Raw genomic sequence first — 56,830 nt, 5'->3', positions numbered from 1 at the left:
CCTTTGGCTTCCAGCAGCGTTTTCAGCAGGTCGCGTTTGTCGCCCTGAATCTCAATAACGCCCTCTTTCAGCGAGCCGCCACAGCCGCACTTCTTTTTCAGCTCAGCCGCCAGTTGCGTTAATCCGGCATCATCCATATCGATACCGCTGATCAGGCAGACGCCTTTGCCTTTACGGCCACTGGTCTGGCGCTGAATGCGGACAATCCCATCACCTTTTGGCCGTTCAGCCTTTTGCTCCGGCTGCGTGATGCGGCCGCTGTCGGTTGAATAAACCAGTGGATTATCATTTGCCATTACTTCTCCTCCAGGCTGTGCAGAATGGCCTGCAGTGCCGCTGCCGGATCGGCAGATTGGGTAATCGGACGGCCGATCACCATATAATCCACGCCCGCCTGTTTAGCCTGCAGGGGCGTCATAATACGACGCTGATCGCCGGCATCGCTGCCTGCCGGACGAATACCCGGCGTGACCAGGGCAAAATCCTGACCGATCACCTGTTTGAAGCGGACCGCCTCCTGCGCTGAACAGACCACACCATCAAGGCCACATTCGCTCGTCAGTTTCGCCAGTCGCTCAGCCTGTTCGGCTGGCGAGAGCGTGATGCCCAGCCCTCTCAAATCCTCTTCATCCATGCTGGTCAATACCGTGACGGCAATCAGCAGCGGTGCCTCTTTACCATAGGGTAGCAGCGCTTCACGTGCGGCGTTCATCATGCGTGCCCCACCGCTGGCGTGGACATTGACCATCCATACGCCCAAATCGGCAGCGGCGGCCACAGCATGCGCGGTGGTGTTGGGAATGTCGTGGAATTTAAGATCGAGAAACACCTCAAATCCGCGCTGCTGCAACGTGGTGACCAGCGAGGGGCCAAACAGCGTGAACATCTCTTTGCCCACTTTCAGCCGGCAGCTGCGCGGATCGATCTGATCGACAAAGCGCAGCGCGCTGTTGATGTCGTGATAATCAAGCGCCACCAGAATCGGCGAAGCGGTCACGGTGTGGGGTGAAGGCATGTCATTTCCTCTGCAGTTGGCACCCGCGGGCGCGATAGACAAACGGCAAGCATTCTACCTGCGGCCTCGGGTCATCACAATCGCCATTCTCCGCCTGCCTGACGTTGCGTGCACCGTTGCCGCATTGGGGTTCAGTGAATATCCTTTAGTATGTTGTAACTATTAAACAGGTTGGCAGCGCACTGTAAGGCGCGGTAATTACTGGCCGTCAAGGCCCCGAATCGGCTTAACCGATGACCAGGTGCGGCACGATGGGCAATGCCAGTAGAGTGCATGGGCAGTAAAGCCACACTTCTGGCAGCGATAGCGCGGTTTAGTACGAATCTGTTCGCCGACCATGTCGCGCAGCACCATCAGGCTCTCTTTGGCGCGGCCATCTTCCGCTTCGTGCAGGTGGAAATCCATCAGGCGATGGAATACCCGCATGGTCGGGTGGCGCTGGAGTTGGCGGTTAATGTAGTTCTGCGCCGCTTCCGGCCCCTGCTGCTGTTCAAGAATATCTGACAGATAGAGTTCGGCTGCGGCACCGGTATTCTCTTCGACGCAGCGTTGCAGGAACTCTGCCCAGGCTTCAGGTTGATTGAGCCGCTGGAAGCAGGTTTCGAGCATCGACAGCGTCTCACTCACCAGCTCTTTGTCCTGATCCAGTACCCGCTGCAGGTGACCGACGGCTTTGGCATAGTCGCCTTTCTCCATCAGAATACGGCCCATCATAATCGAGACGCGCGCGCTCTGACGGTCGGCCGCCTCCCCTTTCTTCAGCAGGCTCATGGCGCGATCCAGGTCGTCGCTGCTCATCGCCTGAAGCGCCAGTTCGCAATAAAAATGAGCGATTTCGCCTTTCTGCTTATCTTTGCCCAGCTTGACCAGCCGCTCTGCCACTTCAATCGCCTGCTGCCAGTCGCTGGTCGCCTGATGGATCAGCAACAGCTGCTGCAGCGCGCCGATGCGGAAATCGGTTTCATCCGTGAGCTGCTTAAACATATCCTCTGCGCGGTCATAAAGCCCGGCCGCCATGTAGTCGCGTCCCAGCTGCTGGATCGCCAGCAGACGCTGTTCATAACTGAGGGAGGCACTTTCCATTAACGCCTGATGGATGCGGATGGCGCGATCGACTTCACCACGCGAGCGAAACAGGTTGCCCAGCGTCAGGTGCGCCTCGACGGTGCCGCTGTCCTCTTTCAGCATATCGAGAAACAGGTCGACCGCTTTATCCTGCTGATTGGAGAGCAGGAAGTTTACGCCAGCGACATATTCGCGTGACAGACGGTTAGCTTCCTGTTGCTTGTCCTGTTGCGCACTGCGGCGGCCCATATACCAGCCATACGCAGCCGCAACCGGCAGTAACAGAAACAGCAGCTCAAGCATCGATGTTTATTCCCGGCCAGCCGGTGAAGATGGCGTTGTCGCTACCACGGTGCTCTGCTCAAGCTGCGTCTGCATACGCTTAATTTTTCGATTGGCATTGGCCAGCGAAACGCGGGTGCGTAACCAGAACAGACCGCAGATCACCCAGCCGAGCACGAAACCTGCACCAAACAGGGTTGCCAGTAAGGTCGAAATGCTGAACTCACCCTGCGCCAGCAGGTAGTTGAAGGTAATAACCTGGTCGTTATGCGCGCCTAGCGTGACGGAGATGATGAAAATGACCAATACCACTAAAAAAATCAGCAAATATTTCACAGTGCATCCTGTTGTGAGGTTGTCAGGTAGAATTATGCCAAAACTCCAGCAAAAATGCTGCTCCCAGCAGCATCGGACGGCCCGCTTTTACGCCAGCCCGATCAATAATATGGGGACTTTATGGCGAATTACAATCAGGGTTCCCGCTGCGCCACCTCTTTTTGCTCCGCCGGCGGCAGGCTGAGTGGACCACAGACGCGCTGGGCCAGCCAGGTCGCGACGGTAACCAGCAGCCACGACAGCACGGTAGCCATCGCCAGATCGCGCGGCCAGTGCATGCCAAGCAGCAGACGACTGGCCATAACGCCCATCGCCCAGAGAAAAACAATCACTACCGTTTTGTAATGGCGACGCGGCCACAGCAACCCGATCGCCAGCAAGGCCCAGCTGGCGGCAAACATGGTATGACCCGAAGGAAAGGCGAAACCGGTTTCGAAGGCCCAGTGGCGCTTCAGCCAGCCGGGTATCCGGGTCTCATCCGCAATTAACGCGGTGACCATTTCGCCGCGCTGCTTGCGCTTCAGTTGATAAAACGCTTTGTCGTCAAGACCGTGGTGCTGTTCCAGCCAGATCACATACGGACGCGGCTCCTGCACCTGTTCTTTAATGAAAGATTTGGTGTACTGTCCGGCCAGGATGGTGGCGTTCATGATCAACAACAACAGGATGGCCGGTTTGAGGCGAAAACGCAGGCACCATAACACCCATGCGCTCAACAGCACGCTGGTCACAATTCCCCACGGATTGGTCACCGTTTCGGTCATCCAGAACAGGCCTTTCAACATCGCGTTGCTTTCACCCGGTTGCCATTGCCAGCCTGATAACCAGACACCGATCGGCATAATTAACAGCAGTAACATCCCGAAGGTGGTACGACGCGAAATTTTATACATCCTTTTCCCTTATATCGACGACAAACAGCGAAACCAGCATAACTTTAGCTTAAAAAAGAATAACATAACCGCTTTTGATTAGATAATTGTGCTTTATCACACCAATTGTTCTGACAGATTACCAGCGCGCCGCTGGGTTGTGGCACAATATTGCACGTTTGTCAGGCCACACTGGCCTGTGCGCTATCATGATGATAGTGCATCCTCTGAAGGTTCTGGAGAGTCACATGCAGCTTAAACGGGTGGCAGAAGCCAAACTGCCCACGCCATGGGGAGATTTCCTGATGGTCGGTTTCGAAGAATTGGCAACCGGACATGACCACGTTGCTCTGGTCTTTGGCGATATTAATGACAACGAGCCGGTGCTGGCGCGCGTTCATTCCGAATGCCTGACCGGTGATGCGCTATTCAGCCTGCGCTGCGACTGTGGCTTCCAGCTGGAAGCGGCGTTGAATGCCATCGCTGAAGAGGGTCGCGGCGCGTTGCTCTATCACCGCCAGGAAGGACGCAACATCGGCCTGCTGAATAAGATCCGCGCCTATGCGTTGCAGGATAAGGGCTACGACACGGTTGAAGCCAACCATCAACTCGGTTTTGCCGCCGATGAACGCGACTTCACGCTGTGCGCTGATATGTTTAAATTGCTCGGCGTAAATGAAGTGCGTCTGCTGACGAATAATCCACGTAAAGTGGAGATCCTCAGCGAGGCGGGGATTAACATTGTTGAGCGGGTGCCGCTGGTAGTGGGTCGCAATCCCAAGAACGCGCACTATCTGGACACTAAAGCGGAAAAGATGGGGCATATAATGCCGAAGTCTTAAATTAAAAAGCCGGGTTTCCCCGGCTTTTTTGTTAGTCCAGCATGTTACGGATCACTTAGTCCAGCATGTTACGGATCACGTAGTGCAGGATGCCGTCGTTACGGTAATAGGTCAGCTCGTTGCCGGTATCGATGCGGCAGCGGGTATCCAGCTCCTCTTTACTGCCATCAGCGCGGGTCAGCGTCACTTTCACCGTACAGCCTGGCGTCAGCGCGCTCAGGTTCTCTACGTCAATGCGCTCTTCCCCGGTCAGCCCCAGCGTTTTACGGCTTACGCCCTGCGGGAACTCCAGTGGCAGTATCCCCATGCCAATCAGATTCGAACGGTGAATACGTTCAAATGATTCGGCAATCACCACCCGCACGCCCTGCAGGCGTGGTCCCTTCGCCGCCCAGTCGCGACTCGATCCCGATCCATACTCTTTACCGGCGATGACCGCCAGCGGCACGCCTTCCGCCTGATACTTCATCGCCGCGTCGTAAATAGCCAGTTGCTCGCCACTCGGATAGTGACGGGTATACCCGCCTTCTACGCCGGGCACCATCTCATTGCGAATACGGATATTGGCAAAGGTACCGCGCATCATCACTTCATGGTTACCGCGACGGGAACCGTAAGAGTTGAAGTCGTTGCGCTCTACCCCGTGCGCCAGCAGATAACGCCCCGCCGGACTTTCAGCCTTGATACTGCCAGCCGGGGAGATGTGGTCGGTGGTGACCGAGTCGCCCAGCATCGCCAGCACCCGCGCGCCACGAATATCCTGCACCGGCTTAGGTTCTTTCTCCATATCATCAAAGAACGGCGACAGCCGGATGTAGGTTGAGCCTTCATCCCAGTCGTAGGTCGCGGCTTCACTCACCTTGATCTGCTGCCATTCTGGCGTGCCGTCAAACACTTCGGCGTACTCTTTGTGGAACATGTCGCTGGTGACCTGCTGCACCGCAGTGGAGATCTCTTCTGGCGATGGCCAGATATCTTTCAGATAGACCGGCTGGCCGCTACGATCGTGCCCAAGTGGATCGGTCTGCAGGTTGATCTTCATATTACCCGCCAGCGCATAAGCGACCACCAGCGGCGGCGATGCCAGCCAGTTGGTTTTGATCAGCGGATGGATACGGCCTTCAAAATTTCGGTTACCTGAGAGCACGGCGCCGACCGTCAGATCGCCCTGCTTAATCGCCGATTCAATCTCATCTTTCAGCGGCCCGGAGTTGCCGATACAGGTGGTGCAGCCGTAGCCGACCAGATTAAAGCCCAATTGGTCGAGATAAGAGGTCAGCTGCGCCACGGCCAGATAATCAGACACCACCTTTGATCCCGGTGCCAGCGAAGCTTTCACCCAGGGCTGTCGTTTCAGGCCCCGCTCAACCGCTTTTTTCGCCAGTAACCCAGCGGCCATCAGTACGCTGGGGTTGGAGGTATTAGTACAAGAGGTAATGGCGCTGATCACCACTGCGCCATCGGTCAGCGTGTGGGTCAGTCCGGTATTGCTGTCGGTATAGTCGACCGCTTTATGGGGTTTCTGAGCGTGGTTGACCTCCAGTTCATTACTGGCGTCAAAGGCGGCGGGGACGTCACCGAGTGATACCCGGTCCTGCGGACGTTTAGGCCCGGCCAGGCTCGACTCCACATCGTTCATATCCAGCGCCAGAGTACTGGTAAAACGTGGCTCATCGCCCGGATTGCGCCACAGGCCTTGCGCTTTGGCGTAGGCCTCAACCAGCGCCACCTGTTCAGCTTCACGCCCGGTGAGCGTCATATAACTCAGAGTCACTTCATCAACCGGGAAGAAGCCACAGGTTGCGCCATATTCAGGCGCCATATTCGCAATGGTTGCCCGGTCAGCCAGCGGGAGATCGGCCAGTCCGTCGCCATAGAACTCCACGAATTTCCCTACCACGCCGTGCTTACGCAGCATCTGGGTAACCGTCAGCACCAGATCGGTGGCGGTGATGCCCGGGCGTAATTTGCCGGTGAGTTTAAAGCCCACGACATCCGGAATCAGCATTGATACCGGCTGGCCGAGCATCGCCGCTTCCGCTTCAATGCCGCCCACGCCCCACCCCAGCACGCCGAGCGCATTAATCATGGTGGTATGTGAATCGGTGCCGACCAGCGTGTCGGGCCAGGCATACTCTTCCCCGTTCAGGGTTTCGTGCCAGATCGCTTTGCCAAGATACTCCAGGTTGACCTGGTGGCAGATACCGGTGCCAGGCGGAACCACGCGGAATTTATCGAAGGCTTTCTGGCCCCAGCGCAAAAAGACGTAACGTTCGTGGTTACGTTCCATCTCCAGCCGGACGTTCTCTTCAAACGCGTCATCATCACCGAAATGGTCAACGGTGACCGAGTGGTCAATCACCAGATCAACCGGCGACAAGGGATTTACCTTCGCGACATCGCCGCCCAGCCGGTTGACGGCTTCACGCATTGCCGCCAGATCGACCACCGCCGGCACACCGGTAAAGTCCTGCATTAATACTCGTGCAGGACGGTAGGCGATTTCCCGATCGGCATGCGCATCTTTTTGCCAGTCAACCAGCGCCTGGATATCTTCCGCGGTCACGGAATCGCCATCCTGCCAGCGCAGCAGATTTTCCAGCAAAACTTTCAGGGATTTGGGTAAGCGATCAATGTTACCGAGGTGTTGAGCAGCGTGGGGAAGACTGAAGATGTGATAATTTTTATTGTCGACCTGCAGTATTTCCTGACTCTGCTCGCGTAGGGTAGACGACATAGCTCCTCCTTTATAATCGTGGTCTTTAAACCTTAGAGAGTTAAAGGTTTATGTTAAAGATAGACCACAAATTCGTTAACGTTTTGATTACAACACAAATTGCTACAATCGGCCGAAACGAAAATGCCCCGTCCGGAGACGAGGCATCAGAAAGAGGTGATTTAATTCAAATCAGAGCGTGATCCACACCGCCGCAGACCAGAACGCAAAGCAAAAGGCATATGCGCTAAGCCAGGACATTTTTATGATATTCATTTTAGTTCACTCCTTCGCCTGAATTTGGCGTACAAAGGCCTGCGATCATCCACTAAGGATGAAACCCGTTTGTGTTACTGAGTGTGGAGTTGGGCTTTTAACGTGCCCGCCGGAGAAACCGGAAAGAAGAGCAAAGAGCAGTAAGAATAATAAACGGTACAGCAAACAGCGTTATTTAGTTTTAGGGTCCAGGAACGACTCGATAAAGTGTCGCTGGTTATCACTCAAATCCCAGGAATCGGGGATAGACACTTTTTCGTCCTTTGCAAGCGGCTCTTTTCCTTTACAGGAAGCGGGCTTGTGCTGACGCGCAGTCAAAGAACGTTTATGGCTGAGTGTGTTTGCCCACATGGCTTTAGCCCCAGATACGCCAGATCATTAATGCAACAACTACCCAGAACAGCGCTGAGGCAGCGAATACGGTCAGCCAGGCTTTGCGGCGGGTGTTGCCAGTGCGCTCAACCTTGGTGCTTTTTGCCGGGAAGCCCGGTTGTACAGTCAGTCGTGTATTCATAGTTTTTGATAATCACTCTCAACAAAATGATTGATAACAACGATTAAGATTTAGGACGAATCCTAAACGCGTTAAGGCCAAAAATCCAGTTATTTTTATTGAGTAAAACGATTAACGCTATTAATCAATAAGGCCTAATCACGTAAGAAATCATTAACCGCGGAACAAACTTTTAATTAAACGATCACATTGTAAATTTGAGTTAATTTACGTTTAGGACCATTCAAAACTAAAGAGCGGATTAAAGAACCTGATATCAGCGGGCTTTTCATCAGGTCTTAACTGGAGTATGGGAATATTCCTGGCGTCCCGCAAAGCGGCAAGGTAAAAAATGTGTAGTAATTCGCATTTAAGAAAGACCAAACCGAAAACATGTGATCGATGTTTCATTTACAAAAAAATAATAAAAACTTTTGAGTCTCATCTGGCGCTAACATCTGGCAATAAAAAAGGCCGCCAGCGGCAGCCTTTAAATCATTAATGAGTATCAGACTCATTTAAACGGCAGTTTGATGTCCTTAAACATTGCCTCAATATCTTCGTTCGAACGCAATGCCACGGCGGTATCAACCACATCACGCGTCAGGTGCGGCGCAAAACGTTGGATAAAATCATACATATAGCTGCGCAGGAAGGTGCTGCGACGGAAGCCGATCTTGGTGGTACTGTTGGTGAAAATGTCCGCCGCTTCGATACGAATCAGGTCAGGATCTGAGACCGGATCGACCGCCATGCTGGCAATAACCCCGACGCCAAGACCTAATCTTACGTAAGTTTTGATAACGTCAGCGTCGGTGGCGGTGAAAACAATGCGTGGCGTTAAGCCGGCACGGTTAAATGCGGTATCAAGCTCTGACCGCCCGGTAAAGCCAAAGGTGTAGGTCACCAGCGGGTATTCAGCCAGCTCTTCTATCGTCACCTGCCCTTTTCCGGCCAGCGGATGGTCAGCCGTCACCACAATCGCCCGGTTCCAGTGGTAGCACGGCAACATGATCAAATCGTCGTACAGATGCAGTGCTTCGGTTGCAATCGCGAAGTCCGCATTGCCTTTGGATACCGCTTCGGCAATCTGCGTCGGCGATCCCTGATGCATATGCAGCGATACCCGCGGATAGCGCTCAATGAAGCCTTTAATTACGCCTGGCAGTGCATAGCGCGCCTGAGTATGGGTGGTTGCCACATACAGTGACCCTTTGTCCGGCCAGGTGTGTTCACCGGCGACGGATTTAATCGCATCTACTTTGGAAAGCACTTCACGCGCAATGCGGATAATCTCTTCACCGGCTGGCGTCACCTGAGTCAGGTGTTTACCGCTGCGGGCAAAAATCTGTACCCCCAGCTCATCTTCCAGCATCCGGACCTGTTTACTGATGCCAGGCTGCGAGGTGTAAAGTCCTTCCGCCGTCGAAGAGACATTAAGGTTGTGATTAACCACTTCGACGATATAGCGCAACTGCTGTAATTTCATATCTATTCCATCCCGGTAAGTTACAGAGTCGCATCCCCGGTTGACGTATTGTCGCCTTAACAGGGTGAAGAAAAGCCATGCATCAGGAAAGGTCGGAAATGCTATAACCACTATATCATTTTAAGTGTGAATGTAGAACGGATTGATATAAGGCTCAGAAAAAGGCCAGCGAGCGCTGGCCTGATAGGATTACTTCTTCGCTTCCTGCCATTTGCCATCAATGTAGAAGGCGGACCAGCCGGTCGCTTTGCCCTCTTTTTCAGAGGAGACGTACTGCTGTTTGGTTTTGCGGCTGAAACGGACCAGCGTCTTATTGCCTTCCGGATCGGTAGCCGGTGCCTCGGCCAGGTACTTCAGCTTCTCTGGCAGACGGTCACTGAAGCGCTGTAACTCTTCCACCAGCGGCGCACGGGTTTCGCGCGATTTCGGGAAGGTATTAGCCGCCAGGAAGACCCCGGCAGCGCCGTCGCGCAGCACGAAATAGGCATCCGACTTCTCGCACGCCAGTTCAGGCAGCGGGACCGGATCTTCTTTCGGCGGTGCCACTTCACCGTTACGCAGAATCTTACGGGTGTTTTTACACTCTTCGTTGGTACAGGCCATGTACTTGCCGAAGCGACCCATTTTCAGGTGCATCTCGGAACCACATTTCTCGCACTCAACCACCGGGCCGTCATAGCCTTTGATGCGGAACTCACCCTGTTCGATTTCGTAGCCGTCGCATTCCGGGTTGTTACCACAGACGTGCAGCTTACGTTCGTTATCGATCAGATAGCTGTCCATCGCGGTGCCACACTTCTGGCAACGACGACGGGCGCGCAGAGCGTTGGTTTCAGCATCATCCCCTTCCAGAATATTCAGAACTTCATTTTCCGGAATCAGGTTGATGGTCTGTTTGCAACGCTCTTTTGGCGGTAACGCATAGCCAGAACAACCGAGGAAAACCCCGGTACTGGCGGTACGAATCCCCATTTTGCGGCCACAGGTCGGGCAGTCAATCGAGGTCAGCACCATCTGGTTAGGCTGCATGCCGCCCTCTTCAGGATCTTTCTCTGCCCGCTCAAGCTGCTGAGTAAAGTCACTGAAGAAGTTATCCAGCACCGCTTTCCACTGCGCCTGGTTGTTAGCCACCTGATCGAGGCTGTTTTCCATATGCGCGGTAAAATCGTAGTTCATCAGCTCACGGAAGTTCTCTTCCAGCCGATCGGTAACAATTTCACCCATTTTTTCCGCATAGAAACGGCGGTTCTCAACCCGCACATAACCGCGATCCTGAATGGTCGAGGTAATAGCAGCGTAGGTCGATGGACGGCCAATACCGCGTTTTTCCAGCTCACGCACCAGTGAAGCTTCGCTGAAGCGCGCCGGTGGCTTGGTGAAGTGCTGGCCGGGCAGCAGCTGTTGCAGATCCAGCACATCACCTACGCTGACCGCAGGTAAGGTACGATCTTCATCATTCTTACGCAGCGCCGGCATCACTTTAGTCCAGCCGTCGAAGCGCAGCGTACGGCCTTTCGCCTTGAGCTTAAATTCACCTGCAGTGGCGGTAATGGTGCTGGAGTCGTACTGCGCTGGCATCATCTGACAGGCGACAAACTGGCGCCAGATCAGCTGATAAAGTTTCTGCGCATCCGCTTCCATATCTTTTAACTGTTCCGCCACCACTTCCACATCAGAAGGACGAATCGCTTCGTGCGCTTCCTGCGAATTTTCTTTGCTGGCGTAAGTGTTGGCCGATTCAGGCAGGTATTTTTTACCGAATTGACTTTCGATATAGCCACGTGCCATGGCGACCGCATCCTGACTCAGGTTGGTCGAGTCGGTACGCATATAGGTAATGTGGCCGGCTTCGTACAAGCGCTGCGCCATCATCATGGTTTTCTTCACGCCAAAGCCGAGACGGGTACTGGCGGCCTGCTGCAAGGTCGAGGTGATATAAGGCGCGCCCGGTTTGCTGCTGGTCGGCTTATCTTCGCGATCGACAATCTCGTAGCGCGCTTTTTCCAGCAGTGCAACGGCGGCATAGGTCTCGTCACGATTGACCGGCCGGAACGCCTTATCCCCTTTGTGGGTGACGTCCATCGACAGTTCGTCGCCTTTCGGCGTGGTCAGCGCGGCGTTAACTTCCCAGTATTCTTCCGGCACGAACGCTTTAATCTCGCGCTCACGCTCCACCACCAGCCGCACGGCAACCGACTGCACGCGTCCGGCGGAAAGGCCACGGGCGATTTTCTTCCACAGCAGCGGTGACACCATGTAGCCCACCACGCGGTCCATAAAGCGGCGCGCCTGCTGAGCATTAACCCGATCGATATTCAGTTCGCCCGGCTTTTCAAACGCCTGACGAATCGCATTTTTGGTGATTTCGTTAAACACCACCCGGCTGAAACGCTTATCGTCGCCACCGATCACTTCCCGCAGGTGCCAGGCAATGGCTTCCCCTTCGCGGTCAAGGTCGGTTGCGAGATAGATGTGGTCAGCGCTGGCGGCTAACGCCTTAAGTTCGGCAACCACTTTTTCTTTGCCAGGCAGAATTTGATAGTCCGCTTCCCAGCCGTGATAAGGGTCAACGCCCATCCGGCTGACAAGTGCTGCTTTCTCATCTTTTTTGACTTTTTTGACTTTTTTATCTGTCGAGGCGTCAGCACTTTTCTTGGCGGTTGAACCACTGGTCGGCAGATCCCGGATATGACCGACGCTGGATTTAACCACGTAGTCACTGCCGAGGTATTTATTGATTGTTTTGGCCTTTGCCGGGGACTCAACAATAACGAGTGCTTTACCCATATTTACCTTTACCTAATGAAAACATCCTGCTTAACGGGAGAGGATTGGATGCCCAAAAACCCATCGGGTTCAATATTGCTGCGCCTGTTTAACATTTCAAGGCGGAGGGGTCAATCTCAGATCAGACGACGTGGCGATATGCAACTGCATGATAAAAAGCGCTTTTTCCATCTGAAATAATCACACATCCCGGTGCAAAATCCCTGAAATCGGAATCGCCCACACTCTACCTGATAAAATCTGTTACGCAACTTAATTAGCACTCAGGTTAAATTTCCGCCAATTTTTCCGCCGTTACGCCGATTTGTCACACAATACGACACGCAAGTAATATAGAAAGGATTATGGTGCTGTCAAAAAAGGAGCAAACAATGAAGACATTAACCCAACCTATTTCACGCCAGGAATTGCTGGAAAAAGCCAATGCGTTAATCAAACAGCATGACGATTATTTTGCCGGTATGCAGGCGGATGAGGTGATTCAGCAAGGTGACGTGCTGGTGTTTCGCGGCCCGTTTTTCCTTGATGCAGATGAGTTGCCCACCGCCAGAACCACCACGGTGTTCAACGTGTTCAAACATCTTGCCGTGGTGTTGTCACCGCTTTACCACCTGGAATAAAAAAACCCGGCACAGGGCCGGGTCGGGTCATGTCGTGTCAGCGATTAAAGCAGCGGCTTTTCGCCGCGCTGCCAGAGCTTAAGCAGCAGGCGCTCGGCAACCGATCCGGCACTGTGTGTCATACGGTCAATCATCTTACGACGACGGGCGTAATGCACGCCCAGCACGTTGAACCGATCCATCTGACGGATAATCAGATCGTCGCTGGTGCCGACTTCATCAATCAGTCCGAGATCCAGCGCCTGGCGACCATACCAGTGTTCGCCAGTCGCCACTTTATCGATGTCGAGAGAAGGACGCATCTGATGAACGAACTGCTTAAACAGCAGATGGGTTTCATTCAGATCTTCCTGAAACTTTTCCCGTCCCTCATCGGTGTTTTCGCCAAACAGGGTCAGGGTACGCTTGTACTGGCCGGCAGTATGTAATTCCACGTCGATATCGTTGCGCTTCAGCAGGCGATTAAAGTTGGGGATCTGCGCCACCACCCCAATCGAGCCGATAATCGAAAACGGTGCCGCCACGATACGATCGGCCACGCACGCCATCATATAGCCGCCGCTGGCCGCCACTTTATCCACCGCAGCGGTGATCTGCAGACCGTGATCGCGCAGGCGCTGCAACTGCGATGCGGCCAGGCCGTAGCCATGTACCACGCCGCCAGGACTTTCAAGCCGTAACAGCACTTCATCGCCCGGCTGGGTTACGGCCAGCACCGCCGACACTTCTTCACGCAGCGAGGTGACTTCACTGGCATCCATGCTGCCTTTAAAGTCCAGCACGTAAAGCGTCGGTTTATTCACTTCGCTTTCGCCCTGCTTCGCGGCCCGCTTTTCCGCCTTCGCTTTGAGCTTCTCCGATTTTTTATGATTTTTCAGCCACACTTTTTGCGCCTGCGGTTTCATCTTCGCCAGCTGCAGGTCCTCTTTCATCTGTTGATAGTCATCACCCAGATGCGTCAGTCGCAGCTGACCGCTCTGACCTCGTTTGCGCAACGCGGCATTCATCACAATCAGCACAATTGCAGCAATCGCCACCACCAGCGTCACCACTTTTGCTAAAAACAGTCCATAACTCGAAAGAAGATCCATTGTGTCGCCTTAGTAAACAGAGAATTAGAGACAATGGGCTAGTTTAGCCGTTTTGCCCCCATGCGTCGCCTGAAATGCCAGCAGCTGGCACAGAATGCGCCGGTTGACGATTGCGCCGATTCGCAATTTCAGGCATAAAGCGGAATCATGCTGTTTTCGCTGGAGGATCCCACCGTGCATTATCAACCGAAAAGCGATCTGCTTAATCATCGCATCATCCTGGTCACCGGCGCGTCAGAGGGGATTGGGCGTGAAGCGGCGCTGACCTACGCCCGCTATGGCGCCGAAGTGATCCTGCTGGGACGGAATGCTGACAAGCTGCAACAGGTCGGACAGACCATTAATCAACTTAACAAACGCCCTGCCCACCCGCTGGTGTTTGACCTGGCCGAGGCCACGCCTGAACGCTGTCAACAGCTGGCACACCAACTGGCGCAGCAGTTTTCTCACCTGGATGGTGTGCTGCACAACGCCGGCATTCTCGGTGAGATTGTGCCGCTGGCGGAACTGGATCCGCAGATCTGGCAGCAGGTGATGAAAATCAATCTCGATGCCACTTTTTATCTGACGCAGGCGCTGTTACCGCTGCTGCTGAAGTCGGAATCGGGTTCGCTGGTGTTTACCACCTCGAGCGTCGGCCGCACGGGCCGTGCCGGCTGGGGAGCCTATGCGGTCTCCAAGTTTGCCACTGAAGGCATGATGCAGGTGCTGGCTGACGAGTACAAAAATCATGCGCTGCGGGTTAACTGCATTAACCCTGGCGGCACCCGCACTAAAATGCGTGCCAGCGCGTTTCCGCAGGAAGATGCGAATAAACTGAAAACCCCCGCTGATTTGATGCCGCTCTACCTCTATTTAATGGGCGACGACAGCCGACGTAAAACCGGTATCAGTTTCGATGCTCAGCCAGGCAGGAAACCGGGAGCGGCAGAATAATGGCCGACGATCGCCATCAACAACGCCAGCAACGGTTAAAAGAGCAGGTCGATGCGCGCATCGCCGCGGCCAACGAAGTACGCGGCATCCTGATGGTGTTTACCGGCAACGGCAAAGGCAAAACAACTGCCGCCTTTGGTACCGCCCTGCGCGCCTGTGGTCACGGTAAACGTGCGGGCGCTATTCAGTTTATTAAAGGCGACTGGCCGAACGGCGAGCGTAACCTGCTCGAACAACACGGCGTTGAGTTTCAGGTGATGGCCACCGGCTTCACCTGGGAGACGCAGAACCGGGAAACGGATACCGCGGCCTGTCTGGCGGTCTGGCAGCACGCCAGACGGATGCTGGCTGATGAGACGCTGGATTTGGTGGTGCTGGATGAGATCACTTACATGATCAGCATGGATTATCTGCCGCTGGAGGAGCTGGTTGACGCTCTGCGTCAGCGTCCGGCCCGGCAAAGCGTGATCGTCACCGGTCGTGGTTGTCACCGCAGCTTGCTGGAGATGGCTGATACTGTTACCGAGATGCGGCCGGTGAAGCATGCGTTTGATGCCGGCATTCAGGCACAGCAGGGAATTGACTGGTAGGCAAAAAAAAACGCAGCCCGGGGCTGCGTTTTTAGCGAGGGTAGCGTGATTAGCCGGAGTTGCGTTTGCTGCCCGGATTACGACGTGGGGTGCTGCTCACTTTACTGTGGCGCTTCACCGCACGACGGATCTGGTTCGCTTTGGTACGGCGGCGATCTTTCTCCACCACCAGCTTGGTCACCGTCTCGTCATCCATGCCGACCAGGTTGCGCAGGTAGTTAACCGCCGGCAGATCCAGTTCGGTCCAGCCACCGCGAGGCAGCCCTTTCGGCAGGGTAATATCACCGTAGCGCACGCGCATCAGACGACTCACCTGTACACCGACAGCTTCCCATAAACGACGCACTTCACGGTTACGGCCTTCGGTCAGGGTCACGTTGTACCACTGGTTGATCCCTTCACCGCCGCCGAAACGCAGGGTTTTAAAGGCGGCCGGGCCATCCTCCAGCTGCACGCCCTTGCTCAGTTGACGAATTTTGTCATCGTCAACCTGACCAAATACGCGCACTGCATATTCACGTTCTACTTCACGGCTCGGATGCATTAAACGGTTCGCCAGTTCACCGTCGGTGGTGAACAGCATCAGGCCGCAGGTATTTACATCCAGACGACCCACCGCAATCCAGCGCGATCCACGCAGGCGTGGCAGCCGGTCAAATACCGTTGGGCGTCCTTCCGGGTCGCTACGCGTACACAGCTCGCCTTCCGGTTTGTAATAGGCCAGCACCCGGCAGACTTCCGCCGCAGACTCAGCGATGGAGACCAGATGGCCATCAATACGGATTTTCAGGGATTTGCTGCTTTCGACGCGGTCGCCGAGGGTGGCAATTTTGCCATCGACGCTGACACGGCCGGCGGCAATCATAGATTCGATTTCACGACGCGAGCCATGACCGGCACGCGCTAAGACTTTCTGTAACTTCTCGCTCATTGAGCTTCCTCTTTGTCGCCTTCCCAGGCGTCACGGTAGGGTGGGAAATCTTTTTAAATCAATAGGTTAACTTAAAAAGTTTGGCCCATTATACAGACATTTACCCCTGATGTAACGCGCTTTGTGGTTAACAGAGTCAATTTAAGGATAGCCGGTCTGGCTGACTTTTTCCGCCGTTAAGTCGGGCAAACTGGCGAGTGCATCGTGGGCGATATAATTAATAAAGATGCTGAATAAAACGCGATTTCCAAAAACTTTATAGTCAGCGGAATTTAAATTTTCTGAACTGTGCCCTCCGCCGAAGCAATCTGTCAGCCGGAAAAATATTCACGGTATCTTACACTTCCACTGCTTTCATCCTGCCGTATTTCATCTACCTTTACGTTCCAGCCCAGAATAAAGTTCTGATGAGTTGATTTTATCCACCATAAGCCATGTGTTAAATAAAAATTTGTAGCGTAACCCCATCGCAGATTTGTTTATCACCTTATTTTTCAGGATATTTTCTTAATATTAGTTTTAATTAATTGTGCATAACAATGATGGGTGTAAACTCTGACGCTGAAGCACCAATAAACGCAGTGCCCGCAGTTAAAATCGGCGCGCGTAGAAAAATAAAACTTTAAAGATTCATTAACAAAAATAGTGTTTTTACATTAATCCAATAAACCGGCGCATCCGGAGTTGTTGCGTTAATACGGTTCAGTGATGAACCTTGATTGCATGTAAGAAGTCTTCACCAGGGATTTTCACGACATGCCTGAAAAAGAATACCAACATGAGAAACCGCTTTCTGTGCCCAGCGCTTGCCGCGCTGGCGTTGACCGGGTGTTCCGTGGGCCATACCGAGTACAGTCGTACCGCAATGCAGCACGTTGATATGAGCGTGACCGGCATTCCGACGATCCTCGGTCTCGGTACCCTCGGCACCAGTATCCCTCTGACGCCTGAATACAGTCTGACCGCCGCCCACGTCGCGAAAACCGCCGTGCAACGTGTGAAGTCTTATCATCCTTATTGCGATCTGGCGATTATCTACCATAAGAATGATGCCAAAACATTAGCCCAATTCCGCAGTAGCGATATTGGCGATCCGGTTAAAATGTACGGCTACAGTTTTATTTCCGCGCTGCCGGTTGAATCCTCTGGGGTTAATTTAGCCCGCACCACTATTCGTAATGGCTGGAATAAAAGTCCCTGCATGGCAATGGCATCTAATGCTGGCGTAGTGCAGGGAATGTCGGGCGGCGGAGTGTATAACAGCGATGAAACGCTGGGTGGCGTTATTGTTGGCTATTCTGACGCAATTAAAAATGGCCGTAATGGAAAAGTGATTCTGAAAGATGTTTCACTTTATATTCCCTACGGCCAGTTTAAGAACTGGTTGCAGGCAAATCTGGCGCAGACACCGACACGCGGTGCCTGATCCGCTCTGGTTACAGGAACGGGCGGGTATCGCCCACGCCTTCGCGCACAATTTCCGGCGAATCGGTGGTCAAATCGACCACCGTGGTCGGCTGTTGCCCCAGCGTCCCGCCGTCAATAATCAGATCAACCAGCTTACCAATGCTGTGCTGGATCTCTTCCGGATCGGACTCGGTGAAGTCGTTACCCGGCAGGATCAGCGAGGTCGACATCATCGGCTGATTCAGCGCCTCCAGCAGTGCCAGCGCCACCGGATTAGACGGCACGCGCAGCCCGATGGTTTTCCGCTTGTCATTCATCAGACGACGCGGAACCTCTTTGGTCGCCTTGAGAATAAAAGTGTAGTTACCCGGGGTGTTATTTTTCAGCAAACGAAAGGCTGAATTTCCTACCTGAGAATAGACGGATAGCTCAGAGAGATCCCGACACATCAGGGTGAAGTTATGGTGCCCATCCAGCTGACGAATGCGGCAGATACGCTCCATCGCGCCCTTCTCTTCCAGCCGGCAGCCCAGCGCATAGCCGGAATCGGTCGGATAGACGATCACGCTGCCTTTATTAAGGTAATCCACCGCCTGGTTAATCAGACGGGGTTGCGGGTTATCCGGGTGGATGTGAAACAATTGACTCATAGAAACCTCGTGTCACCTTTCCGTGCCTGAATCGTCGGGAGCCAGTTCCGGGAAGCGTTCCCATACCGGCTCAACCGCCGCGGGCAGCCACAGTTTGCGGCCCAGTTCAATCCACGGGCAGGGTTGATGAAAATCAGAACCTTGTGATGCGGCCAGCGCATTGTCTCTGGCGTATTGCGCCAGCTGCGTGCGCTCATTCGGCGCCTGCTGGCACTGTGCAACCTCCATGGCATCACCGCCGACTTCGCGGAAATGGGCCACCAGCCGCTTTAGCCACTTCGCTGATAAGCCGTAGCGTCCGGGATGCGCCAGCACCGCGCAACCGCCAGAATGATGAATCGCATCAATAGCTTGTTCAATTGTACACCATTGTGGCGGGACGTAGCCGGTTTTGCCACGCGCCAGATAATTTTTGAATACCTGCGCCATATTATCCGCCTTGCCCTGCTCCATCAGGAAGCGGGCAAAGTGGCCCCGGGTGATCACTCCGCCATCGGCCAGCCGCATCGCACCCGCCAGCGCACCCGGGATACGGGCTTTCTCCAGCCGCTCGGCGATCTGTTCCGCCCGCGCCTGCCGACAGGCATGCTGTCCGGCGAGAAAACTGACCAGGGTCGGATGGCGGATATCGATATTTAATCCCACGATATGAATTTCATGATTTTCCCACAGGGTGGAAACCTCAACGCCCGCCAGCACTTTGATCGGCAAAGCCTGATCGATAGCCGTTTGCCGGGCTTCATCCACGCCAGCGACGCTATCGTGATCGGTAATCGCCAGTACGCCTACGCGCATCTCAACCGCACGCTGTACCAGCGCGGCCGGCGTCAGAAAGCCATCCGAGGCCCGCGTGTGGCTGTGTAAATCATAAACCGGGAAACGGGCGATATCGCTCAAGAGAACTCCTGCTGGAAACTAAACCGGCCAGCATGATAACGATTTTAGCCGCCGGTGAAAAAGTGTATTGACATTTCCGCCCTGAACCCGTTAACTAGTACACAAGTTCACACGTAACGGGTATTCAATCATGGCTGTTGTAATCACGCATTTTAACGGTTGGTGGCTCGATGTTCCCGAACACGGGCGACGTGGTCGTGCACATCTTGCGTAAACGCTGTGCAGATACCTGAGCCCGCCACCGAGCGGGCTTTTTTTTGAGCGAAATTCAGAGAAATCATCATGCCAAATGCGAAACCTACAGTGAAGTTGATTACCGGCAACGCACCTTATCGCGAAGATCCGGCCGCAGTGTTTCATCAGTTATGCGGCGCACGCCCGGCAACCCTGCTGCTTGAATCTGCCGATATCGACAGCAAAAAGAACCTCAAAAGCCTGCTGATTGTCGACAGCGCACTGCGTATCAGCGCGCTGGATAATCGGGTGACCATTCAGGCGCTGTCAGAAAATGGCCGCGCGCTGCTGCCGCTGCTGGACGCGGCTTTGCCCGGCTCCGTCGATAATCAGGTGCGTCCCGATGGCCGCGAGCTGACTTTCCCGCAGAGCAGCGGCCCGCAGGATGAAGATTCACGTCTGCAGGCGCTGTCGGTGTTTGACGCGCTGCGTCTGATTCCCCAGTTGGTCAATTCGCCAGCCGATGAGCGTGAAGCCGTGCTGTTAGGCGGCCTGTTTGCTTACGATCTGGTGGCGGGCTTCGAAACCCTGCCGCCGCTGGAGAATCAGCAGCGCTGCCCGGACTACTGTTTTCATCTGGCGGAAACGCTGCTGGTGATCGATCACCAGACCCGCAGCGCGCGGCTGCAGGCCAGCCTGTTCTGCCCGTCGACCAATGAATTCCAGCGTCTGCAACGCCGGATTGAGCAACTGCATGGCCAGATGCTGCAGCCGGCTCCGGCGCTGCCGGTTCAGACGGTTGAGCAGATGACGCTGACCACCAGCCAGAGCGATGAAGAATATTGCGAGGTGGTGCGCACCATGCAGCAGGCGATTCGCATCGGCGAAATCTTCCAGGTGGTGCCTTCACGGCGTTTTTCACTGCCATGCCCTTCGCCGCTGGCCGCCTACGACACGCTGAAAAACAGCAATCCCAGCCCGTATATGTTTTTTATGCAGGACCAGGATTTCGCGCTGTTTGGTGCCTCACCAGAAAGTTCGCTGAAGTATGACGCCAGCTCACGTCAGATTGAGATCTACCCGATTGCTGGCACCCGTCCACGCGGTCGTAAAGCGGACGGTTCGCTGGACCGCGATCTGGACAGCCGGATCGAACTGGAGATGCGCACTGATCATAAAGAGCTGGCGGAGCATCTGATGCTGGTCGATCTGGCGCGTAACGATCTGGCACGTATCTGCGTGCCGGGCAGCCGCTACGTCGCCGATCTGACCAAGGTTGATCGCTACTCGTTTGTGATGCATCTGGTGTCTCGCGTGGTCGGCACCCTGCGCGCCGATCTTGATGTGCTGCACGCCTATCGCGCCTGCATGAACATGGGCACCCTGAGCGGAGCACCGAAAGTACGCGCCATGCAGCTGATCGCCGGGGCCGAAGGTACCCGCCGCGGCAGCTACGGCGGTGCGGTCGGCTATTTCACCGCCAATGGCGATCTGGATACCTGCATCGTCATCCGCTCTGCTTATGTTGAAGACGGGGTAGCAACCGTTCAGGCGGGTGCAGGTGTGGTACTGGACTCGAATCCGCAGGCGGAAGCCGATGAGAGCCGCAATAAAGCCCGCGCCGTGCTGCGCGCCATTGCAACCGCCCATCACTGCAAGGAGATCTTCTGATGGCCGATATTCTGCTGCTCGATAACATCGACTCATTTACCTATAACCTGGTCGACCAACTGCGGACTTTTGGTCACAACGTGGTGATCTACCGCAACAACCTGCCGGCGGCGCTGTTAATTGAACACCTGCAGCAGATGGAGAATCCGGTGCTGATGCTGTCGCCAGGTCCGGGCGCGCCGAAAGAGGCTGGCTGCATGCCTGAACTGCTGCGGACGCTGCGCGGCCGTTTACCGATTATCGGGATCTGCCTCGGCCATCAGGCAATTGTTGAAGAATATGGCGGTCATGTCGGTCAGGCTGGCGAGATCCTGCACGGGAAAGCCTCCGCGGTGGTTCACGATGGCGAGGCGATGTTTGCCGGCCTGAGCAACCCGCTGCCGGTGGCACGCTATCACTCACTGGTCGGCAGTAATACGCCGGATGAACTCACCGTCAATGCCAGCTACAACGGCATGGTGATGGCGGTTCGCCACGAAACTGACCGGGTATGCGGATTCCAGTTCCATCCTGAATCCATCCTGACTACTCAGGGCGCGCGACTGCTTGAGCAGACGCTGGCCTGGGCGCTGGCGAAGTAACAGGGAGAATGACTATGCAACAGACACTGGAAAAACTTTACCAGGCGCAGACGCTGAATCAGGCTGAGAGTCATCAGCTGTTCAGCGCGATTATTACCGGTCAGCTGGAGCCGACCCAACTGGCGGCAGCCCTGATTGCGATGAAAGTCCGGGGCGAAACGCCAGAAGAGATCGCCGGTGCGGCAACCGCGCTGCTGGAAGATGCCAAACCCTTCCCGCGCCCCGACTACGCTTTTGCCGATATCGTCGGAACCGGCGGTGACGGCAGCAACAGCATTAATATTTCAACCGCCAGTGCGTTTGTCGCGGCGACCTGCGGCCTGAAAGTGGCGAAGCACGGCAACCGCAGCGTCTCCAGCAAGTCCGGTTCATCCGATCTGCTGGCGGCGTTTGGCATCAATCTGGATATGCCGGCTCAGCAAGCACGCCAGGCGCTGGACGATCTCAACGTCTGCTTCCTGTTTGCACCGCAGTATCACACCGGATTTCGCCACGCGATGCCGGTGCGCCAGCAGCTCAAAACGCGGACGCTGTTTAACGTCCTGGGCCCGCTGATTAACCCGGCACGTCCACCGCTGGCGGTGATTGGCGTTTACAGCCCGGAGCTGGTGATGCCGATTGCGCAGACCCTGAAAGTGCTGGGCTATCAGCGTGCAGCGGTGGTGCATGGCGGCGGGATGGATGAAGTGGCGCTGCACGACGTGACCCATGTGGCAGAGCTGCGTGACGGGGAAATCACCCGCTATCAGCTGTCGCCGGAAGACTTCGGTTTTGGCTTCCATCCTAAGGAAGCGCTGGCTGGCGGCACGCCGGAAGAAAATCGTGACATTCTCACGGCTTTACTCCAGGGTAATGGCCAGCAGGCCCATGAGGAAGCGGTCGCCGTCAATGTGGCGATGCTGCTTAAAGTATTCGGTCATGAAGATCTGCGTGAAAATGCACAGCGTGCGCTCAACGCTATCCACAGTGGACAGGCTTACGAGCGCGTGGTCGCTCTGGCAGCAAGAGGATAACCATGCAAGGTACCGTGTTAGAAAAAATTGTGCAGGACAAAGCGATTTGGGTTGAAGCGCGTCAGCAGCAGCAGCCTCTTTCTACCTTTCAGAACAGCATTGAGCCTGCCAGCCGTCATTTTTATGATGCGCTCCAGGGTGCGCGAACCGCGTTTATCCTCGAGTGTAAAAAAGCGTCGCCCTCTAAAGGGATTATCCGCGCCGATTTTGATCCGGCCGCGATTGCCGGTGTTTACCGGCACTACGCTTCGGCAGTGTCGGTGCTGACCGATGAAAAATACTTTCAGGGCGACTTCGCTTTTCTGCCGATCGTCAGCGCCGCTATCACCCAGCCGGTGCTGTGCAAAGACTTTATCATCGACCCGTATCAGATCTATCTGGCGCGTTACTATCAGGCAGACGCCATTCTGCTGATGCTGTCAGTGCTGGATGATGAGCAGTATCGTCAGCTGGCCGCCGTCGCCCACAGCCTGAAAATGGGCATCCTGACCGAAGTCAGTAATGAGCAGGAGCTGGAGCGCGCCATTGCGCTGCAGGCCAAAGTGGTCGGGATTAATAACCGCGATCTGCGCGATCTGTCGATCGATCTTAACCGCACCCGCCAGCTGGCCCCGCGCCTGTCGCACGGCGTCACAGTAATCAGCGAATCGGGCATCAACAGCTACGCAGATATTCGTGAGCTCAGCCACTTTGCCAATGGCTTCCTGATCGGTTCCGCCCTGATGGAAGAACCCGACCTGACCGCGGCGGTGCGCCGGGTGACGCTGGGTGCCAATAAAGTCTGTGGGCTGACCCGCGCGGAAGACGCGCGTGCCGCCTATGAAGCCGGTGCCCTCTACGGCGGCCTGATTTTTGCTGAAGGTTCGCCGCGTCACATCGAAACTGAGGCCGCCCGTACGGTGATCAACGCCGCGCCATTGCGCTACGTTGGCGTGTTCCGCAATAACGCCATTAGTGACGTTGTCACCAAAGCCACCGCGCTTTCGCTGGCCGCCGTCCAGCTGCACGGCAATGAAGACCCGGATTTCGTCAGCGAACTGCGCGCGGCCCTGCCCGCCAGCATTGAGATCTGGAAAGCGCTGCGCGTTGAAGGTGCCTTACCGGCGCGCAACTGGCCGCACATTGATCGTTACGTGTTTGATAATGGCGACGGCGGAACCGGTCAGCGCTTTGACTGGTCACTGTTACAGGGCCAGACGCTGAATGACGTGTTGCTGGCCGGTGGCCTGAGCGCGGATAACTGTGTTGAAGCGGCGCAGCTGGGCTGTGCCGGTCTCGATTTCAACTCAGGGGTGGAAAGCGCGCCCGGTATCAAAGATGCCCGTAAAATCGCGGCGGTGTTCCAGACACTGCGCGCCTACTGATTTGCCTGGCCTGCTCTACGGCGGGCCCGAAAAAGGAAGCTAAAAATGACGTTACTCAACCCCTACTTTGGCGAATTTGGCGGAATGTATGTTCCGCAGATCCTGATGCCAGCGCTGCGCCAGCTGGAAGAGGCGTTTGTCGACGCACAGAAAGATCCTGAGTTTCAGGCGGAATTCATGGACCTGCTGAAGAACTATGCCGGCCGTCCTACCGCCCTGACGCTGTGTAAGAACCTGACGAAAGGCAGCAAAACCCGGCTCTACCTGAAGCGCGAAGATCTGCTGCACGGCGGCGCGCACAAAACGAACCAGGTGCTGGGCCAGGCGCTGCTTGCCAAACGTATGGGCAAGAATGAAATCATCGCAGAAACCGGTGCCGGCCAGCACGGTGTCGCCTCCGCGCTGGCCTGCGCGCTGCTGGGAATGAAGTGCCGCATCTATATGGGGGCTAAAGACGTTGAGCGTCAGTCTCCTAACGTATTCCGTATGCGTCTGATGGGTGCTGAAGTGATCCCGGTACACAGTGGTTCAGCCACGCTGAAGGATGCCTGTAATGAGGCGCTGCGCGACTGGTCAGGCAGCTATGAAACCGCTCACTATATGCTGGGTACCGCCGCTGGCCCGCATCCATTCCCGACCATCGTACGTGAGTTCCAGCGGATGATCGGTGAAGAGACCAAAAAGCAGATTCTGGAAAAAGAGGGTCGCCTGCCGGACGCCATTATCGCCTGCGTCGGCGGAGGATCTAACGCCATCGGCATGTTCGCGGACTTTATTGATGAAAGCAGCGTTAAGCTGATTGGCGTTGAGCCAGCGGGACACGGCATTGAAACCGGTGAGCATGGCGCGCCGCTGAAACATGGCCGCGTTGGTATCTACTTCGGTATGAAAGCCCCGATGATGCAGACCGAAGAGGGTCAGATTGAAGAGTCTTACTCGATCTCTGCTGGCCTCGATTTTCCGTCAGTCGGACCGCAGCATGCGCATCTGAACAGCATTGGCCGCGCCGAGTATGTTTCGATTACTGATAACGAAGCGCTGGCAGCCTTCAAACAACTGTGCCGCGCTGAAGGTATTATTCCGGCACTGGAATCATCACATGCACTGGCGTACGCCCTGAAGATGATTCAGGCCGAGCCGGACAAAGAGCAACTGGTGGTGGTTAACCTTTCTGGCCGGGGCGATAAAGATATTTTCACCGTTCACGACATTCTGACTGCGCAGGGAGAAATCTGATGGAACGTTACGATCAACTGTTTAAACGTCTCTCTGCCCGTAACGAAGGCGCTTTTGTCCCTTTTGTGACGCTGGGTGATCCATCGCCGGAACTTTCATTACAGGTGATTGACGCTCTGGTGGAAGGCGGCGCCGATGCGCTGGAGTTAGGCATCCCCTTCTCCGATCCGCTGGCCGACGGCCCGACCATTCAGAACGCGACGCTGCGCGCCTTTGCGGCGGGCACCAACATCAGCCAGTGCTTTGAGATGCTGGCGACCATCCGGCGTAAATACCCGGATTTGCCGATCGGTTTACTGATGTATGCCAATCTGGTGTTCACCAACGGCGTGGATGCGTTTTACGCGCGTTGCGCCGAAGCCGGCGTCGATTCAGTGCTGGTGGCAGATGTGCCAGTGGAAGAGTCAGCACCGTTCCGTCAGGCGGCGCTGCGTCACGGTATCGCGCCGATTTTCATCTGCCCGCCAAATGCCAGTGATACCCTGCTGCGGGAGATTGCCTCACACGGACGCGGTTATACCTACCTGCTCTCCCGTGCCGGCGTTACCGGCGCTGAAAACCGTGCCAGCCTGCCGCTGCAGCATCTGATTGAAAAGCTACGTGAATACAACGCAGCCCCGCCGCTGCAGGGATTCGGTATTTCTGAACCGTCGCAGGTGAAGGAAGCAATCGCCGCCGGTGCCGCCGGCGCTATCTCTGGCTCCGCCATTGTGCGAATCATTGAAAAAAATCACGCCGAACCGGACGTGATGCTGCGCGAACTGAAAAACTTCGTCAGCAGCCTCAAAGCCGCCAGCCGTTAATTCTGTCAGCATGCCTTATCAGGTGATAAGGCATGATTTCTTTCCATTTTTTACATCCCGCCATTTGCCCTTTTTGCAAAATCTGCACCACAATGTCAGAGCGCCGTTACGGTAACGTCGCATCCAATTTGTGACAGGGAGAGAAAGCAATGAAATTATTTAAACTGCTGGCGGGTGCGTTGATGGCGGGTGTGGTTGCGCTGACACTGAGCGCCTGTGCGCCAACCGCGACTAAAGAAGGAACCGGTGGCTATATCGACGACACCGTGGTGACCACCAAAGTGAAAGGTGAACTGTTGAAAGATGACTCGCTGAAATCGACTGAAATCAACGTAGAAACCTTTAAAGGTAAAGTTCAGCTGAGCGGTTTTGTCTCATCACCACAGATGGCTAATCGCGCGGTGCAGGTTACGCGCAGCGTGCCAGGCGTGAAATCCGTTGTTAACAATATGCAGATCAAGTAATCGCTGCTGTGCTTAGCAAAAAGGCCGCTTAAACAGCGGCCTTTTTCTCATCAGAAGCGGTAACCCGCGCCGAAGAAGAAAACCCAGGGATCGATGCGCATATTGATGTTCTGCTGCTCGCCTGCTGCCTTGAACTTCACTTCAGTATCAATATCCATGTACCACACTGACGCATTCAGCATCCAGTCGCGGTTAATCTGGTAATCCAGACCGACCTGTCCCGCTACGCCCCAGGAATCTTTTACGCTCAGATCGCTGAGACCTGCATCACGGCCGGTCTGGTTGAAGTCAGCGTCGTAAAAGGTGGTGTAGTTGATACCGACCCCGATATACGGGCGCGCTTTGCTTTTGCTGTCAAAGAAATAGTATTGCGCCATCAGCGTTGGCGGCAGCTGACGTACCGTTGCCAGCGTGCCGGTTGGACCCAGCCCCACTTTGTGCCGGAACGGCGTGGCGGCCAGCAGTTCAACCCCGATATTATCCGTCGCCATATAGGTAAAGGTCAGGCCAAGCTGGGTATCGTTACTGGCGCTGAACTCGCCCATGCCGAGCACGTTGTCGGAACCTTCCGTCGGCCGTACCGTGGCGCTGCCTGCGCGCATAAAAAAATCGCCCGCCTCATGAGCCATCGCCAGTTGGGGTAAAGCCAGAGCCAGTAACATTGCGCATTTTGCCAGTTTCATCGTCACTCCTTTGCTAAAGGGAAAAACACTCAGGTCATCAATTTTTTGTTAGCAAAGATTTAACGTGATTTACATAAAATTGCACTCCGGCCGGCTGAAATAATTTAATTAAAAAACAATGGGTTGATGTAGATCAATTTTGGCCGGTGCTGGCGCTAAGAAATACCCCTTGCCGAAATATTTTGCCCGGCTTATTTTGCTGATCCAGATTGTTGATTTTGGTTCGATGCCTCAGGAGTGGCGGGTGATCAAATGAGCGAAACTTCAAATCCTTGTGTCAGCTGTGGCGCCTGCTGCGCCCATTTCCGTGTCTCTTTCTACTGGGCTGAAGCCGATGATGCTGGCGGTCCGGTGCCGACTGAATTAACCGAGCCGCTAAGCCTGTTGATGCGCAATATGCGCGGCACTAACGATCGCGCACCCCGCTGTGTTGCCCTGCAGGGCGAGATTGGCGGCTGTGTCTCGTGTGGAATTTATGAACAACGCCCGACGCCCTGTCGGGAGTTTGCGATGTCGGGTGAAGAAGGCATCGCCAATGAAGCCTGCGATCGCGCCCGCGCCCGTTACGGTCTTCCCGCCCTTTTTCACCCATCTTTACCTGTAATGACAGAAAGTTATGCCGCGGCGGGTGCCCGCGAGCTGCCAGAACATGTACAATCGCCGGGTTAATTAACCCGGTTCCTCCAAGGAGTGTACATGTCTATCACGGCAAGCTCGTTATACCGTGACACTGGAAATTTTGCCCGCCATCAGCTGGTTACTTTACTGTTGATGTCGCTGTTGACCGCTTTCATCACCGTAATGCTGGTACATGTGCTGACCCCGGGCGCCGATCAGATGGCGATCCTGCAGCAGGGCGACGACAGTGCCAGTTCATTATTTGAGATGGTGCAGAATATGTCACCTGAACAGCAGCAGGTGTTGCTGCGCGCCTCTGCGGCGGGCACCTTCGCGGCGCTGGTGGGCAATACGCTGTTGCTCGGCGGGATGTTGTGTCTGATACCGATGGTCTCTTCTGGCCAGCGGGTCAGTGCGCTGCGTGCCATTGGTACGGCAGCACCGTTACTGCCGAAGCTGTTACTGCTGACCTTCCTGATTACGCTGGTAGCGCAGCTCGGCTTTATGATTCTGGTGGTGCCCGGTATTCTGCTGACTATTCTGCTGTCACTGGCGCCGGTGATGCTGGCTAGCGAGAAGATCGGCGTGTTCGCTGCGATGCGCGCCAGCATGCGGATGGCCTGGAAGAACGTGAAACTGATCGCGCCAGCTATTATTCTCTGGCTGCTGGCGAAAGTAGTGGTAATGCTGTTTTTCTCCTCGCTAACCGTCCTGCCGATGAATGTCTCCTCGGTGATTTTTACCGCTGCAGGTAATCTGGTTTCGGCCATGTTAATTATCTATCTGTACCGGCTTTATATGCTGTTACGTTGATGGCTGATGCGCCTTCGGGCGCATCCGTACCCACTTCAGCTCTGACTGGAATGACTATGAAGCAGTTACTCGACTTTCTCCCTTTGGTGGTGTTTTTCATCTTCTACAAGCTGTACGACATCTTTGTTGCCTCTGGCGCGTTGATTGTCGCAACCGGTCTGGCCTTAGTCGTCAGCTGGGTGCTCTACCGTAAACTGGAAAAGATGACGATTTTCACCTTTGTGCTGGTGGCGGTATTTGGCACGCTGACGCTGGTATTCCACAACGATGAGTTCATTAAGTGGAAAGTGACGGTGATTTACAGCCTGTTTGCCGTGGCGCTGCTCTACAGCCAGTGGTTTATGAAACAAACGCTGATCCAGAGCATGCTGGGCAAAGAGTTACAGCTGCCGGACCCGGTCTGGCGTCGGCTGAACACCGCATGGGCGATCTTTTTCCTGATCTGCGGCCTGGTAAATATCTATGTTGCCTTTTGGTTATCCCAGGCATTCTGGGTTAACTTTAAGGTGTTTGGTCTGACCGGTCTCACCTTACTGTTTACCCTGATCAGCGGGCTCTATATCTGGCGACAGATGCCGCAACAACAACAAAAATAATCACTCTGCCCGCTATGCCGGGCATTTTTTTAGCGATCACCTGCAGAAGAATGAAAGCAATGGGCGAAAAACATAAGTTGCCGCAAGGCGAAATGGTGTTACGTACGTTAGCCATGCCAGCAGACACCAACGCCAACGGCGATATTTTTGGCGGCTGGCTGATGTCTCAGATGGATATGGGCGGTGCGATCCTGGCCAAAGAAATTGCCGAAGGCCGGGTGGTTACGGTGCGGGTTGATGGCATGTCATTTATGAAACCGGTGGCGGTGGGCGATGTGGTCAGTTGTCATGCACGCTGCATCCGTACCGGCAACAGTTCGATGACCATCAATGTCGAAGTGTGGATTAAGAAGGTGTCGTCAGAGCCGATTGGGCAGACGTACTGTGCCACCGAAGCGGTATTTATCTACGTCGCGGTCGACAATGACGGTAATTCACGTCCGCTGCCTGCCGGACGGGCCAATCAGCAACCCAGCGATTAACCGGTCGCCTGGCGGTCAGGCAAGCTTGTTACCTGACCGCCAGCTTTCTATTCGATACTGGCTCCGCCACTGATCTTAAACACAATGTTCATGGTCAGGCCCTGCCCCGGACGCCCACTCTGGTAACGCCACTGCTTCATCGCCTGTTTAACTGAGCGTTCAAACATATTACGCGGCTCAGCGGAAAGTATCTGGATGTTATCCACCCGCCCTTCGCTGTCGACATCAAATTTGACTCTCACCCGGCCTTCTACACGTAGCGCCAGTGCACGCGGTGGATAGCCTGGCTTGCTGACGCTCAGTGCTTTCGGCCCATTAGAGACCGTCTGACTCGGTGCTGGCGTCGACTTCGGCGCGGCGGTCGGCTTGTTCTGAGTAGCGGGCGCCTCCTGCTTAAACGGATTAGCCTGCGGCTTGCTCTCCTGACGCGGTTTGACTTCGCGTTTAGGCTGCTCACGCTTATGTTCCGGCTTCGGTTTAGGTTTGGGCTTCGGTTCCGGCTTAGGAATCGGCACCGGCTCGGCCTTTGGGGGTTCCGGGGCCGGCTGAGGTTCTGGTACTGGTTCAGGTTCCGGCTGCGGTTCAGGCTGTGGGGCAGGCGGCTCAACCACTGCCGGCGCCGGCTCAGGCTGAATTTCAGGGGCGACCATGGTTACGCTGATAGGCTGCGACGCTTTAGGGACTTCGAGCACCTGATGGAATGAGGCATAAAGAATGCCGGCAATTACGGCACCATGTAAAGCAACAGACAATAACATGGAGACAGGCGTGCGTTTTGGTAATGGCATAGTCAGCGTGGTCATAACAGTCGCAGTCATTGAATGAAGAGCCGATTTTAAATGCAAATAGCAATCAGTTTCAATAACTCCCGCCATCCGGCCGAAAGAAAAGCGCTTTTTAGCCCTTTATGCTGAGCATTGCAGTGGTCAGAGGTTTCATTTGCACTCTGATCGGCAATCCCTTAACGTGTTGCGAAATTCTGAAGAGTTAATGGGAGCTCCCAAGTGCTTTACGTCATTTATGCAGAAGACAACGCAGATTCACTGGAAAAACGTAACGCGGTGCGCCCTGCTCATCTGGCTCGCCTGAAACTACTGCATGAAGAAGGACGCCTGATCATTGCGGGTCCGATGCCTGCTGTCGACAGCAACGATCCGGGCGTGGCGGGCTTCACCGGTTCTACCGTGATTGCCGAGTTCCCGTCATTAGAAGCAGCGCAGTCGTGGGCAGAAGATGATCCCTATATTGCCGCTGGCGTCTATAAACAGGTCGCCGTGAAACCGTTTAAACGCGTTTTCTGATCGCGCGGACCAGGTAAAGAAATGGCTTCGGTGCGGCGCACAGAAGCCATTTTTGTTTTTCGGATGAAGCAATAATGCAAATGATGATTCTGGCGCTGCTGGTGCCGATCGTGGCGCTGATTGGGACCGCGCTCTATTTATGGCGGGTCCACGGCTGGCGTAAGAAAAAACAGCTGATTGTGATGTGCGTTGTGCTGGCAGCGGCGCTGCAGTTGGTGAACGTAACCCTGCTGCTGACCGCGCAGGCGCGACTGGCCGGTTAAACCCTTTGCCGGCCGAATTCAAAATAAAAAACTGCACCCTGCCCGGTTGGGTGTCCAGCTTTTGGGGCGCAGTTCAGTCCGGCAGTTTTTTTCGATTCGTGTCGCCCGCTTAGCTTAATCGAAGACGTTATTGATGATCGCCGTCACCACCGCAGTACTGAGCGCAATCAGCACCAGGTTATCCCCGACAATTTTCCATTGATAACCAGGATAATCCGGCAGGTTGTCCAGCATTGAAGGCGGCACCGATCGTTTGGCGATCCCGGGCGGCAAAGGTTTACCCCGCGCAAGATTTTTCGCAATACCCGGTGGCAGCGATGAATAACCGGTCAGCCCATACTGTCTGGCCAGATCGCGTGCGAACGCATAGCTGATCTCTGACTCGGCCCGGTGAGGATCGCCGCCCTTGTTCTTTTTGCTCTTAGACGAATGATCTTTGCCGTTTTTGCCTTCGCCTTTGCCACCATGATGGGCGGAATGTCCATGACCATTGCCGTTACCATTGCCGTTACCCGGATTGGCCAGTAACGCGGGCGAGGTGAACAGCAGACAGCAGGCTAAGGCGATAACGCCACGGTTTGATTTCTTCTTCATCGACTGACTCCCAAAGGTATTTCTTATCAATTTATCGCCGGATCTGAAAAACAGCAATCCGAGGTGCTGTTAAAAACTGCATGCACCGCTCCCCGATCCGCAGTGATTCTTACCGGTTTAGCGCAGCGTAAATTTTCACGCCTGCTGACAGGCGTCTGAACAATCCGCTGGCGTAGTGTGTCCCACCCAGCAACACTTAGCATCGCTAAACAATAACCGCAGCGACAAGTGTCAGGAAGAGTTAATTTTCAGCGGATTAATTAAGAAAGCTGGCATCACCACCGCATACTGGTCGGTAAAAATGTAAATTTTTTTGACCAATCAGCCAGCCTGTTCTTGACTGAAAGGACCGTTAAACACAACAGGAGAGGCCGTCATGACCGAATTGCTGCATATCATGTCTGTCAGCGCGATTGTTGCGGGCATCTATTTACTGGATTGATCATGAGCGGATTGACGTGGGGAAAAACAAAAGCCCTGCCGGTCTGGCAGGGCTTCGATCTTCCGTGAGAGATGAATGATTGGACAACGAAAAACGATCACGAAAGATGGCTAATTTCTACAAAAACGCTGACGCCTTGTCAATATGGTCCACCCGCTTGCGCGGTATCTGAAGCCTGGCTTGCTCGCCAGACATCAGAAGGTGGCGGGCTGCATTTTCCCTGGCAATTTGCGGCGATGCGGTAGCGCGCGGGCAACGCCAGCTATAGCGCACATGCACTCACCAGCGAATTAATTACGATCCAGCAGTAAGCCAATCAGCGCATGGTAATGCTGTTCTTCTTCCGCACTGGTGACATCCTGCAAGCGGCTAATCAATCGGGTACAGATCGCCTTACGATTGAGACTGCGTCCGGAACGCATAATCTCGGTTACCACTGAACCCAGAATCGCCTGCTGCGACGGCAGAGCGGCACTGTTGAGATAGGCAGAAATATCAGCAATGGAGGCCGGAATTCGTACGTTGGTTTGCATGGTTAACCCTCATAGAGTTCGTTTAATTTTTACAACCGATGCAGTAAAGCTATACAACCCAAGGATGGTTGTACAGGTATTTACGCTGTTATTTGCATTGAAACAGCAATCAAAGAAATAAATGGCCATCAAACAGTCACTTGCGTGATTGTAAAGTTGTACAGAATTAACCGTAATCGCCGCGGGAGGCTTCGCCAGCCCGCCATTAGCGCCTGACGGGACTCGCGTGAGACGTCGCCGACAGTGATAAAAGCGCGTGCTGAAAGATTTTTTTTTAGCCTGAACAGGAATTATTGCGCATCGCTGTCTACATTTATGACTTCTTTATTACACTCTGACACGCAGAATGGACGCTACAGCACAGTCGCAGGCTCAATATGCATAAAACTTATAATATTCAGGGCGCCTCAACTTTCTTCGATCAGCTGTTATACCGGGTGCAGGGAATTGCCGATCCGAAAACAGAAGTGCTGAGCGGCTACCCGGCAAACTGCTCTGCCTGGTTAACCATTTATTACCATCGCAAAACAGATAAGTGGTCTTTTGAATGGTATGACCGCGCCGGTTACCGACGTCCGATGGGCGTGGGCAGCCCAACCGATTGCCTGATGTGTGAAGTGAAGGATCGCGGCGCGTCGCAACAGGAGCATCTGCAGGCGCGCCACTTTCTGGCGGAGATGGGCTTTTTCGAAGCCTGAGCCGGCATCGGACTGGCGGGAAGGTGCCGGGGATTCTCCCCAGCCGGCTGCCCGGTTGCCCGGTTGCCCGCCTGAACCGTCAGCACCGGCGACGGCGATTACAACTGTTGCGTAATAAACAGAATGGAGCGACGCTGCTGCTGCGCCAGCTGATGGCGAATACTGTGGATACGCTTATAACGGCGTGACTGCCCTTCCAGCCAGCGTGAACGGCGGCGGTGCACCTGACGTAACATTCTCCAGCGCGCCACTTCATTTCTGCTTCGTCTCATCACTTCCTCTCTGACATCGAATTCACGCGCACGTATTATAAAGATCTTATCGCCAATGCCAAATCGGATCTGAACAGATGGCTCAGGTCAGGGGGTTTCGCTGACCCGCAACAGCACGTAAACTTGCCAGACGAAAGCGCGAACGGGATGTCCACTTAATGACCACTTTTTACACCCTGATCAGTTGGATGCTGCTGTTTGGCTACTGGCTGCTGATCGCCGGTGTCACCCTGCGAATACTGATGAAGCGCCGCGCCGTCACCTCGGCGATGGCCTGGCTACTGATTATCTATATTCTGCCGCTGGTGGGTATTATCGCCTACCTCTCCTTTGGCGAACTGCACCTGGGTAAACGGCGTGCCGAACGCGCTCGCACCATGTGGCCCTCGACGGCCCGCTGGCTGAACGATCTGAAGCAGTGCCGTGAAATCTTTGCCACCGAACACAGCGACGTTGCGCGCTCGCTGTTCGAGCTTTGTCATCACCGTCAGGGCATTGCTGGCGTCAAAGGCAACCAGCTGCAACTGCTCACCAGCTCGGATGATGTGATGCAGGCGCTGATCCGTGACATCCAGCTGGCGCGTCACAATATCGAGATGGTGTTCTATATCTGGCACCCTGGCGGTCTGGCAGATGAAGTGGCGGAGTCGCTGATGGCGGCGTCACGTCGCGGCGTACATTGCCGTTTGCTGCTCGACTCGGCTGGCAGCGTCACCTTTTTCCGCAGTCCGTGGGTGGGCATGATGCGCAATGCCGGCATCGATGTGGTGGAAGCGTTACAGGTCAGCCTGCTGCGCGTATTCCTGCGCCGGATGGATCTGCGTCAGCACCGCAAAATTGTGTTAATCGATAACTATATTGCCTACACCGGCAGCATGAATCTGGTGGATCCGCGCTTCTTCAAGCAGAACGCGGGCGTCGGGCAGTGGATCGATCTGATGGCGCGGATGGAAGGCCCGGTGGCCACCGCAATGGGGATTGTCTTCAGCTGCGACTGGGAGATTGAAACCGGTAAACGGATCCTGCCGCCACCGCCCGACCGCAATATCATGCCGTTTGAGCAGGAGAGCGGGCACACGGTGCAGGTTATCGCCTCAGGTCCTGGCTTCCCGGAGGATATGATCCATCAGGCGCTGCTGACGGCGGTCTATTCCGCTCGCGAACAGCTGATCATGACCACGCCCTACTTCGTGCCAAGCGACGATCTGCTGCATGCCATCTGCACCGCGGCGCAGCGCGGCGTGAATGTCAGCATTATTGTCCCTCGGCATAACGATTCCCTGCTGGTGGGCTGGGCCAGCCGGGCGTTCTTCAGTGAACTACTGGAGGCGGGCGTTAAAATTTATCAGTTTGAAGATGGTCTGCTGCATACCAAAAGCGTTCTGGTTGATGGACAGCTCAGCCTGGTCGGCACGGTAAATCTTGATATGCGCAGCCTGTGGCTCAATTTTGAGATTACACTGGTGGTAGACGATGCCGGATTTGGCAGCGATCTGGCCTGCGTGCAGGATGACTATATTGCCCGCTCACGCCTGCTGGATGGTAAGCGCTGGTCAAAACGTGCCTGGTGGCAACGCATCGTCGAACGACTGTTTTACTTCTTTAGCCCTTTACTGTAAAACGAGCCAAATTGTGTAAACGCCCGCAGGGCAGACAGGACAGACCATGGATTTAAATAATCGCCTTACTGAAGACGAAACGCTGGAACAGGCTTACGATATTTTTCTTGAGCTGGCAGGCGATAATCTCGATCCGGCAGACATCATCCTTTTTAATCTGCAGTTCGAAGAACGTGGCGGCGCTGAGCTGTTCGATCCTTCTGATGACTGGCAGGAACATGTTGATTTCGATCTGAATCCTGACTTTTTCGCGGAAGTGGTGATTGGGCTGGGTGAAGCGGATGGTGAACCGATTACCGACGTCTTTGCACGCGTACTGCTGTGCCGTGAAAAAGACCACAAGCTGTGTCATATCCTGTGGCGTGAATAGCCGTCGCAGCGATAAAAAACGCCGGGCCACTGCCCGGCGTTTTGCATTATAACGGGTCGACCTTGAGGCAGGAGACCGCGTGGCGGAAACTGCCTTCCAGCAGCGGCCGGGTTTTAGCGCACTCCGGTCCGGCAATCGGGCAGCGGGTGCGAAACACGCAGCCTGACGGCGGATTGATCGGAGACGGCAACTCCCCTTCCAGTAGCTGAATCTGCTTGTTCTTTTCCAGATCCGGATCGGGAATCGGCACCGCTGACATCAGCGCTTTGGTGTAAGGATGCTGCGGGTTGCTGTAGACCTCGCTGTAGGTGCCGAGTTCGACCGCATGACCGAGATACATCACCAGCACCCGATCGGAGATGTGTTTCACTACCGCCAGATCGTGCGCGATAAAGATCAGCGACAGCCCCATTTCGCGCTGCAACTGCTGCAGCAGATTCACCACCTGCGCCTGGATCGATACGTCGAGAGCTGACACCGGCTCATCACAGATAATCAGCTTAGGCTCGAGGATCAGCGCACGCGCGATACCGATACGCTGGCACTGGCCGCCGGAAAACTCATGCGGATAGCGGTTGATCAGGTTCGGTAGCAGACCGACCTTCATCATCATATTTTTGACGCGATCTTTGACTTCCTGACGCGCCATTTTCGGATGATAGGTGCGCAACGGCTCTGCAATGATATCGCCGATGGTCATACGCGGATTGAGCGAAGCCAGCGGGTCCTGGAAGATCATCTGGATGTCACTGCGCGCCTTGCGCCACTCCTCTTCGCTCTGCCCCAGCAGATCGCGTCCCAGCCATGCAACCCGACCGTCGGTGGCTTTAACCAGGCCGATAATCGCCCGGGCCAGCGTCGATTTACCGCAGCCCGATTCGCCAACCACGCCCAGCGTCTCCCCTTCGTACAGGCGCAGGCTGACGCCATCCACCGCTTTCAGGGTCTTTGACGGCTGCCAGAACCACTGCTTGCCATCTTTGATATCGAAATGCACCTTGAGGTCGGCGATTTCCAGTAACACTCTTTTTTCGGCTACGGCGCTCATACTAATTCCTCCACCGGCTTAAAGCAGGCACGTAAACGCCCATCCCCGAACGGTTCCAGCGGCGGCGCTTTGGCACAGATATCCATCGCATGTGGACAACGCGGCTGGAACGGGCAGCCCGGCGGCAGACGCAGCAGGTTAGGCGGATTGCCGGGAATGGTAGTCAGACTCTCGCCTTCAGCATCCAGACGCGGCACCGCATTCAGCAGGCCGATTGAATACGGGTGCGCCGGCTGATAGAAAACGTCACGAGCGCGGCCATATTCCATGGTACGTCCGGCGTACATCACCAGCACTTTGTCGCAGATCCCGGCGACGACGCCGAGATCGTGAGTGATCATGATAATGGCGGTGTTGAACTCACGTTTGAGATCGTTGAGCAGCGTCATAATCTGCGCCTGCACCGTCACGTCGAGCGCCGTGGTCGGCTCATCAGCAATCAGCAGTTTTGGCCGGCACAGCAGCGCCATGGCGATCATCACACGCTGACGCATCCCGCCGGAGAACTCATGCGGATACATTCTCATCCGCTTGCGTGCTTCTGGCATTTTCACCGCGTCCAGCATTCTGACCGACTCTTCGAAGGCCTGGGCGCTGTTCATGCCCTTGTGCAGCTTCAGCACTTCCATTAACTGCTCACCGACCCGCATGTAGGGGTTGAGCGAGGTCATCGGGTCCTGGAAGATCATGGCAATCTGCTCGGCGCGCAGCCGGTTAAGCTGGTGCTCGGGCAGGTTGAGGATCTCCTTGCCGTTGAACAGCGCCGAGCCGCCGATACGGCCGTTTTTAGCCAGCAGCCCCATCAGGGCGAAGGCGGTCTGTGATTTGCCGGAACCGGATTCGCCGACAATACCCAGCGTCTCACCGGCGCGCAGCGAAAAGTTAAGATCGTTGACGGCGGTCACATCGCCGTCGTGAGTGCCGAAGGTGACGCGCAAATCCTTCACCTGCAGTAACTGTTCGCTTCCCGCGCGGGCCGCCATTGCTGGCTGGAATTCATGAATGGTCATCGGGAAACTCCTTAACGATCTTTCGGGTCGAGGGCATCACGCAGGCCATCGCCGATAAAGTTGAAACAGAACAGCGTTACCACCAGAAAGCCCGCCGGATAGAGCAGCAACCACGGCGACACTTCCATTGAGTTAGCCCCATCGCTGAGCAACGCGCCCCAGCTGCTGAGCGGTTCCTGCGTTCCCAGCCCAAGGAAGCTCAGGAAGGATTCAAACAGAATCATGCTGGGTACCAGCAACGAGGCGTAAACCACCACCACGCCCAGCACGTTCGGCACGATGTGGCGCACCACGATTTTCCAGGTGGAGACGCCGCCAACGTGGGCGGCTTCAATAAACTCTTTGCGCTTCAGGCTCAGGGTTTGTCCACGCACGATACGCGCCATATCCAGCCACGACACCATGCCGATGGCGGCAAAGATCAGCAGGATATTACGGCCAAAGAAGGTCACCAGCAGAATGACGAAGAACATAAACGGAAAAGAGTTGAGGATTTCCAGAATACGCATCATCACCGAGTCGGTTTTGCCGCCGAGGTAACCGGCAACGGAACCGTACAGGGTCCCCACGATTACCGCGATCAAGGCGGATGCCACACCCACCATCAGTGAAATCCGGCCGCCAATTGCCACCCTCACCAGCAGATCGCGTCCCGACGAGTCGGTGCCAAACCAGTGGCCGGAGGTGGTATCCGGTGGAGAGGACATCATGCCCCAGTCGGTATCGTCATAGGTGAACTGCGACAGCATCGGCGCAACGATCACAAACAGCGTAATCAGCAGCAGTACCAGCAGGCTGATTGAAGCCGCGCGGTTATGAATAAAACGACGGCGGGCGTCCTGCCACAGACTGCGCCCTTCCACTTCCAGCTTCTCACTGAACGCATCCAGAGCTTCGCTGTTTTTCTTACTTAACATCATGGCGAACTCCGCAATCAGTAACGAATTTTCGGATCGATAACGGCATACAGCACGTCAACAATCGCGTTAAACAGAATGGTTAACAAACCCACCAGAATGGTCAGGCTCATTACCAGCGAGTAGTCACGGTTCAGTGCGCCGTTAACAAACAGCTGACCGATGCCCGGCAGGCCGTAGATCGACTCAATCACCATTGAGCCGGTGATGATGCCGACAAAGGCCGGCCCCATATAGGAGATTACCGGCAGCAGCGCCGGCTTCAGCGCGTGGCGCAGCACGATGCGGCGCAGCGGCAGCCCTTTGGCACGGGCGGTACGGATAAAGTTGGAGTGCATTACTTCAATCATCGATCCGCGGGTGATACGTGCGATGCTGGCGATATAGGCCAGCGAGAGCGCCACCATCGGCAGCAGCATGTAGTTCCACTGTCCGCCATTCCAGCCACCGCCGGGTAGCCATTTCAGCGTGATGGCAAACACCAGAACCAGCAACGGTGCCACCACGAAACTCGGTATCACCACGCCGGTCATTGCCACCCCCATCACCGCGAAATCCCACAGACTGTTCTGTTTAAGCGCGGCGATGACCCCGGCAGCAACGCCCAGTACTACCGCCAGCACGAAGGCAGCCAGACCGAGTTTGGCTGAAACCGGGAACGCATGGCCAACCAGATAGTTAACCGAATAATCTTTATATTTAAATGAGGGGCCGAAATCGCCGTGCGCCAGCTGCACCAGGTAATCGACATACTGCTTACCAATCGGATCGTTGAGGTGATATTTCGCCTCAATGTTGGCCATGACTTCCGGCGCCAGGGTGCGCTCACCGGTAAAGGGACTGCCGGGTGCCAGTCGCATCATAAAGAAGGAGATGGTAATCAGGACGAACAGCGTCGGGAGCGCTTCAAGCAAGCGACGCAGGATGAATTTTAACATTGCCGTACCTACCAGGCTGTTGCTTCACAACAAATAAATAAAACGTAAAGGCGGCGCAGACGCGCCGCCGCTGTCGATAGCCTGTGTGCTATTAGTGTTTAATGATGTAGAAGTTCTTATCCTGCGATTTATCCAGCGGATCTTTGCCGGTGTAACCGCCGACGTACGGTTTCACCAGACGCGCGTTAACGTAGTAGTAGACCGGAACGATGGTGCTGTCTTTATCCAGAATCTGCTCGGCACGCTGGTAGTCGGCGGCACGGGCTTTGTCATCCGGCGCTTTGATTGCATCACGCAGTACCTGATCGAATGCCTCGCTCTTATAGTGCGAGGTGTTACTGCTGCTGTTCGACAGCATGATGTTCAGGAAAGACGTCGGTTCGTTATAGTCAGCACACCAGGCGGCACGCGAAACGTCGAAGTTGCCCTGATGACGCGTATCAAGGAAGGTTTTCCACTCCTGGTTTTCCAGCTTGATGTTCACCCCGATATTTTTCTTCCAGATCGACGAGGCGGCAATAGCCAGCTTCTTGTGCAGGTCGGAAGTGTTATACAGCAGGTTGAAAGTCAGCGGTTTATCGGCGGTATAACCGGCTTCAGCCAGCAATTTCTTCGCCTCTTCATTACGTTTTTCCTGCGTCCATTTGAACCAGTCTGGCGGCAGAATCTCCATACCGTCGGTTGATGGCGGCGTGAAGCTGTAGGCTGGCATCTGACCCTGGGCCAGCACTTTGTTTACCATGATGTCGCGATCCAGGCCGAGCTTCAGCGCGGCGCGCACGCGGGGATCGGTGAATGGCGCTTTCTGGTTATTGATTTCGTAGTAATAGGTGCAGAGATAGGGATCAACGTGCAGTTCTTTGCCGTTATCGCGCTGCAGCTTTTTGAACAGCTCAATCGGCATGTTGTTGTAGGTCATGTCGCTGCCGTTCTCAGAGAAATAACGGTTAACGTCACTGACTTCTGAATTGATCGGCAGGAAGGTCACTTTGTTCAGGATGGTGTTGGCGTTATCCCAGTACTGCGGGTTACGCACCAGGGTGATGCGTTCGTTGATCACGTGCGCATCCAGTTTAAACGCGCCGTTACCGACCCAGTTCTGTGGCTGAGTCCACTGATCGCCGAACTTCTCAATCGCGGGCTTATACACCGGCGACATCACCGAGTTGATCATCAGCTTGTCGAAATAAGGAACCGGCTCACTCAGGGTCACTTCCAGCGTATGGTCATCAATCGCCTTCACGCCCAGATCGGAGGTCGGTTTTTTGCCGGCGATGATCTCATCAACATTCAGGATATGGCCATACTGCGGATAGCTGGCGTAAGGTGACGCGGTTTTCGGATCCACCAAACGCTGCCAGCTGTAGACGAAGTCCTGTGCGGTGACCGGCTCGCCGTTCGACCATTTGGCATTCTTACGTAAGTGGAAAGTCCACACTTTGAAATCTTTGTTTTCGTAACTTTCCGCTACGCCCGGCACCGGGTGGCCATTGCTGTCACTGACCAGCAGACCTTCGTAGAGATCGCGCGCCACGTTATCTTCCGGCACGCCTTCAATTTTGTGCGGATCGAGCGACTGTACTTCATCGCCATTACCGCGTACCAGTTCCTGTTTTGCTGCCAGCTCAACGCCAGCTGGCACTGTAGCCGCCAGAACTGCATTCCCTGCCAGGGCACTGACTGCAGCAAACACGCCCGCTGCAATCAGGCTTTTCTTCGTGATGTTGTTCATTATTACACTCCAGTTTTATTATCGTCGCCGGGGCGATTGACTGCCCCGGCGTCCCCCGTCTCGGGATCCCCGGCTGGTTAACCTGAGGATAGTGACCACATACTGTGGTCTGCACGGACGCGCGCTCCCCGACTGTCTCGCCAGGTAAGCGCGCGGCTCAGTGTTGTTTGATGAAATAGTATTTCAGGTCTGTCATGTCCTGCGGGTCTTTACCCGTAAAGCCGCCAACCCAGGGCTTCACCAGGCGCACACTCACGCGGTAGTAAACTGGCACAATTGGTGAGTCTTTGTCGAGTTGTGTTTCAGCCTGCTGATAGAGGCTGGCGCGTTGTGCTTCACTGCTGGCGGACAGGGTCTCCGACATCAGGCGATCAAACGTCGGGCTGCGGTAAAAGGCGGTATTGATTGAGGCGTTACCGATCAGCATGTTGAGAAAGGTCGACGGCTCGTTGTAATCCGCGCACCAGGTGGCGCGAACCACGTCATACTGCGCCTGATGACGGGTCTCCAGCAGAGTTTTCCACTCCTGATTCTGTAACGTCACCTTCGCGCCGAGGTTTTTCTGCCACATTGAGGCAGCAGCGATCGCCTGGCGTTTATTCTGATCGGAGGTGTTGTAGAGCAGCGTGAAGGTCAGCGGATGGCTGTCATCAAACCCGGCCTCTGCCAGTAACTTTTTCGCCGCCTGATTGCGCTGCGCCTGTGTCTGTCTGAACCACGCCGGTGGGGTTAAATTGATCCCGGCGGTAAACGGTGGCGTCAGGCTGTAGGCCGGAATCTGACCCTGCCCCATGATCTTGTTAGCAATGACTTCACGGTCGAGGGTCATCTTGATCGCAGCACGAACGCGCGCATCGGTAAATGGCGGCTTTTTATTATTAATTTCATAATAGAAAGTGCAAAGCAGCGGACTGACTTTGACCTGCTCGCCCAGCTCCTGACGCAGTTTGCCGAACATTTCTGGCGGGATTGCGCTGTTGGTAATGTCCGTACCGCCGCTGCGATAGCGATTAATATCGCTGTTTTCCGAGGCGATCGGCAGGAAAGTGCCCTGCTCAATCACCGTATGGCTGTTATCCCAGTAGTGTGGATTGCGCTGCAGTACGATTTTTTCATTGACCACCCAGTCGCTCAGCGTATACGCGCCGTTGCCCACATAGTGACCCGGCCGGGTCCAGGCCTCGCCCCACTGCTTGATCGCCGGGGCATAGACCGGCTTCATCGCGGTATGCGCCAGCATGGCGACCAGATAAGGCACCGGTTCACTCAGGGTAATTTGCAGATGATGGGCATCCAGCGCCTTCACACCGAGCTGATCGGGTGACATTTTACCGGCCAGAATGGCATCAATGTTGGCGAAATGCGCCGCCTGCAGATAGCTGGAATAAGGAGAAGCCGTCGTGGGATCGGCCAGTCGACGCCAGCTATAGACGAAATCATCGGCGGTTACCGGTTCGCCGTTGCTCCATTTTGCGTCATCCCGCAGGGTAAAGGTCCACTGAGTCCCTTGCTGGTTTTGCCAGCTCTCCGCCACACCAGGCACCACCCTGCCGCTGTTATCGGTGTTAACCAGCCCATCAAGCAGATTAAGAATAATATTCGATTCTGGCACGCCTTCGACTTTATGTGGGTCGAGCGACGCCACCTCTGAGCCGTTATTAATAACAATTTGCTGCATCGGCGCCAGCGTCGTCCCGGCTGGCACCGTGGCACCATAGGCCGGTGAAAAAGCGATTAACAGACATAACGCAATTTTACACCGTTGTTGCTGCAAGTTTTTCATCCCAGTCATGCGAAAGCGCCAACCTTTTATTAAGTATCCCGATAGGCTTAAGCAAAAAGCGTTCTCACTTTGGCTGTCGGAGAAAAAATTTTACGTTGCGCCAAAAATTATCAGAAGCAGCAGAAGGGTGCCAAAGCAAAATAGCTAAAATGTTAACTAATTCTCTTTTATCATGAGAAGTCAGGCAGCGGAAGTGTTAATTTTTGTCCTGAAAATATCTTATCGATATGAAAAATAGAGATTTTAGATAAAAACAGACTTTCTGCAGCTCTGCCGAAGGGATAAAAACGCTTTTTTGGCAATTATACCGGGGATACGCCATCAGACGCGATGAATGCGCGTCGGCTGGGAGCAGAGGCGCGATTTGTCAGGCTAAGCGAGAATTAGAAAGCAGATTATCATGTGAAAATTGTGACATCGCTGCGGCCAACAAGCGGCAAATTCCGGCCAGCAGTAATGAAAGTGATAATCTGCTGAATCTATTAAGCGGGATGAATAATTGCATGTTTATGGTGCAGGTTTTTCTTACTTTGCACCATAATGATTCACGACTTCGCTTCGACCCCTGAATTAAGTGGGGAATTTAATTGAGTAAACCGGGGAAAATAGATTTCATTCCGGTAACCACGAACTCAATACCCAGCGCCATCAGCAACAGCCCCATAATACGGGTGATCACATTAATACCGGTCTGGCCTAACACCCGCACCATTAAAGGTGCAGCCCGAAACAACAGCCAGCAGCAGAAGGCAAAAAGCGCAATCGCCAGGCTGAATCCCAGCAGATTGACCCAGCTGTGATAGCGCGTGCTCCAGACAATGGTCGAACTGATGGCACCGGGTCCGGCCATCAGCGGCAGTGCCAGCGGTACCACCCCGACACTTTCACGAATCGCGGTCTCTGATTTTTCCTGTTTGTTCTGCTTATCTTCGCCCAGCTTACCGCTGATCATCGACATGGCGATGGTCACTACCAGAATTCCCCCGGCAATGCGGAAGGAGTCGATAGAGATACCGAAAATATGCAGAATCGCATCACCGAGAAACAGTGAGGTCCACAGAATGATGGCGACCGCGAGGTTGGCCGTCAGGTTGGTTTTATTACGCTCAGCAGCCCCCTGATAGCGGGTCATGCTGATAAACACCGGAATAATGCCTACCGGATTGACCAGCGCAAAAAGCCCGACAAAAAATTTTATATAACCTGATAAATCTAACAGCGCAGGGTTCACGACAGACTCCGTACCACAGGGGAGGAAAACGCGCCTAATGTAAGGGAAAAAGCGCCCTGACGCCAGATGCGCGGACAGCTATTTATTCTGCCGATCAGCGCCCGATTTAGCGCATTTCGCCAGACATTAAAATGCAGCTGGTTTTAGCCGCTATGAGCCTGGCCTTAAGAGGCGTAAGCGGTTTCGACAAGCGGGTGCCGAAAAGTGCGGCTGAAAGGAGTCAGCTTGCGTTCAAATTGATCTGTATCAAAATTGCCCTACCTCAAACCAGGTAATCTTTTCGCAACGGAAGTATTAGCAGCATCAGGGTACATAACGCTGATGCCAGAACAGACTAGTTTAGTAAACATTTGAAAATCCGGGCGTTCTGGCCCAATCCAACGCGCCAGCCAGGCGGGACTATACTCAGGACGCAGGATTGTTTACTAAAAAAGTTTAACTTCCTTCAGGAGAACACCATGGCCGTTACTAATGTCGCTGAACTTAATGCACTGGTCGAACGTGTAAAAAAAGCCCAGCGTGAATACGCCAACTTTTCCCAACAACAGGTTGACGCTATTTTCCGTGCTGCCGCGCTTGCCGCCGCAGATGCCCGAATTCCTCTCGCTAAGATGGCCGTTGCTGAATCCGGCATGGGCATCGTCGAAGATAAAGTGATCAAAAATCATTTTGCTTCTGAATATATCTACAACGCTTACAAAGATGAAAAGACCTGCGGTGTGCTGGCAACCGACGACACCTTCGGTACTATCACTATCGCTGAACCGATTGGCCTGATTTGCGGCATCGTGCCGACCACCAACCCAACCTCTACCGCCATCTTCAAAGCTCTGATCAGTCTTAAAACCCGTAACGGAATTATCTTCTCTCCACACCCACGTGCTAAAGACGCCACCAACAAAGCGGCAGATATCGTGCTGCAGGCAGCGATTGCAGCCGGTGCGCCGAAAGATATTATCGGCTGGATTGACGCGCCTTCGGTTGAGCTGTCTAACCAGTTAATGCATCACCCTGACATCAACCTGATTCTGGCAACCGGCGGACCAGGCATGGTGAAAGCCGCTTACAGCTCAGGTAAACCTGCTATCGGTGTGGGTGCCGGTAATACGCCGGTAGTGATTGATGAAACGGCTGACGTTAAACGCGCCGTAGCGTCTATCCTGATGTCAAAAACCTTCGATAACGGCGTGATTTGTGCCTCTGAGCAGTCAGTGATTGTGGTGGATTCTGCTTATGACGCAGTGCGCGAACGCTTTGCCAGCCATGGCGGTTATATGCTGCAGGGCGCTGAGCTGAACGCGGTACAGAATATCATTCTGAAAAATGGTGGCCTGAATGCGGCGATTGTTGGTCAGCCAGCGTTTAAAATTGCTGAGATGGCGGGCATCACCGTTCCTCCGAGCACCAAAATTCTGATTGGTGAAGTGCAGCTGGTGGATGAGTCTGAGCCGTTCGCTCACGAAAAACTCTCCCCGACTCTCGCGATGTATCGGGCAAAAGATTTCCAGGATGCCGTCGATAAAGCGGAAAAACTGGTGGCGATGGGCGGTATCGGACACACCTCCTGCCTGTATACCGACCAGGATAACCAGACCGAGCGCGTTCACTACTTCGGCGACAAAATGAAAACCGCGCGTATTCTGATCAATACTCCGGCTTCACAGGGCGGTATCGGTGACCTCTACAACTTTAAACTGGCGCCTTCTCTGACGCTGGGTTGTGGTTCATGGGGGGGTAACTCCATCTCTGAAAACGTTGGCCCGAAACACCTGATCAATACCAAAACTGTCGCCAAGCGAGCTGAAAATATGTTGTGGCATAAACTTCCTAAATCCATCTACTTCCGTCGCGGTTCTCTGCCAATTGCACTGGAAGAAGTGGCTTCGGATGGCGCCAAACGTGCGTTCATCGTCACTGACCGCTTCCTGTTTAACAACGGTTATGCTGACCAGGTGACCCGCGTGCTGAAAGCACACGGCGTTGAAACAGAGGTGTTCTTTGAAGTTGAAGCTGACCCTACGCTGAGCATCGTGCGTAAAGGCGCTGAGCAGATGAACAGCTTCAAACCTGACGTGATTATCGCCCTCGGCGGTGGTTCACCGATGGATGCCGCGAAAATCATGTGGGTGATGTACGAACATCCTGAAACCCATTTTGAAGAGCTGGCGTTACGCTTTATGGATATCCGTAAACGTATCTACAAATTCCCGAAAATGGGCGTCAAAGCTCGCATGGTGGCAATCACCACCACTTCCGGTACCGGTTCAGAAGTGACGCCGTTTGCGGTGGTTACTGACGATGCCACCGGCCAGAAATACCCACTGGCAGACTATGCGTTAACCCCGGATATGGCGATTGTCGATGCTAACCTGGTGATGGATATGCCGCGCTCCCTGTGCGCCTTTGGCGGCCTAGATGCGGTGACCCATGCGCTGGAAGCCTATGTGTCAGTGCTGGCTAACGAATACTCTGACGGTCAGGCGCTGCAGGCACTTAAACTGCTGAAAGAGAACCTGCCAGCCAGCTACGCGGAAGGTGCGAAAAATCCGGTGGCGCGTGAACGCGTGCACAATGCGGCAACCATCGCCGGTATCGCCTTTGCCAACGCCTTCCTTGGGGTTTGTCACTCAATGGCGCACAAACTGGGATCGGAATTCCATATCCCACACGGCCTGGCTAACTCACTGTTAATCGCCAACGTCATTCGTTATAACGCGAACGACAACCCGACTAAACAGACCGCATTCAGCCAGTATGACCGTCCACAGGCACGTCGTCGCTACGCAGAAGTCGCAGACCACTTAGGCCTGACGGCGCCGGGCGACCGCACCGCGCAGAAAATTGAAAAACTGCTGGCGTGGCTGGAAGAGATTAAAACTCAACTGGGTATCCCAACCTCTATCCGCGAAGCGGGTGTGGCAGAAGCTGACTTCCTGGCGAAAGTCGATAAGCTGGCAGATGATGCATTTGATGACCAGTGTACCGGCGCTAACCCACGTTATCCGCTGATTGCTGAGCTGAAACAAATCATGCTGGACACCTACTATGGCCGCGAATTTGTTGAACCCTTCTCCAGCGTCGCTGAAGCCGTGGCTGAACAACCGGTAAAAGGTGTTAAGGTCGAGAAGAAAGCGAAAAACGTCTAATCGGCTGACAAACAAAAAACCCGCCTCGGCGGGTTTTTTTATTTCTGTTACAGCACTGTCAGTTCAGCGGCGTTTGCGCGCCGTAAATCGCCTGCAGCGATCCCTGCTCTATTGCCTGCTTGTAATGCTTGCGGCACACGGAGATATAGCGTTCATTGCCACCGATCACCACCTGCTCACCTTCACTGAACGGTTTTCCCTCGCTGTCGAGCCGCAGCACCATACTGGCTTTGCGGCCACAGTGGCAGATGGTCTTCAGCTCTACCAGCTTGTCAGCCCACGCCAGCAGATACTGACTGCCGGTAAACAGCTCACCACGGAAGTCGGTTCTCAGGCCATAGCAAAGCACCGGGATATCAAGGTTGTCCACCACGTCTGACAGGGCCTTCACCTGCTCACGGGTCAGGAACTGACTCTCATCGACCAGCACGCAGTGAATCGGCTGAGCCGCGTGCTCTGCGGCGATATCGCGGTAAAGCGCAGTCTCAGCGTTATACAGTAAGGCGGGCGAAGAGAGGCCAATACGCGAGCTGACGGTGCCTGCGCCAAAGCGATCGTCAATTTCAGCGGTGTAGACCAGGGTTCGCATTCCCCGTTCCTGGTAGTTATAGGAGGACTGCAGTAAGGCGGTGGATTTACCCGCATTCATCGCAGAGTAGTAAAAATAGAGTTGGGCCATAGCAGCAGGTTCTTCATCAGGACTTAACGGAATGGCGCGCATATTAGCACAAAGCGCTGCTAAAACTGAGCGGGTAGCCGCGGAATAATGTTCGCCATGGGCCGCTCTGGGTGAGCTAAAATTCAGGCCGATCCTTTGCCTGCCTGAGCGGGTAGCCTGGATATTACCCCCAACAACATCCTGCCTTTTTCACGGCTGTAATTAATGTATTAAATTTACGTCTTTTAAAGCTGCCATAAAAATAGCCATTAAACGGCGAAAAAGTAAATTTTTCTGAAGAATAATTTTTACTCTCTTTTATTTTACCGTCGCGCTTCAATATTAATTTGTGTTGAAGTTATTTATTACCACCTCTACTATTGTCGGGCAAAACAACTTTTTTATTATTCAGAGACCAGGACAATGAGCGAAGCACTAAAAGTTCTTAATAATATCCGTACGCTGCGTGCTCAGGCCAGAGAGTATCCGATTGACTCGCTGGAAGAGATGCTGGAAAAACTTGAAGTGGTGGTAAAAGAACGCCGCGAAGAGGAGTCACTGACCCAGGCAGAGAATGCCGAGCGTGCACGTAAACTGGAACAGTATCGTGAAATGCTGCTGGCGGACGGCATCGATCCGAATGAATTGCTGAGCTCCCTGTCAGACACCAAAGTCGCCGGGAAAGGTAACCGTTCAGTTCGTCCGGCAAAATATAAGTATGTCGATGAAAAAGGCGAAACCAGAACCTGGACTGGTCAGGGTCGCACACCGGCAGTGATTAAAAAAGCACTGGAAGAGCAAGGTAAGCAGTTAGACGACTTTCTACTCTGATAACGGGTCGGGCTTCGCTACTGAATACTGATTGCCCTTAGAGATAACAAAAAAAAGGAAGCCTGCGCTTCCTTTTTTATTTTATTAATCAGACCTGATAGAAGTCCCGATACCAGTCAACAAAGCGCTTAACGCCCTCTTCCACACTGGTTTGCGGTTTAAAACCGATCGCCTTAAACAGGGCTTCGGTGTCGGCGCTGGTTTCCAGCACGTCACCCGGTTGCATTGGCATCAGATTCTTAACCGCCGTAATACCCAGTGCTTTCTCGATGGCTTCGATATAGTTGATCAGCGTGACCGGCTGACTGTTACCGATATTATAAACCCGATAAGGCGCAGAACTGGTGGCTGGCGATCCCGCTTCTACCGTCCAGTTTTCATCCGCCTGCGGAATAACATCCTGCAAACGAACAATCGCTTCCGCAATGTCATCAATATAGGTGAAGTCGCGTTTCATCTGGCCCTGGTTATAAACATCAATCGCTTCACCTGCAATCATCGCACGGGTGAATTTGAATAATGCCATATCCGGCCGGCCCCATGGACCATAAACGGTAAAGAACCGCAGTCCGGTGGTCGGCAGCTGGTAAAGATGCGAGTAAGTATGTGACATTAACTCGTTAGCTTTCTTGGTCGCCGCATATAACGAAACCGGATGGTCAACGCTATCTTCGGTGGAGAAAGGCATTTTACGATTCAGGCCATAAACCGAACTGGAAGATGCATAAAGCAGATGTTCGATTTTATGATGACGGCAGCCCTCAAGAATGTTGAGGTGACCAATCAGATTAGCGTCGGCGTAGGCGTGGGGATTCTCTATTGAATAGCGAACACCCGCCTGGGCGCCTAAATGAATCACGCGCTGGAACTGCTGTTGCTTAAACAGTGACGCGATTGCGTCACGGTCAGCCAGATCCATCTCAATAAAGGTAAAAGCCGGATCGGGTTTAATCAGGTTCAGACGGGCATGCTTAAGATTTACGTCATAATAATCATTCAGGTTGTCGATACCGACAACCTGGTGACCGGCGGCCAGCAGACGTTGGCTAACATGAAAACCAATAAAGCCTGCGGCGCCGGTGACCAGAAAGTTCATAAATCCCTCGTTAATTATGCAATTTGAATAGACGCTCCGCGGCCGATTGCATAATAAACGAATCCGCGTTTGCTGGTACGCTCTGGATCATACAGGTTACGACCATCAAAAATCACGGGTTCTTTCAGTGCATTTTTGATGACGTCAAAGTCAGGTGCACGGAAGTTTTGCCATTCCGTACAAATGACCAGGCCATCCGCGCCCTGCAGTGCCGCTTCTTTGGTTCCCATCAGCTTAAGATCGCTGCGGTGACCATAGATGCGCTGCGCTTCATCCATCGCTTCAGGGTCAAACGCCTGGACAGTAGCACCGGCTTCCCACAACGTTTCCATCAGCACGCGGCTGGAGGCTTCACGCATATCGTCGGTATTCGGCTTGAATGACAGACCCCAAAGGGCAAAGGTCTTACCGCTCAGATCGTCGCCGAAATGACGCTTAATGAAGGTCGGCAGCTTGGTCTTCTGGCTGTCATTGACATCTTCCACTGCCTGTAACAGGCGAGGCTTATAGCCAATAGACTCCGCGGTACGGATCAGCGCCTGCACATCTTTCGGGAAGCAGGAACCACCATAGCCACAGCCTGGATAGATGAAGTGGTAGCCAATGCGGGGATCGGAGCCGATACCCTGGCGTACTTTTTCAATATCCGCGCCTAAGCGCTCAGCCAGATTGGAGATCTCGTTCATAAAGCTGATTTTGGTCGCCAGCATGCAGTTTGCGGCATACTTGGTCAGCTCTGCGCTGCGGATATCCATCATGATCATACGATCGTGGTTACGGTTAAACGGCTCATAGAGCTCGCGTAACAGTTCAACCACTTCGTCGTTATCGGTGCCGACAACGATGCGCTCTGGACGCATGCAGTCGTTAACCGCCGCGCCTTCCTTGAGGAATTCAGGGTTAGAGACCACATCGAAAGTGATGTTAGCGTCACGCGCTTTAAGCGCTTCCGTCATCACTGCACGCACTTTGTCTGCTGTGCCAACCGGAACGGTTGATTTGTCGATAACCACTTTGTGATCGTTCATGTATTGCGCAATGGTGCGCGCTACAGCGGTCACATATTTCAGATCGGCAGAGCCGTCTTCATCCGGGGGGGTACCGACTGCAATAAACTGCATAACACCATGGTTTACGCCCAGCTCAGCATCGGTGCTGAACTTCAGACGACCCGCTTCGTAATTAGACATTACCAGCGGCGTTAAACCTGGTTCGAAAATAGGAATGATGCCTTTTTTCAGATTTTCGACTTTCTTTTCGTCGACATCAATGCAGAGAACGTCATGTCCGACTTCGGCCAACACCGCAGCCTGAACCAGACCGACATAGCCGATACCAAATACAGTGACTTTCATCGAGTTATCCTGTGTTTATGAATTACTTTTTGTTGCCAACTGCGCCATCGAGCCATTCAGAAAAATCTTTGCCCAATACCGGATGACGAACACCGTACTCAACGAAAGCCTGCATGTAGCCCAGTTTGTTACCGCAGTCATGGCTCACACCTTTCAGGTGATAAGCTTCAACGGTCTCTTTTTCCATCAGCATAGCGATAGAGTCAGTTAACTGAACTTCGCCGCCTGCACCTGGAGGCGTTTTCGCCAGCAGTGGCCAGATATCAGCAGAAAGAACATAACGACCAACAACGGCCAGGTTAGATGGCGCTTCTGCCGCTTTTGGCTTCTCAACCACACCAACCATTGGTGCGCTGTCGCCTGGGTTCAGTTCTGCGCCCTGGCAATCTACAACACCGTACGCCGTCACATCAGCAACCGGCTCAACCATGATCTGGCTGCGGCCAGACTCTTCGTAACGGCTCAGCATTTCTGCCAGGTTATCTTTGGTTGGGTTAGATTCGTATTCGTCGATGATCACGTCTGGCAGGATCACGGCAACTGGCTCATCACCCACTAATGGATGTGCACACATAACCGCGTGGCCCAGGCCTTTAGCGATGCCCTGACGAACCTGCATGATGGTGACGTGTGGCGGGCAGATTGACTGGATTTCATCCAGCAGCTGACGCTTAACACGTTTTTCCAGCATAGATTCCAGTTCGAAGCTGGTATCGAAGTGGTTTTCGATGGCGTTTTTAGAAGAGTGAGTCACCAGCACAATTTCGTTGATGCCGGCAGCAATACACTCGTTAACGACATACTGGATTAACGGCTTATCAACCAGCGGTAACATCTCTTTCGGAATCGCTTTAGTGGCTGGGAGCATGCGCGTACCCAGACCCGCTACCGGGATTACCGCTTTTTTTACTTTGGACTTATAGGCAGACATTAAGATACCTCTCTTATAGGCCGTTCAAGTTAATACTTGATATGTCGGTTTAAATTCGGAAATGAGTATATCAGTTAGTATCGAACGGATTTATCCTGGAAGAACTGAAACCGTCGAAATTAAGACTATTACCCAAGTGTAAAGCTAACTTCTGGCCCTGTCTCCAGCGCCAGATCAAATTAATTTTTGCTGTTTATTCTTCAGCCGATAGCATCAGACGAATGCGTCCGCCTGCGCCCCAGACGTGGCATTGCCAGTTTTCGGCACGCTGACTGATCTGATTAAGATGGGTGCTTCCCATGGTGCCCAGAGGCACGCCGTTGCTGAGTTGAATCTGATGGGCATGAACGTGAAGCGTGGCGTTTAAACCGGCTGAAACCAGGATGAGATTTTTTAAACCGCGGTGATAATAACCAACCAGTAACGGGAACTGACCGCTCAGGTTGGCCTGCCGTAACAGCAAATTGACCTGTCTGAGCAGGCCATTGAGTTCCGGCAAGCGCTGTTTCTGTCCCGACAACTGCTCCTGCAGCAAGCCGTTGAACAGCGCACGCAGCAGCAACGCGGCCAGTACTCCATTGTCGCCCGCCCGGGTGACGTCCAGACAGTAGAAAGCCAGGTCTTTATCTGAGAGGGCTGCAATATCCAGAACCAGGCCAGGCTGCTCGGCCATGGTGAGCTGGCGGTAGTTGACCCGACAATTGGCGATGGTTTGTTGCACCGGCGGCTGAAGCTGCTTAAGCAACTTGGCGGCCGCTTTCGGATCGCGCACCAGCGCATCCCAGTCCTGGAACAGCTGTTCATCCTCCTCCACTTTAGAGGTGAACATTGAGGGATAGAGACACTCATAGACCGCTTCACGGAAGCGCTCAAAGTTCTTCAGCGGTTTCAGCAGCACATCCTGCACCCCGAGGCGCAGCACGTGGGCGATATCAGACATGTTTTCGGTTGCCGAGATGATCAAAATCGGCACCGCATTGCCACGGGTACGAATATGTTCAACGAACTGGATACCGCTCATGCGCGGCATCTCCAGATCGCAAATTATCAGGTCGACAGTATGCTGTTGTAATTGTGCAATTGCTTCCAGACCATCTTCCGCTTGTAACGTCACAGCACCCATCGATAACAAAAATTGGTCCAGCAACGAACGGAAAACAGCCTCATCTTCGACAATGAGTATCTTTTTGCCGATTAGTGGTTTTTCCATTCTTTCCCCCTGCGTACCAGATATTTCAATAGTGGTTCATAAAACGCAGTTGCGCCTTTCAGAATTGCCCGAAGTAACATCTGTGAATGAACAACCTGATTATCTGCCACGGACCAGTGGTAACAGTTCATCCATTTTCTTCTCAACGGCGGCCTTGCCTGCCTCGATAGCCTCTTCAGCGCGGTGAAAGTCCAGCGTCGAAATTTGCGGACAAACGGGCTGAATCAGGACATCGGGCGGATCGCCTGCCATACGATTTCGCTTCAGGCGATTTTCCAGCACCTGGATAGAGGTGGTCATGATCTCCATCGCTCCCGGTGTCTGGGACGCACGACGCTGGCTAAAATTCACCAGTCGCTGTCGCAGCTTCCCGCTCCAGCTCAATGCCACCGCGGCGGCTTCTTCTTCACTGTTCTGGGGTGTCACGGAAAACAGGTCCTGCTGCATCAGATGTGCGTCGTGCTGCAGGTCTACGGCGATAACAATGTCAGCGCCCAGGGCACGCGTTAATGAAATCGGCACCGGATTGACCACGGCACCATCCACCAGCCAATACCCATTGTAGCCCACGGGCGGTAATAAACCTGGCATACTGCAGGATGCCCGCACCGCCTGATGCAAATCGCCCTCGGTCAGCCACAGTTCACGGCCGGTACTGAGGTTGGTCGCGACCACGCCAAAGGGTTTACCGCAGGTCTCAATGGTGTCATTGGGGATTAACTGCCGGACGTGATTGAATACCCGCTCGCCGCGCAATAACCCCCCGCGCTGCCACGAAACATCCATCAGGCGAATCACATCCCAGTAACGAAACGCGCTGACCCACTTTTCCATCAGCGGCAGGCGGTTATTAACATAGGCCGAGCCGACCAGCGCGCCGACTGAACATCCCGCCACCACATCGACTTCAATTCCGGCGTGCTCAAGCGCCTTAATTACGCCGATATGCGCCCATCCTTTGGCCGCTCCAGAACCCAGAGCCAATCCAATTTTTACCTTTCTCATCTGTGTCTGGTCCTGCCGTCAATACATAGCGTCACAACGTAGGGTCAGCTAACATAGCGCGCTGGTTTATATCGACTCATCACCTTCAGGAGATCACGTGTCAGACATCTGCCCATGTTGTAGCGGAGAGCAGTATAGCGTATGTTGCGAGCCCTTTCTTAAGGGTACCCAAATTCCTGTTACAGCTGAACAACTTATGCGTTCACGTTATTGCGCCTATGTTCAGCAGAACGCAGATTATCTGGTTTCTACCTGGCATCCTGCCAAACGTCAGCCCGCGCTGGCAGGGCTTTTATCTGAAAGTTTTCAGGGCACTGAATGGCTAAGCCTGAATGTAACTCGTTGTAATCATGGAAGCCATGAGAATGAAGCTTTCGTCACCTTTTTTGCGCGATACCGCGAGAAAATGACCATTCAGGCCATTCATGAGTGTTCACGCTTTCTTCGTGAGGATCAACGCTGGTACTATGTCGACGGAACGGCGCCCCAGATTGGCCGTAACGATCGGTGCCCCTGCGGCTCCGACAAAAAATACAAAAAATGTTGTGGCTAAGCCAAAGGCAACCGCAACGGTTCTACCCCTAATGCTTTGACAGGACTCTGATTGAGATGCAAGCGCAAACCATGCAAAGAAAAGTTTTACGTACCATTTGTCCCGATGCAAAAGGTCTGATCGCCAAAATCACCAATATTTGCTACAAGCACGAGCTGAATATTGTGCAAAACAATGAGTTTGTTGATCATCGCACCGGGCGTTTTTTTATGCGCACAGAGCTGGAAGGGATCTTTAACGACAACACCCTGCTTGCCGATCTCGATAGCGCCCTGCCTCAGGGTTCAGTCCGTGAACTGCACAGCGCCGGCCGCCGCCGCGTGGTTATCCTGGTGACCAAAGAGGCACACTGCCTCGGCGATCTGCTGATGAAGAGCGCCTTTGGCGGTCTGGATATGGAAATTGCCGCGGTGATCGGCAACCATGACACGCTGCGTTCGCTGGTTGAGCGTTTCGATATTCCTTTCGTGCTGGTCAGCCATGAAGGCCTGACGCGCGAAGAACACGATAGCCGGATGGTTGAAGAGATCGATCGTTACCAGCCTGACTATGTGGTGCTGGCGAAATATATGCGCGTGCTGACCCCGGCGTTCGTGCAGCGCTACCCTAACCAGATCATCAATATCCACCACTCGTTCCTGCCAGCCTTTATTGGCGCCCGTCCTTATCATCAGGCGTATGAACGCGGCGTGAAAATTATCGGCGCAACTGCGCACTACGTAAATGACAACCTCGACGAAGGTCCAATCATTATGCAGGACGTCATCAATGTCGATCACAGCTACACCGCTGAAGAGATGATGCGTGCCGGTCGTGACGTTGAAAAGAACGTGTTAAGCCGCGCACTGTACAAAGTGCTGGGCCAGCGCGTGTTTGTTTACGGTAACCGAACGATTATTCTTTAATCACGCCAGTGGCTGAATTGCCTGAGGATTCAGCGCTACGGGCAAAAAGTGGGCAAACAGATGCTGTTTTGCCGATGGGCGCTTTACACCCTTATCGCATTTGGTATGATGCGCCCCGCTTTAAGACATAAAGATTCAGGCCATGGTGGGATTCCCGAGCGGCCAAAGGGAGCAGACTGTAAATCTGCCGTCACAGACTTCGAAGGTTCGAATCCTTCTCCCACCACCATCTGAATCGTCTTTTTGCCAGCATACCGTAATCCCTGGTGGGATTCCCGAGCGGCCAAAGGGAGCAGACTGTAAATCTGCCGTCACAGACTTCGAAGGTTCGAATCCTTCTCCCACCACCATCTTGCATATCGCACACAATCCCAAACTAATATCCAGGCTTCCTGTTCTGCGGGGAGAGGGATGAGAACCTTCGATTAAGGTTCGGGTCGAGCCTTGCGAGACAACGCGCTTCAGCGCGGCCCGAAGGGTGAGGCGCAACGCGCCGAATAATCCTTCTCCCACCACCATCTTGCATATCGCACACAATCCCAAACTAATATCCAGGCTTCCTGTTCTGCGGGGAGAGGGATGAGAACCTTCGATTA

At 54.0% G+C, this 56,830-nt stretch carries 54 protein-coding genes, 2 tRNA genes, 1 other RNA gene, 1 pseudogene and 1 other annotated feature (1 of these 59 cut by a window edge); of the genes and pseudogenes, 27 read left to right on the top strand and 31 right to left on the bottom strand.

The features are described 5' to 3' along the window. The 5 genes from yciH to pgpB form a co-directional block, all read right to left on the bottom strand. Positions 1-296, bottom strand: the 5' portion of a protein-coding gene (gene yciH / locus FHW04_RS16475) for a stress response translation initiation inhibitor YciH (protein WP_031374547.1). Its footprint begins 28 nt before the window's first position; the window shows 296 of its 324 coding nt (coding positions 1-296); the start codon lies at positions 294-296; its stop codon lies beyond the left edge, outside the window. Further along, entirely contained in the window at positions 296-1,015 is a 720-nt protein-coding gene (gene pyrF / locus FHW04_RS16470; protein ID WP_167375070.1) for an orotidine-5'-phosphate decarboxylase, read from the bottom strand. Before pyrF ends, yciH begins: the two co-directional genes overlap by 1 nt. Positions 1,016-1,213: 198 nt before the next feature. Continuing rightward, positions 1,214-2,383 (bottom strand): lipopolysaccharide assembly protein LapB, encoded by a 1,170-nt coding sequence (lapB, locus tag FHW04_RS16465; RefSeq protein WP_031374549.1) that lies wholly within the window; start codon positions 2,381-2,383, stop codon positions 1,214-1,216. Positions 2,384-2,389: 6 nt separating this feature from the next. Beyond that, a complete protein-coding gene (locus FHW04_RS16460; RefSeq protein ID WP_031374550.1) occupies positions 2,390-2,698 on the bottom strand; it encodes a LapA family protein in 309 nt (102 codons plus the stop codon). Positions 2,699-2,832: 134 nt separating this feature from the next. Further along, positions 2,833-3,591 (bottom strand): phosphatidylglycerophosphatase B, encoded by a 759-nt coding sequence (gene pgpB / locus FHW04_RS16455; protein WP_031374551.1) that lies wholly within the window; start codon positions 3,589-3,591, stop codon positions 2,833-2,835. A gap of 227 nt (positions 3,592-3,818) precedes the next feature. Here pgpB and ribA point away from each other — a divergent pair, with 227 nt between their 5' ends. Then, positions 3,819-4,412: a GTP cyclohydrolase II gene (ribA, locus tag FHW04_RS16450; RefSeq protein WP_089561448.1), complete on the top strand. Its 594-nt coding sequence runs from the start codon at positions 3,819-3,821 to the stop codon at positions 4,410-4,412. A gap of 55 nt (positions 4,413-4,467) precedes the next feature. Here the strand turns inward: ribA and acnA are convergent, their stop codons facing one another. The 4 genes from acnA to topA form a co-directional block, all read right to left on the bottom strand. After that, positions 4,468-7,149: an aconitate hydratase AcnA gene (acnA, locus tag FHW04_RS16445; RefSeq protein ID WP_089561447.1), complete on the bottom strand. Its 2,682-nt coding sequence runs from the start codon at positions 7,147-7,149 to the stop codon at positions 4,468-4,470. A 610-nt stretch (positions 7,150-7,759) separates the two neighbouring features. Next, complete coding sequence (locus FHW04_RS16440; RefSeq protein WP_071778593.1) at positions 7,760-7,918, bottom strand: YmiA family putative membrane protein; 159 nt, start codon at positions 7,916-7,918, stop codon at positions 7,760-7,762. Between the two features lie 493 nt (positions 7,919-8,411). Further along, positions 8,412-9,386 carry an HTH-type transcriptional regulator CysB gene (gene cysB / locus FHW04_RS16435; protein WP_009089966.1) on the bottom strand — a complete coding sequence of 325 codons (975 nt, stop codon included), beginning with the start codon at positions 9,384-9,386 and terminating at the stop codon, positions 8,412-8,414. A gap of 189 nt (positions 9,387-9,575) precedes the next feature. After that, on the bottom strand, positions 9,576-12,173 hold the full coding sequence (gene topA / locus FHW04_RS16430; protein WP_031374553.1) for a type I DNA topoisomerase: 2,598 nt from the start codon (positions 12,171-12,173) through the stop codon (positions 9,576-9,578). Between the two features lie 371 nt (positions 12,174-12,544). On the opposite strand from topA, the gene FHW04_RS16425 reads away from it, so the two are divergent. Further along, positions 12,545-12,793 (top strand): DUF2498 family protein, encoded by a 249-nt coding sequence (locus FHW04_RS16425; RefSeq protein ID WP_031374554.1) that lies wholly within the window; start codon positions 12,545-12,547, stop codon positions 12,791-12,793. A gap of 44 nt (positions 12,794-12,837) precedes the next feature. Here the strand turns inward: FHW04_RS16425 and sohB are convergent, their stop codons facing one another. Continuing rightward, complete coding sequence (sohB, locus tag FHW04_RS16420) at positions 12,838-13,884, bottom strand: protease SohB (RefSeq protein ID WP_031374555.1); 1,047 nt, start codon at positions 13,882-13,884, stop codon at positions 12,838-12,840. Positions 13,885-14,058: 174 nt separating this feature from the next. Between sohB and FHW04_RS16415 the strand changes: the two genes are divergently transcribed. Further along, positions 14,059-14,820 carry a YciK family oxidoreductase gene (locus FHW04_RS16415; RefSeq protein WP_031374556.1) on the top strand — a complete coding sequence of 254 codons (762 nt, stop codon included), beginning with the start codon at positions 14,059-14,061 and terminating at the stop codon, positions 14,818-14,820. After that, positions 14,820-15,410: a cob(I)yrinic acid a,c-diamide adenosyltransferase gene (gene cobO / locus FHW04_RS16410; RefSeq protein WP_031374557.1), complete on the top strand. Its 591-nt coding sequence runs from the start codon at positions 14,820-14,822 to the stop codon at positions 15,408-15,410. The genes FHW04_RS16415 and cobO overlap by 1 nt, the downstream gene beginning before the upstream one ends. Before the next feature lie 49 nt (positions 15,411-15,459). Here the strand turns inward: cobO and rluB are convergent, their stop codons facing one another. Then, positions 15,460-16,341, bottom strand: coding sequence for a 23S rRNA pseudouridine(2605) synthase RluB (rluB, locus tag FHW04_RS16405; protein ID WP_031374558.1), 882 nt, complete (start codon positions 16,339-16,341; stop codon positions 15,460-15,462). 778 nt (positions 16,342-17,119) lie between these two features. Between rluB and FHW04_RS16400 the strand changes: the two genes are divergently transcribed. Further along, positions 17,120-17,767, top strand: a complete 648-nt coding sequence (locus FHW04_RS16400) for a serine protease (protein WP_031374559.1) — start codon at positions 17,120-17,122, stop codon at positions 17,765-17,767. Positions 17,768-17,777: 10 nt separating this feature from the next. Here FHW04_RS16400 and FHW04_RS16395 read toward each other — a convergent pair whose 3' ends face one another. After that, entirely contained in the window at positions 17,778-18,398 is a 621-nt protein-coding gene (locus tag FHW04_RS16395; protein ID WP_031374560.1) for an L-threonylcarbamoyladenylate synthase, read from the bottom strand. A 12-nt stretch (positions 18,399-18,410) separates the two neighbouring features. Further along, positions 18,411-19,295 (bottom strand): RNase RNM, encoded by an 885-nt coding sequence (gene rnm / locus FHW04_RS16390; protein ID WP_089561446.1) that lies wholly within the window; start codon positions 19,293-19,295, stop codon positions 18,411-18,413. A 154-nt stretch (positions 19,296-19,449) separates the two neighbouring features. After that, positions 19,450-19,554: a sequence feature (Trp leader region), on the top strand. Between the two features lie 23 nt (positions 19,555-19,577). On the opposite strand from rnm, the gene FHW04_RS16385 reads away from it, so the two are divergent. From FHW04_RS16385 to FHW04_RS16360, 6 genes and pseudogenes are all read left to right on the top strand, one after another. Then, the gene (locus FHW04_RS16385; protein WP_089561445.1) at positions 19,578-21,140 is read left to right on the top strand and encodes an anthranilate synthase component 1; all 1,563 of its coding nucleotides are present in this window, start codon (positions 19,578-19,580) and stop codon (positions 21,138-21,140) included. Further along, a pseudogene (gene trpD, locus FHW04_RS16380) lies at positions 21,140-22,734 on the top strand (bifunctional anthranilate synthase glutamate amidotransferase component TrpG/anthranilate phosphoribosyltransferase TrpD). Before FHW04_RS16385 ends, trpD begins: the two are co-directional and overlap by 1 nt. A 2-nt stretch (positions 22,735-22,736) precedes the next feature. Continuing rightward, on the top strand, positions 22,737-24,098 hold the full coding sequence (trpCF, locus tag FHW04_RS16375) for a bifunctional indole-3-glycerol-phosphate synthase TrpC/phosphoribosylanthranilate isomerase TrpF (RefSeq protein ID WP_031374563.1): 1,362 nt from the start codon (positions 22,737-22,739) through the stop codon (positions 24,096-24,098). A 45-nt stretch (positions 24,099-24,143) separates the two neighbouring features. Continuing rightward, complete coding sequence (gene trpB / locus FHW04_RS16370) at positions 24,144-25,334, top strand: tryptophan synthase subunit beta (RefSeq protein ID WP_031374564.1); 1,191 nt, start codon at positions 24,144-24,146, stop codon at positions 25,332-25,334. Next, positions 25,334-26,137 carry a tryptophan synthase subunit alpha gene (gene trpA / locus FHW04_RS16365; RefSeq protein WP_069728531.1) on the top strand — a complete coding sequence of 268 codons (804 nt, stop codon included), beginning with the start codon at positions 25,334-25,336 and terminating at the stop codon, positions 26,135-26,137. The genes trpB and trpA overlap by 1 nt, the downstream gene beginning before the upstream one ends. A gap of 149 nt (positions 26,138-26,286) precedes the next feature. Beyond that, the gene (locus FHW04_RS16360) at positions 26,287-26,601 is read left to right on the top strand and encodes a BON domain-containing protein (RefSeq protein ID WP_031374566.1); all 315 of its coding nucleotides are present in this window, start codon (positions 26,287-26,289) and stop codon (positions 26,599-26,601) included. 50 nt (positions 26,602-26,651) lie between these two features. On the opposite strand, the gene ompW is transcribed toward FHW04_RS16360, so the two are convergent. Further along, a complete protein-coding gene (gene ompW, locus FHW04_RS16355; protein WP_031374567.1) occupies positions 26,652-27,284 on the bottom strand; it encodes an outer membrane protein OmpW in 633 nt (210 codons plus the stop codon). 252 nt (positions 27,285-27,536) lie between these two features. On the opposite strand from ompW, the gene FHW04_RS16350 reads away from it, so the two are divergent. Genes FHW04_RS16350 through yciA form a run of 4 tightly spaced genes read left to right on the top strand, consistent with a single transcriptional unit; the run spans position 27,537 to position 29,793 of the window. Next, positions 27,537-27,953: a YkgJ family cysteine cluster protein gene (locus FHW04_RS16350; protein WP_031374568.1), complete on the top strand. Its 417-nt coding sequence runs from the start codon at positions 27,537-27,539 to the stop codon at positions 27,951-27,953. 27 nt (positions 27,954-27,980) lie between these two features. Then, positions 27,981-28,715, top strand: a complete 735-nt coding sequence (locus FHW04_RS16345; RefSeq protein WP_031374569.1) for a YciC family protein — start codon at positions 27,981-27,983, stop codon at positions 28,713-28,715. A gap of 56 nt (positions 28,716-28,771) precedes the next feature. Beyond that, complete coding sequence (locus FHW04_RS16340) at positions 28,772-29,311, top strand: septation protein A (RefSeq protein ID WP_031374570.1); 540 nt, start codon at positions 28,772-28,774, stop codon at positions 29,309-29,311. 59 nt (positions 29,312-29,370) lie between these two features. After that, positions 29,371-29,793 carry an acyl-CoA thioester hydrolase YciA gene (yciA, locus tag FHW04_RS16335; RefSeq protein ID WP_031374571.1) on the top strand — a complete coding sequence of 141 codons (423 nt, stop codon included), beginning with the start codon at positions 29,371-29,373 and terminating at the stop codon, positions 29,791-29,793. 47 nt (positions 29,794-29,840) lie between these two features. Here the strand turns inward: yciA and tonB are convergent, their stop codons facing one another. Then, positions 29,841-30,596 carry a TonB system transport protein TonB gene (tonB, locus tag FHW04_RS16330; RefSeq protein WP_046288286.1) on the bottom strand — a complete coding sequence of 252 codons (756 nt, stop codon included), beginning with the start codon at positions 30,594-30,596 and terminating at the stop codon, positions 29,841-29,843. 201 nt (positions 30,597-30,797) lie between these two features. On the opposite strand from tonB, the gene FHW04_RS16325 reads away from it, so the two are divergent. After that, the gene (locus tag FHW04_RS16325; RefSeq protein WP_031374572.1) at positions 30,798-31,094 is read left to right on the top strand and encodes a YciI family protein; all 297 of its coding nucleotides are present in this window, start codon (positions 30,798-30,800) and stop codon (positions 31,092-31,094) included. 74 nt (positions 31,095-31,168) lie between these two features. After that, positions 31,169-31,357 carry a hypothetical protein gene (locus tag FHW04_RS16320; RefSeq protein WP_069728533.1) on the top strand — a complete coding sequence of 63 codons (189 nt, stop codon included), beginning with the start codon at positions 31,169-31,171 and terminating at the stop codon, positions 31,355-31,357. Positions 31,358-31,471: 114 nt separating this feature from the next. Here the strand turns inward: FHW04_RS16320 and FHW04_RS16315 are convergent, their stop codons facing one another. Next, positions 31,472-31,951, bottom strand: a complete 480-nt coding sequence (locus FHW04_RS16315) for an anti-virulence regulator CigR family protein (RefSeq protein WP_089561443.1) — start codon at positions 31,949-31,951, stop codon at positions 31,472-31,474. 732 nt (positions 31,952-32,683) lie between these two features. Then, a complete protein-coding gene (gene ycgZ / locus FHW04_RS16310) occupies positions 32,684-32,926 on the bottom strand; it encodes a regulatory protein YcgZ (protein ID WP_031374575.1) in 243 nt (80 codons plus the stop codon). 377 nt (positions 32,927-33,303) lie between these two features. On the opposite strand from ycgZ, the gene FHW04_RS16305 reads away from it, so the two are divergent. Further along, positions 33,304-33,624, top strand: coding sequence for a hypothetical protein (locus tag FHW04_RS16305; protein WP_031374576.1), 321 nt, complete (start codon positions 33,304-33,306; stop codon positions 33,622-33,624). 98 nt (positions 33,625-33,722) lie between these two features. Here FHW04_RS16305 and FHW04_RS16300 read toward each other — a convergent pair whose 3' ends face one another. Then, positions 33,723-33,896 carry a YciY family protein gene (locus tag FHW04_RS16300; protein WP_089561442.1) on the bottom strand — a complete coding sequence of 58 codons (174 nt, stop codon included), beginning with the start codon at positions 33,894-33,896 and terminating at the stop codon, positions 33,723-33,725. A 158-nt stretch (positions 33,897-34,054) separates the two neighbouring features. Between FHW04_RS16300 and cls the strand changes: the two genes are divergently transcribed. Together cls and FHW04_RS16290 are read left to right on the top strand one after the other, a co-directional pair. Continuing rightward, on the top strand, positions 34,055-35,515 hold the full coding sequence (cls, locus tag FHW04_RS16295) for a cardiolipin synthase (RefSeq protein ID WP_089561441.1): 1,461 nt from the start codon (positions 34,055-34,057) through the stop codon (positions 35,513-35,515). A 46-nt stretch (positions 35,516-35,561) separates the two neighbouring features. Further along, the gene (locus tag FHW04_RS16290; RefSeq protein WP_031374578.1) at positions 35,562-35,885 is read left to right on the top strand and encodes an HI1450 family dsDNA-mimic protein; all 324 of its coding nucleotides are present in this window, start codon (positions 35,562-35,564) and stop codon (positions 35,883-35,885) included. Positions 35,886-35,931: 46 nt separating this feature from the next. Here the strand turns inward: FHW04_RS16290 and oppF are convergent, their stop codons facing one another. The 7 genes from oppF to FHW04_RS16255 all read right to left on the bottom strand — a co-directional run bounded on the left by oppF (position 35,932) and on the right by FHW04_RS16255 (position 44,544). Continuing rightward, entirely contained in the window at positions 35,932-36,933 is a 1,002-nt protein-coding gene (gene oppF, locus FHW04_RS16285) for a murein tripeptide/oligopeptide ABC transporter ATP binding protein OppF (RefSeq protein WP_089561440.1), read from the bottom strand. Beyond that, positions 36,930-37,943: an ABC transporter ATP-binding protein gene (locus tag FHW04_RS16280; protein ID WP_089561439.1), complete on the bottom strand. Its 1,014-nt coding sequence runs from the start codon at positions 37,941-37,943 to the stop codon at positions 36,930-36,932. Before FHW04_RS16280 ends, oppF begins: the two co-directional genes overlap by 4 nt. Positions 37,944-37,954: 11 nt before the next feature. Further along, positions 37,955-38,863 carry an oligopeptide ABC transporter permease OppC gene (gene oppC, locus FHW04_RS16275; RefSeq protein WP_031374580.1) on the bottom strand — a complete coding sequence of 303 codons (909 nt, stop codon included), beginning with the start codon at positions 38,861-38,863 and terminating at the stop codon, positions 37,955-37,957. Between the two features lie 14 nt (positions 38,864-38,877). Further along, a complete protein-coding gene (gene oppB / locus FHW04_RS16270; protein WP_031374581.1) occupies positions 38,878-39,798 on the bottom strand; it encodes an oligopeptide ABC transporter permease OppB in 921 nt (306 codons plus the stop codon). Positions 39,799-39,889: 91 nt separating this feature from the next. Then, entirely contained in the window at positions 39,890-41,530 is a 1,641-nt protein-coding gene (gene oppA, locus FHW04_RS16265; protein ID WP_089561438.1) for an oligopeptide ABC transporter substrate-binding protein OppA, read from the bottom strand. 157 nt (positions 41,531-41,687) lie between these two features. Further along, positions 41,688-43,313 (bottom strand): ABC transporter substrate-binding protein, encoded by a 1,626-nt coding sequence (locus tag FHW04_RS16260; RefSeq protein ID WP_089561437.1) that lies wholly within the window; start codon positions 43,311-43,313, stop codon positions 41,688-41,690. A 583-nt stretch (positions 43,314-43,896) separates the two neighbouring features. Continuing rightward, entirely contained in the window at positions 43,897-44,544 is a 648-nt protein-coding gene (locus tag FHW04_RS16255) for a YchE family NAAT transporter (protein WP_031374584.1), read from the bottom strand. Positions 44,545-45,002: 458 nt separating this feature from the next. Between FHW04_RS16255 and adhE the strand changes: the two genes are divergently transcribed. Continuing rightward, positions 45,003-47,690 carry a bifunctional acetaldehyde-CoA/alcohol dehydrogenase gene (gene adhE, locus FHW04_RS16250; RefSeq protein ID WP_031374585.1) on the top strand — a complete coding sequence of 896 codons (2,688 nt, stop codon included), beginning with the start codon at positions 45,003-45,005 and terminating at the stop codon, positions 47,688-47,690. A gap of 58 nt (positions 47,691-47,748) precedes the next feature. On the opposite strand, the gene tdk is transcribed toward adhE, so the two are convergent. After that, positions 47,749-48,369: a thymidine kinase gene (gene tdk / locus FHW04_RS16245; protein ID WP_031374586.1), complete on the bottom strand. Its 621-nt coding sequence runs from the start codon at positions 48,367-48,369 to the stop codon at positions 47,749-47,751. Between the two features lie 402 nt (positions 48,370-48,771). Here tdk and hns point away from each other — a divergent pair, with 402 nt between their 5' ends. Further along, positions 48,772-49,179 (top strand): histone-like nucleoid-structuring protein H-NS, encoded by a 408-nt coding sequence (hns, locus tag FHW04_RS16240; RefSeq protein ID WP_031374587.1) that lies wholly within the window; start codon positions 48,772-48,774, stop codon positions 49,177-49,179. An 88-nt stretch (positions 49,180-49,267) separates the two neighbouring features. Here the strand turns inward: hns and FHW04_RS16235 are convergent, their stop codons facing one another. From FHW04_RS16235 to rssA, 5 genes are all read right to left on the bottom strand, one after another. Continuing rightward, a complete protein-coding gene (locus tag FHW04_RS16235; RefSeq protein ID WP_069728538.1) occupies positions 49,268-50,275 on the bottom strand; it encodes an NAD-dependent epimerase in 1,008 nt (335 codons plus the stop codon). Between the two features lie 14 nt (positions 50,276-50,289). Further along, on the bottom strand, positions 50,290-51,630 hold the full coding sequence (locus tag FHW04_RS16230; protein ID WP_031374589.1) for a UDP-glucose dehydrogenase family protein: 1,341 nt from the start codon (positions 51,628-51,630) through the stop codon (positions 50,290-50,292). A 22-nt stretch (positions 51,631-51,652) separates the two neighbouring features. Further along, complete coding sequence (gene galU / locus FHW04_RS16225; protein ID WP_031374590.1) at positions 51,653-52,561, bottom strand: UTP--glucose-1-phosphate uridylyltransferase GalU; 909 nt, start codon at positions 52,559-52,561, stop codon at positions 51,653-51,655. 193 nt (positions 52,562-52,754) lie between these two features. Next, entirely contained in the window at positions 52,755-53,771 is a 1,017-nt protein-coding gene (rssB, locus tag FHW04_RS16220) for a two-component system response regulator RssB (RefSeq protein ID WP_089561436.1), read from the bottom strand. Positions 53,772-53,870: 99 nt separating this feature from the next. Next, on the bottom strand, positions 53,871-54,776 hold the full coding sequence (gene rssA / locus FHW04_RS16215) for a patatin-like phospholipase RssA (RefSeq protein WP_031374592.1): 906 nt from the start codon (positions 54,774-54,776) through the stop codon (positions 53,871-53,873). A gap of 97 nt (positions 54,777-54,873) precedes the next feature. On the opposite strand from rssA, the gene FHW04_RS16210 reads away from it, so the two are divergent. The 5 genes from FHW04_RS16210 to FHW04_RS16190 all read left to right on the top strand — a co-directional run bounded on the left by FHW04_RS16210 (position 54,874) and on the right by FHW04_RS16190 (position 56,752). Further along, positions 54,874-55,329, top strand: coding sequence for a YchJ family protein (locus FHW04_RS16210; protein WP_031374593.1), 456 nt, complete (start codon positions 54,874-54,876; stop codon positions 55,327-55,329). A 56-nt stretch (positions 55,330-55,385) separates the two neighbouring features. Beyond that, positions 55,386-56,234 (top strand): formyltetrahydrofolate deformylase, encoded by an 849-nt coding sequence (gene purU / locus FHW04_RS16205; RefSeq protein ID WP_031374594.1) that lies wholly within the window; start codon positions 55,386-55,388, stop codon positions 56,232-56,234. Between the two features lie 144 nt (positions 56,235-56,378). Next, positions 56,379-56,463: transfer RNA gene (locus tag FHW04_RS16200), tRNA-Tyr, on the top strand. A gap of 36 nt (positions 56,464-56,499) precedes the next feature. After that, positions 56,500-56,584: transfer RNA gene (locus FHW04_RS16195), tRNA-Tyr, on the top strand. 40 nt (positions 56,585-56,624) lie between these two features. After that, a non-coding RNA gene (locus FHW04_RS16190) (RtT sRNA) lies at positions 56,625-56,752 on the top strand. Positions 56,753-56,830: the final 78 nt, after the last annotated feature.

This window comes from Pantoea sp. AN62 (assembly GCF_050432985.1).
Lineage (GTDB): Bacteria > Pseudomonadota > Gammaproteobacteria > Enterobacterales > Enterobacteriaceae > Pantoea > Pantoea brenneri.
The sequence above is the reverse complement of the archived record's forward strand: the minus strand, read 5'-3'. Positions and strand labels throughout refer to the sequence as shown.

What these genes read in the sequence shown, in the direction of transcription:
- FHW04_RS16235 (WP_069728538.1), bottom strand. Translation starts at nt 50,275, where the DNA reads ATGAACTTTCTGGTCACCGGCGCCGCAGGCTTTATTGGTTTTCATGTT.
- oppA (WP_089561438.1), bottom strand. Translation starts at nt 41,530, where the DNA reads ATGAACAACATCACGAAGAAAAGCCTGATTGCAGCGGGCGTGTTTGCT.
- FHW04_RS16320 (WP_069728533.1), top strand. Translation starts at nt 31,169, where the DNA reads ATGCAAATGATGATTCTGGCGCTGCTGGTGCCGATCGTGGCGCTGATT.
- trpCF (WP_031374563.1), top strand. Translation starts at nt 22,737, where the DNA reads ATGCAAGGTACCGTGTTAGAAAAAATTGTGCAGGACAAAGCGATTTGG.
- FHW04_RS16300 (WP_089561442.1), bottom strand. Translation starts at nt 33,896, where the DNA reads ATGAGACGAAGCAGAAATGAAGTGGCGCGCTGGAGAATGTTACGTCAG.
- ribA (WP_089561448.1), top strand. Translation starts at nt 3,819, where the DNA reads ATGCAGCTTAAACGGGTGGCAGAAGCCAAACTGCCCACGCCATGGGGA.
- tdk (WP_031374586.1), bottom strand. Translation starts at nt 48,369, where the DNA reads ATGGCCCAACTCTATTTTTACTACTCTGCGATGAATGCGGGTAAATCC.
- FHW04_RS16425 (WP_031374554.1), top strand. Translation starts at nt 12,545, where the DNA reads ATGAAGACATTAACCCAACCTATTTCACGCCAGGAATTGCTGGAAAAA.
- FHW04_RS16305 (WP_031374576.1), top strand. Translation starts at nt 33,304, where the DNA reads ATGCATAAAACTTATAATATTCAGGGCGCCTCAACTTTCTTCGATCAG.
- FHW04_RS16260 (WP_089561437.1), bottom strand. Translation starts at nt 43,313, where the DNA reads ATGAAAAACTTGCAGCAACAACGGTGTAAAATTGCGTTATGTCTGTTA.
- purU (WP_031374594.1), top strand. Translation starts at nt 55,386, where the DNA reads ATGCAAGCGCAAACCATGCAAAGAAAAGTTTTACGTACCATTTGTCCC.
- cysB (WP_009089966.1), bottom strand. Translation starts at nt 9,386, where the DNA reads ATGAAATTACAGCAGTTGCGCTATATCGTCGAAGTGGTTAATCACAAC.
- cls (WP_089561441.1), top strand. Translation starts at nt 34,055, where the DNA reads ATGACCACTTTTTACACCCTGATCAGTTGGATGCTGCTGTTTGGCTAC.
- topA (WP_031374553.1), bottom strand. Translation starts at nt 12,173, where the DNA reads ATGGGTAAAGCACTCGTTATTGTTGAGTCCCCGGCAAAGGCCAAAACA.
- cobO (WP_031374557.1), top strand. Translation starts at nt 14,820, where the DNA reads ATGGCCGACGATCGCCATCAACAACGCCAGCAACGGTTAAAAGAGCAG.
- FHW04_RS16290 (WP_031374578.1), top strand. Translation starts at nt 35,562, where the DNA reads ATGGATTTAAATAATCGCCTTACTGAAGACGAAACGCTGGAACAGGCT.
- sohB (WP_031374555.1), bottom strand. Translation starts at nt 13,884, where the DNA reads ATGGATCTTCTTTCGAGTTATGGACTGTTTTTAGCAAAAGTGGTGACG.
- galU (WP_031374590.1), bottom strand. Translation starts at nt 52,561, where the DNA reads ATGTCTGCCTATAAGTCCAAAGTAAAAAAAGCGGTAATCCCGGTAGCG.
- adhE (WP_031374585.1), top strand. Translation starts at nt 45,003, where the DNA reads ATGGCCGTTACTAATGTCGCTGAACTTAATGCACTGGTCGAACGTGTA.
- hns (WP_031374587.1), top strand. Translation starts at nt 48,772, where the DNA reads ATGAGCGAAGCACTAAAAGTTCTTAATAATATCCGTACGCTGCGTGCT.
- tonB (WP_046288286.1), bottom strand. Translation starts at nt 30,596, where the DNA reads ATGACCACGCTGACTATGCCATTACCAAAACGCACGCCTGTCTCCATG.
- FHW04_RS16385 (WP_089561445.1), top strand. Translation starts at nt 19,578, where the DNA reads ATGCCAAATGCGAAACCTACAGTGAAGTTGATTACCGGCAACGCACCT.
- FHW04_RS16345 (WP_031374569.1), top strand. Translation starts at nt 27,981, where the DNA reads ATGTCTATCACGGCAAGCTCGTTATACCGTGACACTGGAAATTTTGCC.
- FHW04_RS16230 (WP_031374589.1), bottom strand. Translation starts at nt 51,630, where the DNA reads ATGAAAGTCACTGTATTTGGTATCGGCTATGTCGGTCTGGTTCAGGCT.
- rssA (WP_031374592.1), bottom strand. Translation starts at nt 54,776, where the DNA reads ATGAGAAAGGTAAAAATTGGATTGGCTCTGGGTTCTGGAGCGGCCAAA.
- pgpB (WP_031374551.1), bottom strand. Translation starts at nt 3,591, where the DNA reads ATGTATAAAATTTCGCGTCGTACCACCTTCGGGATGTTACTGCTGTTA.
- rluB (WP_031374558.1), bottom strand. Translation starts at nt 16,341, where the DNA reads ATGAGCGAGAAGTTACAGAAAGTCTTAGCGCGTGCCGGTCATGGCTCG.
- lapB (WP_031374549.1), bottom strand. Translation starts at nt 2,383, where the DNA reads ATGCTTGAGCTGCTGTTTCTGTTACTGCCGGTTGCGGCTGCGTATGGC.
- trpA (WP_069728531.1), top strand. Translation starts at nt 25,334, where the DNA reads ATGGAACGTTACGATCAACTGTTTAAACGTCTCTCTGCCCGTAACGAA.
- oppF (WP_089561440.1), bottom strand. Translation starts at nt 36,933, where the DNA reads ATGAGCGCCGTAGCCGAAAAAAGAGTGTTACTGGAAATCGCCGACCTC.
- acnA (WP_089561447.1), bottom strand. Translation starts at nt 7,149, where the DNA reads ATGTCGTCTACCCTACGCGAGCAGAGTCAGGAAATACTGCAGGTCGAC.
- yciA (WP_031374571.1), top strand. Translation starts at nt 29,371, where the DNA reads ATGGGCGAAAAACATAAGTTGCCGCAAGGCGAAATGGTGTTACGTACG.
- pyrF (WP_167375070.1), bottom strand. Translation starts at nt 1,015, where the DNA reads ATGCCTTCACCCCACACCGTGACCGCTTCGCCGATTCTGGTGGCGCTT.
- FHW04_RS16340 (WP_031374570.1), top strand. Translation starts at nt 28,772, where the DNA reads ATGAAGCAGTTACTCGACTTTCTCCCTTTGGTGGTGTTTTTCATCTTC.
- ompW (WP_031374567.1), bottom strand. Translation starts at nt 27,284, where the DNA reads ATGAAACTGGCAAAATGCGCAATGTTACTGGCTCTGGCTTTACCCCAA.
- FHW04_RS16395 (WP_031374560.1), bottom strand. Translation starts at nt 18,398, where the DNA reads ATGAGTCAATTGTTTCACATCCACCCGGATAACCCGCAACCCCGTCTG.
- FHW04_RS16280 (WP_089561439.1), bottom strand. Translation starts at nt 37,943, where the DNA reads ATGACCATTCATGAATTCCAGCCAGCAATGGCGGCCCGCGCGGGAAGC.
- FHW04_RS16350 (WP_031374568.1), top strand. Translation starts at nt 27,537, where the DNA reads ATGAGCGAAACTTCAAATCCTTGTGTCAGCTGTGGCGCCTGCTGCGCC.
- FHW04_RS16400 (WP_031374559.1), top strand. Translation starts at nt 17,120, where the DNA reads ATGAGAAACCGCTTTCTGTGCCCAGCGCTTGCCGCGCTGGCGTTGACC.
- FHW04_RS16440 (WP_071778593.1), bottom strand. Translation starts at nt 7,918, where the DNA reads ATGAATACACGACTGACTGTACAACCGGGCTTCCCGGCAAAAAGCACC.
- ycgZ (WP_031374575.1), bottom strand. Translation starts at nt 32,926, where the DNA reads ATGCAAACCAACGTACGAATTCCGGCCTCCATTGCTGATATTTCTGCC.
- trpB (WP_031374564.1), top strand. Translation starts at nt 24,144, where the DNA reads ATGACGTTACTCAACCCCTACTTTGGCGAATTTGGCGGAATGTATGTT.
- FHW04_RS16315 (WP_089561443.1), bottom strand. Translation starts at nt 31,951, where the DNA reads ATGAAGAAGAAATCAAACCGTGGCGTTATCGCCTTAGCCTGCTGTCTG.
- FHW04_RS16360 (WP_031374566.1), top strand. Translation starts at nt 26,287, where the DNA reads ATGAAATTATTTAAACTGCTGGCGGGTGCGTTGATGGCGGGTGTGGTT.
- oppC (WP_031374580.1), bottom strand. Translation starts at nt 38,863, where the DNA reads ATGATGTTAAGTAAGAAAAACAGCGAAGCTCTGGATGCGTTCAGTGAG.
- oppB (WP_031374581.1), bottom strand. Translation starts at nt 39,798, where the DNA reads ATGTTAAAATTCATCCTGCGTCGCTTGCTTGAAGCGCTCCCGACGCTG.
- rssB (WP_089561436.1), bottom strand. Translation starts at nt 53,771, where the DNA reads ATGGAAAAACCACTAATCGGCAAAAAGATACTCATTGTCGAAGATGAG.